This is a genomic window from Pseudomonas chlororaphis (genome assembly GCA_001023535.1).
Classification (GTDB): Bacteria; Pseudomonadota; Gammaproteobacteria; order Pseudomonadales; family Pseudomonadaceae; genus Aquipseudomonas; species Aquipseudomonas chlororaphis_E.
This window is the reverse complement of the sequence record CP011020.1, coordinates 2,925,871-2,982,641: the sequence shown is the minus strand read 5'-3', so window position 1 is coordinate 2,982,641 and position 56,771 is coordinate 2,925,871. Positions and strand designations below refer to the sequence as shown.

Sequence of the window (56,771 nt, the reverse complement as noted above, 5' to 3'; positions counted from 1 at the left end):
AAGATCCATCAGCGGGTGGCCAGTGGTCGCCTGCTGTTCGCGGCGTTCAGCCTGGTCATCTCGACGGTCACCACCGCCTGGGCCTTGCACGCCGGGCGGATCGAAATCGGCGTGTTCGTCGCGGTGTTCAGTGTCGGCTGGCTGTTTGCCTATAACTTCTACACCTGCGTGTACACGGCGATCCAGGACGTGGTCGAGCCGCGCTTGCGGGCCACGGCGATGGCGCTGTTCTTTGCCGGGCTGTACCTGCTCGGTGGCGGGCTGGGGCCGGTGGTGGTGGGCGGGCTGTCGGACTACTTCGCCCGCACCGCCATGGCGGCGGCCGGCGCCCCGCAGATGACCGAAGCCTTCAAGGCCATCGGCTTGCACGACGCGATGTACCTGATTCCGGTGGCCCTGTTTATGACCATGGTGTTCCTGTTCCTGGCCTCGCGCTGTTTCGTGCGCGATGCCAAGCGGATGAAGGATGGCATGAGTGCGGTGGTGGAGCCGATGGGCGCAGCGGCGACAGCATAAGGCACACAAGAAGCAGCCTTGCACAATTTCCCTGTGGCGAGGGAGCTTGCTCCAGCTGGGCCGGGCTGGCGCTCCAGCGCGAAGCCGCCCCAATGCTGGGTCGGCTGACCCAATTTTTAGGTCTGCTGCGCAGCCCAGCGGGAGCAAGCTCCCTCGCCACAGGTGGCTGCGTTAACCAGAGGTTTGGTATTTACCGCACTTTCTCATCCCGCCCACGCAACAAATGGTTCGGCATCGCGGCGGCGGCCGCCAAACCCAGCAGCGACACCGCCGCGCTGATCAGCAACAGGTGCCGGAACGTCGCCTGCAGTTCCTGGCGCAGGGCGCCCTGTGCCTCACCCGGCGCGGCGTTCAGGCCGTCCAGCAGCACGTTGCCGGAGTGCCCTTCGCCGATCAGCGAGGTCCCGGCGAATTGGGCGAAGCTGGAGTCCTGCAGCAGGGCCAGTAGCAACGCCGACATCAAGGCTACGCCCACCGCCCCGCCAAGGGAGCGGAACAGGTTGGTGGTGCTGGTGGCGACCCCGATGTCCTGTTGCTGCACCGAGTTCTGCGAGCCCACCAGGGACGTGGGAAATTGCATCCCCGAGGCGATGCCGCTGAGCAGCATGAACAGGCTGCTCAGCCAGAAGGCGCCGGGGGGCGTGAAGGCCATGCCGAGGATGGCAAAGGGGAAGAGCAGGGCGCCGCTTAAGATCATCGGTTTGTAGCGCCCTGTCACCGAGGTCCGGCGCCCGGCGCAATAGGCGCCGATCGGCAGCCCCATGGCCAGGGGCAACAGGTGCAGCGCCGCGCTGTCGGCGCCGGCGCCGGTCACGCTCTGGAAGCGCAGCGGCACCAGCACCGTCAAGGAAATCGCCTGGAAGCTGGTGAAGAACACCGTGCACCAGCACAGCACCGCGCTGCGGTTGGCAAACAGGTGCATCGGCAGCAGCGGTTCCCGGGCCCGGCGCTCGTGCCAGACGAAAATCCCCAGGCCCACCACCGCGCAACCGAGCAAGCCCAGTACGTCGCGGCTGTACCAGGCGTAACCCTGGCCGATCTGGGTAATGCCCAGCAGCAGGGCCGTCAGGCCGATGATCAGCAACACCGTGCCCAGGTAGTCGATGATCGGCGTGCGCTGCGGCACCGGCAGCCCGACCAGGGTGCGCCGGGCCACCCACCAGGCCGCCAGGCCCAGCGGCAGGTTGATCAGGAACACCCAGCGCCACGACAGGTATTCGGTCATGTAGCCGCCCAGCACCGGCCCGGCCACGCTGGCTACGGCGTACATGCTGCTGAAGTAACCCTGGTAGCGGCCGCGCTCGCGGGGCGGGATGATGTCGCCGATGATCGCCTGGCTCACGGAGATCATGCCGCCGGCGCCGATGCCTTGGACAATCCGCGCCATCACCAATTGCTCCATGTCCTGGGCCAGGCCGCAGAACAGCGAAGCCAGGGTGAACAGGCCCATGCCGAACAGCATCAGCGGCCGTCGCCCGTAGAGGTCGCCGAGCTTGCCGTAGATCGGCACCGCCACGGTCATGGCGACCATGTAGCCGGAGATCACCCAGGCCAGCAGGCTGACGTCCTTGAATTGCGCAGAGATGGCCGGCATCGACACGGCGACGATGGTCTGGTCCAGGGCGCTGAGGAAAATCGCCAGCATCAGCGCGACCAGGATGCTGCGGATGGCCGGCTTCTGGGCTTGCGGGGTGTTGAGCTGGGTCACGGCAAAACCTGCGGGCGTCACGCCGGTAGGGCGAAGGGACGGAGTCCGCAGTTTATGTCGATAGCCGGCTATTCGATAGCCTCATAAGGAAGTCCGACGTAATTTTCCGCGATGGTTTTTCGACCGGCCTCGGAGTCGACGAAATACTCCAGTTCCGCTTCGCTGATGCGCTGGTTGAAGGCGTCATCGTCGAAACGGTGCAGCATCGAGGTCATCCACCAGGAGAACCGTTCGGCTTTCCAGATCCGGCGCAGGCAGATGGCGGAATAGCGTTCGAGCAAGTCCACGCGGCCGTCGCGATAGACCTTGAGCAGGATGTTGAACAGTGTGCTGACGTCGCTGGCCGCCAGGTTCAGGCCCTTGGCCCCGGTGGGTGGGACGATGTGCGCGGCATCGCCCACCAGGAACAGGCGGCCGTACTGCATGGGTTCGACAACGAAGCTGCGCAGCGGCGCGATGCTTTTCTCGATGGACGGGCCGGTCACCAGGGCCTCGGCCAGGTCGGCGGGAAGACGGTTCTTCAGTTCGGCCCAGAAGCGCGCGTCCGGCCAGTCGGCCAGTGGTTCTTCAGCCGGCACTTGCAGGTAGTAACGGCTGCGGGTCTTGGAACGCATGCTGCACAGGGCGAAACCGTGGGGGTGGCGGGCGTAGACCAGTTCGTCGTGCACCGGCGGGGTGTCGGCCAGCACGCCGAGCCAGCCGAACGGGTAGACCCGCTCGAACACCTTCAGTGTGTCCGCCGGGATCGACTGTCGCGCCACGCCATGGAAGCCGTCGCAGCCCGCCACGTAGTCGCAGTCCAGGCGCCAGGTTTGCCCGTCGCACTCGAACGTCACGTAGGGCTGGTCGGTCTGCAGGTCGTGGGGCTGGGCGTTGCCGGCCTGATAGAACGTCCGGGCGCCGGCGGCTTCGCGGGCGGCCATCAGGTCGCGGGTCACTTCGGTCTGGCCGTAGATCATGACGTTTTTGCCGCCGGTCAGCGCCTTGAGATCGATGTGCACCCGACGCTCGTTGAGCGCCAGCTCGAAACCGTCGTGGGGCAGGCCTTCGGCGTCCATGCGCTGACTGACGCCGGCCTGGCGGAGCAGGTCGACCATGCCTTGTTCCAGCACACCGGCGCGGATGCGGCCCAGTACGTAGTCCGGGGCCTGGCGTTCGACGATGACGGTGTCGATCCCGGCGTTGTGCAACAACTGGCCGAGCAGCAGGCCAGAGGGGCCGGCACCGATAATCGCAACTTGGGTCTTGAGGGTTTTCATTGTTGTTATGACTCGCACGAAGTACGCGGCCAGGGTCCGCGTTAATTGTTATGGACCTGAGTGCCTGCATTTTTCGCTTGCGGAGCTGTCAGTTGAAGGGGAAAACTGAGCCGATACCTGTTCTTTCTGCCAATTGGTGCGATTATCGCCCGCAACCCCAGGCCCGGATCCGCGTTATGAAAAAACCTGAGCTGCCTTCGATCCCGGTGTTCAAGCTCTATGGCGAGAGCCAGGATTGGCCCACACCGGACCTGCTGCACTGTGAAACCATTTCCAAGCGCAGCAGCGAGCATCAATGGGAAATCAAGCCCCACCGGCATGCTGACCTGTGCCAGTTGCTGTTTGTGTTCAAGGGGCGGGCGGAGCTGGAAATCGAAGGCCAGCGCACGCAACTCGATGAGCCGACGGTGCAGATCCTGCCGCCGTTGTCGGTGCATGGGTTCCGGTTTTCCGAGGATGTGGACGGCTACGTGGTGACCCTGGCGGCGCCACTGGTGACGCATCTGCAATCGCAGCTGGGGCATTCGGTCAACGTGCTGGCCCAGGCCGAAAGCTACCCGGCCGGTGAGAACGCCGATTACCTGAACAGCCTGTTCAGTGCCTTGCAGAGCGAGTACATGGGCCACCAACCGGCCCGGGAAATGCTGATGCACGCGCTGGTCAGCGTGATCATGGTCTGGGTCAGCCGCCAGGTCATGCAGCGCCGCACCCAGACCCAGCGCCCGCAACGGGCCCGGGAATACCTCAACGGGTTTATCCAGTTGGTGGAAGAAACCTATCGCCAGCACGTCAAGGTCGAAGACCTGGCCCATCGCCTGGGCATATCGGTGTCGCACCTCAACGGCACCTGCCGCGAGCTGGCGGGTCAGCCGGCGTTGCAGATCATGCATGAGCGGCAGTTGCTGGAAGCCAAGCGACTGCTGACCTATACCGGCATGACGATCTACGAGATTTCCGAGATGCTCGGGTTTTCCGATCCGACCAACTTCACCCGTCTGTTCCGCCGCCGCGTCGGCATCTCGCCCAAGGCGTTCCGGGACCGGCTCAAGACCGATCAGCAGGACGACTGAAACGCCTCAGCGCAGGGCGTTCAGGGAGCCGTTATGGGGGATGCAGCGTTCCAGGTTGCAGCTGGCGAATTCGCGGGGCAGTTGCCTGGCCTGTTCCACCCGGTAGGCTGCCGTGCCATACAGCGCAAGCGTGGCGGCGCAGGTGACGAATATGACGAAGCGTCTTCTTGTTTTGATGTTCATGGCGATGACCTCTGAACGAATACCCGGGGGTACTGTTTCAAGCATAGGTCAGCGCGGGTGAGTTGCCAGTGGGGCGGGCGTGGCAATTGTCCCGACATTCAGAACACTGATACCGCCAATGTGAGAGCGGGCTTGCTTGCGAAAGCGGTGTGTCAGCCGACATCACCGTTGACTGAATACGACGCTTTCGCGAGCAAGCCCGCTCCCACCGGGTGATGGGGGGCGGGTGGATCAGGTTACGCCAGGTGTTCCGGCTTCATCGGGTCTCCCGGTTTCACATCCAGCTGCTTGCGTACGTCTTCGAACATGTCGTCGTAGTACTTGTGCAAGGGGCCGATGTTGGCGCTCTTGGGCAGGCCGTGTTTCTGCGCGATGCGCGTGGCGGGACGGGCGAAGTCGAAGGCCTGGTCCTTGGCCAGGAAAAACGTCTCGTCCACGGGCTTGTCCTCGATGGTGCCGTGCAGCCGGAACGACATGCCCTGGCCTTCCGTGGGGTCCTGGGCAAGCTCGTAGTCGATGCACAGATCGTAGCTGTGGTCATCCTTGTTCAGCGCGTGGCGCTCCATGTGCAGGTGACCGGGTCGGAACAGGGCCATGAGCGACTCTCCTGGAAAAAGGCGTAGAAGTAAGGCAGACCCCGGATCTGCCCCGGGAGTTTCCGATTATCGATAAGTAATGCCGGTTGTCGCGGTGCTGATGCGAGTACCGGCGGTGCCTTGGACGATAGCATCGATGTCCGAAAGCGACCCGATCACCGCGACCTTGCCGGTATTGCGCGCAAATTCGCAGGCGGCCTGCACCTTGGGGCCCATGGATCCGGCGGCGAAGTCGAGTGTTTCCAGGGCGTCGGGGTGGGCACTGGCGATGGCCTTGCAGGTCGGCTTGCCGAAATCGATGAAGGCGGCGTTGACGTCGGTGGCGATCACCAGCAGGTCGCTCTCCAGTTGTTCGGCCAGCAGCGCCGAGCACAGGTCCTTGTCGATGACCGCTTCAACGCCCTGCAGCTTGCCATCGGCGTCGTACATCGTCGGGATGCCGCCACCGCCGGCGCAGATCACGATACTGCCTTTTTCCAGCAGCCACTTGATCGGACGGATTTCAAAGATTCGCTTGGGCCTGGGGCTGGCGACCACCCGACGAACCCTGTCGCCGTCCGGGGCGATGGCCCAGCCTTTTTCAGCGGCCAATGCCTGCGCCTCCTGCTGGCTGTAGACCGGTCCGATGGGCTTGGTGGGGTGTTGGAAGGCCGGGTCGTCGGCGTCCACTTCCACTTGGGTCAGCAGCGTGGCGAAGGGGACGTCGGCGTCCAGCAGGTTGCCCAGTTCCTGCTCGATGATGTAGCCGATCATGCCTTCGGTCTCGGCACCCAACACGTCCAGCGGGTACGGGGTGACCGAGGGGTAGGCGGCCGCTTGCAACGACAGCAGGCCGACCTGCGGGCCGTTGCCGTGGGCGATCACCAGTTGGTTGCCGGGGTGGATCCTGGCGATCTGTTCAGTCGCGGTGCGGATGTTGCCGCGTTGGTTGTCGGCGGTCATGGGTTCCCCCCTACGCAGGAGGGCGTTACCGCCCAGGGCAACGACGATTCGCATGGTGCTGTCCTTTACAAAAAGTGGAACGAACAACGCAAGGGCCCCTTGTGGGAGCGGGTTTGCTCGCCAAAGCGATGTCACAGACAACATGGATGTTGGCTGACAGGCCGCCTTCGCGAGCAAGCCCGCTCACAGGGCCTTACAGGTCTGCCAGCGTCGACACCAAAATGGCCTTGATGGTGTGCATGCGGTTTTCCGCTTGCTCGAAGGCGATGCATGCCGGCGATTCGAACACGTCGTCGGTGACTTCGATGCCGTTGGCCAGGTGCGGGTACTGCTCGGCGATCTGTTTGCCGATCTTGGTGTCGCTGTTATGGAACGCCGGCAGGCAATGCATGAAGCGGGTGCGCGGGTTACCGGTGGCTTTCATCAGGTCAGCGTTGACCTGGTAAGGCAGCAACAGTTCGATTCGCTCGGCCCAGGCTTCGACCGGCTCGCCCATGGAGACCCAGACATCGGTGTGGATGAAGTCCACGCCCTTGACCGCCGCCTTCGGGTCCGCAGTGAGGGTAATGCGCGCGCCGCTTTCCTCGGCGTACTGATGGCAGCGCTGCACCAGGTCGTCGTGGGGCCACAGGGCCTTGGGCGCGCAGATGCGCACGTCCATGCCCAGTTTGGCGCCGATCAGCAGCAACGAGTTGCCCATGTTGTTACGGGCATCGCCCAGGTACGCATAGCTGATCTCATGGATCGGTTTGTCGGCGTGCTCACGCATGGTCAGCACATCGGCAATCATCTGCGTCGGGTGGTATTCATCGGTCAGGCCGTTGAACACCGGCACGCCGGCGAACTTCGCCAGTTCCTCGACGATCTCCTGCTTGAAGCCACGGTACTCGATGGCATCGTACATGCGCCCGAGCACCCGGGCGGTGTCCTTCATGCTCTCCTTGTGGCCGATCTGCGAGGAGTTGGGGTCGATGTAGGTGACATTGGCGCCCTGGTCGTAGGCCGCCACTTCGAACGCGCAACGGGTGCGCGTCGACGTTTTCTCGAAGATCAGCGCGATGTTGTTGCCCTTGAGGTGCTGCTGCTCGGTGCCGGTGTACTTGGCTCGCTTGAGGTCCCGGGACAGGTCCAGCAAGTAACGCAGTTCACGGGGTGTGTGGTGCTCGAGGCTGAGCAGGTTACGGTTGTGGGTGTTGAACGCCATGGTGCATCTCCTTGGGTTTCAGCGGGCCCTGGCACGTATTCGGTCAGCCAGGGCGCGGGCACGAAGGTCAGTAGTCGATCGGGTCGCGAATGATCGGGCAGGTCATGCAATGGCCGCCGCCGCGGCCTCGGCCCAGCTCGCTGGCGCTGATGGTGATGACTTCCACCCCGGCCTTGCGCAGCAGCGTGTTGGTGTAGGTGTTGCGGTCGTAGCCGATCACCACGCCCGGTTCCAGGGCCACCACGTTGTTGCCGTCGTCCCACTGTTCGCGTTCGGCGGCAAAGCTGTTGCCGCCGGTTTCCACCACGCGCAGGGCCGGGAGCTTGAGGGCGGCCGCCACCGTGTCGAGGAAACTGCCTTGCTCGCGGCGCACGTCGATGCCGCCGGGTTTGCTCTCGTCGGGGCGCAGGGAGAAGGCCACGATCTGGCTAACCACCTCTGGGAAAACGGTCACCAGGTCGCGGTCGCAGAAACTGAACACGGTGTCCAGGTGCATGGCGGCCCGGGACTTCGGCAAGCCGGCAACGATGACCCGTTCCACGGCCTTGTGCTTGAACAGGTTCAGCGCCAGTTGGCCGATGGCTTGGCGTGATGAGCGCTCGCCCATGCCGATCAGTACCACGCCGTTGCCAATCGGCATCACGTCACCGCCTTCGAGGGTGGCGCTGCCATGGTCCTGGTCGGGGTCGCCGTACCAGACCTGGAAGTCGGCGTGGGTGAACGCGGGATGGAACTTGTAAATGGCGCTGGCCAGCAGGGTTTCCTGGCGACGCGCCGGCCAGTACATCGGGTTCAGGGTCACGCCGCCGTAGATCCAGCAGGTGGTGTCGCGGGTGAACTGGGTGTTGGGCAACGGCGGCAGGATGAAGCTGGAGTGCCCGAGGAAATCACGAAACATCTGCAGGGTCTTGCCGCCGAAGCTGTCGGGCAAGTCATCGGCCGAGACGCCGCCGATGAGGTATTCGGCGGTCCGGCGCGGTTCCAGGCTGCGCAACCACGAACCGACTTCATTCACCAGACCCAGGCCCACCGAGTTGGCGGTGATCTTGCGTTGCAGGATCCAGTCCAGGGCTTCGGGAATGGCGACGACGTCGGTCAGCAGGTTGTGCATTTCCAGCACATCGATGCCCCGCTCGCGCATCTTGGTGACGAAGTCGAAATGGTCGCGCTTGGCCTGGTTGACCCACAGCACGTCATCGAACAGCAGTTCATCGCAGTTGTTCGGAGTCAGCCGCTGATGGGCCAGGCCTGGGGAACACACCATGACTTTGCGCAATCTCCCGGCTTCGGAATGAACGCCGTACTGCATTTTTTCCGTGGTCATTACACATCCTCCCATTAAAACGTTCAGCGATCACAAGGTCAGAAAGCCGGCGTAAAGCCCGTAGGCCGCCACCAGGGCGCCTGCGACCACAGCGGTGAAAATCAGCTTCTCGACCGCGGTGAAAACCGCTTGGCCGACTTCGTGCCTGGCCTTGGCGAACAGCACCGCGCCCGGGGCGTAGAGCAAGGCGGAAAGCAGCAGGTACTTGATGCCGCCGGCGTACAGCAGCCACACCGCGTAGACCAGGGCGACGGCGGCGATGAACAGGTCCTTGCGGCGCTCGGCGAGGGCGTTCTGATAGGTCTCGCCGCGCACCGCCAGCAGCAGCGCATAGGCCACCGACCACAGGTAGGGCACCAGGATCATCGAGGTGGCGAGGTAGATCAGCGACAGGTAGGTACTGGCCGAGAACAGGGTGACGACCAGAAACAGCTGGACCATGGCGTTGGTCAGCCACAGGGCATTGGCCGGTACGTGGTTGGCATTCTCGCGCCGCAGGAAGGCCGGCATGGTGTGGTCCTTGGCGGCGGCGAACAGGATCTCGGCGCACAGCAGCACCCAGGACAACAGGGCACCGAGCAGCGAAATGATCAGGCCGACGCTGATCAGCACCGCGCCCCAGTGGCCCACGACGTGCTCCAGCACCGCCGCCATGGACGGGTTCTGCAGCTTCGCCAGCTCCGGCTGGGTCATGATCCCCAGGGACAGCACGTTCACCAGGACCAGGAGCAGCAGTACGGTGATGAAGCCGATCACCGTGGCCTTGCCCACGTCCGAGCGTCGTTCGGCGCGGGCGGAAAAAATGCTCGCCCCTTCGATGCCGATGAACACCCACACGGTGACCAGCATCATGCTGCGCACCTGGTTCATCACGCTGCCCAGTTGCGGGTTCTTCGCGCCCCAGATGTCGCTGGTGAAAATGTCGAGCCTGAAGGCGAAGACGGCGATCAGCACGAACAAGGCCAGCGGCACGACCTTGGCAACCGTGGTGACCAGGTTGATGAAGGCGGCCTCCTTGATGCCGCGCAGCACCAGAAAATGCACGGCCCACAGCAGCACCGACGCGCCGACCACCGCGGCAACCGTGTTGCCCTCACCAAACATCGGGAAGAAGTAACCCAAGGTGCTGAACAGCAAGACGAAGTAGCCGACGTTGCCCAGCCAGGCGCTGATCCAGTAGCCCCAGGCCGATGAGAAACCCATGTAGTCGCCGAACCCGGCCTTGGCGTAGGCGTACACGCCGCCGTCCAGGTCGGGCTTGCGGTTGGCCAGGGTCTGGAACACGAAGGCGAGGGTCAGCATGCCCACCGCGGTGATCGCCCAGCCAATCAGGACGGCGCCGACGTCGGCGCTGGCGGCCATGTTCTGGGGCAAGGAAAAAATCCCCCCGCCGATCATCGAGCCCACTACCAGCGCGACCAACGCACCCAAACGAAGTTTTCCGGGGGTATCAGACATTGCATGACTCCGAGGCAGCCGAGGAGAGTCACAGCGTATGTCGATTCAACGCGTCGATAGCTGACCCAGGTCAGGGGGCGAGGCTGCTTACCATTGCGCTCGATGGGCGCCGAGGTTCGTCGCCGCGAGCGTCCACTGCCAGGGCGTGCCGGTGATCTTCAGCGGCACCTGCAACCGTTGCGCCGGTCCCCATGGCGTCTGCTCGACCAGCATGCCCAGGTCGTCTGCGTCCTCGGGCCGTAGCGCGGCCGAGTCCCCCGCGCCGCGCTCGATCAGCAGTTTGGCGGTCCGCGCCAGAGACAGGCGTGCCGAGCCGCCTTGTCCGTTTGCCAGGCGCCGGGCCAACAGCACCACGGCGCTGGCAGCCATCAGGTAGCCCGTGCCATGGTCCAGTGCCTGGACGGGCAGCGGCGTCGGGGTGTCGGCCTGTTTCCAGGCCATGCCGGCCGCGGCGATGCCAGTGCTCATCTGCACCAGGCTGTCGAAGCCGCGCCGGTTCTGCCACGGGCCGCTCCAACCGTAGGCGTTGAGGCTGACATCGATCAGGCCCGGGGCGATCCTGTGCCGTTGCTCGGCGCCGTAGCCGAGGCGTTCAAGGGCGTCGGCGCGGTAGCCGTGGAGCAGAATGTCGGTGTTTTCAAGCAAGGCTTCGAACACCGCGCGGTCGTCGGGCTGGTGCAGGTCCAGACGCGCGCAGCGTTTGCCCAGGGTGACCTCCGGCACGACGCCGGGCTCGTCCCAGGTCGGAGGGTCGATGCGCAAGACATCGGCGCCGAGGCCGGCGAGGAAGCGGCTGGCCACGGGACCGGCCAGCACGCGGGTCAGGTCCAGCACCTTGAGGCCGGCCAGTGGCTGGGCCACGGAACCCGGCCAGGGCCTGGGGGACACACCGCTGGTGTGGGCGAACTGCACCAGCGGCTCGGCGTTCACTGCCAGGCCTTGGGGATGCGCTTGCCAGGCCGGCCACGAACGCATCTCGGCGGCGCAGCCACCGGCGTCGACGACGGCCTGTTCGAGTTCGGTCTTGCTCCAGCGGGCTACCTGGGCGGCCATGGCGGCGCGATCAGCGCAGGGCCCGAGGACTTTTTCCGCTGCCTGTCGATGATGCGGCGCATTGGTGTGCAGGCGGATCCAGCCGTCGGCCGTGGCATAGTCGCCAGCCACCGGGTCCCACATTGGCGGCACGCTCCAGCCGGTGGGGCGCAGGGACGTGGAAAACCAGAAGGAGGCCAGGCGACGGTCGACTTCAAGCGGCGGCAGGCGTCCGGTTTGCCGGTGGATGAGTTCGGCGATGGCCTGGCCGGCTGCGGCGAGGCTGGCGCTGGCCAGTTCGGTGACCGCGAATGCCGAAGGCAGGGCGCCTTCGCCCGTGAAGGCGATGGGCGTCGTGGGCAAGCCGAGGGAAGCTTGGACGGTTGTGAGCAGGTCAGTCATCGTGGGCCCTCCGGAATGAGAGGACGAGCATAGATCAAATGGGTTTATTCGGGGGGCAGGGCTGTCGAGGGGCGCGCTTGCGCCCTCGCCACCGGGCGCGACCAGATCCACAGGTTGCCCAGGCCCATGCCGACGAGGGCCAGGTAGACCGGCCAGCCGTGGTCGAGCATCACCAGCATCAAGCCGGCGCAGAGCAGCATGCTGGCCGTGGCGGCGACCTTGGCCCGGCGCGGGATGACCTTGCCGTTGCGCCAGTTGTGCAACATCGGCCCGAACAGCCGGTGCTGCTCCAACCAGGCGCTCAGGCGCGGCGAACTGCGGGTCGCGGCCCAGGCAGCGAGCAGGATGAATTCGGTCGTCGGCAGGCCGGGCACGACGATGGCGATCAGGCCGATGGCCAGGCTGGTGTAGGCGAGCAGGCCGAAGAGCAGTTGGGCGAGTCTTGAAGGGCGGTTCATAACTTTCTTTCAGGCATACACTTTCCCTTGTGGGAGCAAGTCCGCTCCCACAGATAGACGGCGTGAGTCAGGCCGGTTCAGTGGCGTAAGCCTGCTCCAGCAACACCGTAAACCGATTGAACGCATTCAGCGCGCCTTTATCCGCCTCGGCTTCCTGCTCTGGGGTGAAGACCAGGTTGTCGAGGGTGCGGGTGAAGGTTTTCCAGCCTTCGGCCCGCCCGCCGGCCGGTTCGGCCAGGTGCCGGGCGCCGAAGGTTTCGCTCAGGCCCAGGCCCACGGCGCGCTTGATCAGGAAGGCGGCGCCGAGCTTGGAGCCTTCGGAGACGAACAGCCAGCCGAGGGCCTCGGCCTGGGTCGGTTTGTGCACCGCGCCGGCCACCGGCGCCGGTACTTCGGTGGCCAGGTCCGCCAGGTCGGCCCGCGCGGCCTCGGCCCGGCAGCGGGCGGGCAGGTCGGGGATCAGGCGGGCCAACGCGGCATCGTTGTACAAAGCCACCAGTTCCGACTGGAACAGGTATTGGGCGACGACGAAGCGGGCATAGCTGGCCGTGGTTTCGAACGGTGCGTGCGCCTTGACCAGGGCGTCGAGCCTGGCGTGGGGTTCGTGGGTGATCTGGTTGAGGCGCTGGGCGCGGGAAGTGGGGCGTTGGGTGTTCATGAGTAGGCCTTCCTGTTAAACGGGTCGCTGTGGTGGCGAGGGAGCTTGCTCCCGCTCGGTCGCGCAGCGACCGTGAAATTGCGGGGCCGCTGCGCAGCCCAGCGGGAGCAAGCTCCCTCGCCACAAGGGTGAATCCATGCCGCAGTGATCGAATCAGATATCCCAGATCAGGTTCACCGCGAAATTGCGTCCGGGCGCGGTCAGGCGGTCGAGGTTAGCGGGGCTCAATACCGCCGCTTCGCCGACGCTGTCGTAGCCGCGTACGTCATCCCATAGCCAGTATTTCTTGTCGGTGAGGTTGTAGAGGCCGCCGCTGACGGTGATGTCCTGGGTCACTTTGTAGAAACCGCTCAGGTCGAGGAGGCCGAAACCCGGGGTCTTGAACTGGCTGCTCACGCCATCGGGCGAGTTGAAGTTGCTGTCGTCGACACGGTCTTTTTTCTTGACCAGGGTCCAACTGAGCAAGGTGCCGTAGTGGTCCTGCTCATAGCCGAGGCCGAACACGCCGGTCAGTGGATTGACGCTGTTGAGCGGCTGGCCGGTGTCGTTGTTGCGACCGTAGGCATACGCCACCGAGCCCTGGGTATACAGGCCCTTCGGCGCGCCCAGGACATCCAGGTCCAGGCGTCCCTTGATCTCCGCGCCCTTGATCGTGGCGTGCTTGATGTTGTTGCTCTGGAAGGTCAACTGGTCGGCGCCGGGGGTGATGGCGTCTTCGTTGATGAAGTCGCGGTACTTGTTGTAGAACACCGCCACGTCGAACGAGCCTGAGTCGAAGCGGCCACGCAGGCCGGTCTCGTAGCTCTGGCTTTTTTCCGGCTCCAGGTTGGGGTTGGGCTCCACGCTGTAGCCAACGCCCGCGTTGTCGAAGCGACCGTACAAGGCCTTGGCGGTTGGGGTGCGGAAACCTTCGGCGTACTGGCCGTAGCCGGTGTACTGGTCGCTGAAGGCATAGGTCAGGCCGAACTTGGGCGAGACGCGGTGCCAGGTCTTCTCACTGTCGCTGACGGTGCCGGCGCCGGTCGGGTCGGCGGTGTTCAGGAAGGCCTGGGTGACGTGCGGCTTGAGCTGGGTGTAGTCGTAGCGCAGCCCCGGGGTGAAGGTCCACTGGTTCCAACTGATCTGGTCCTGGGCGAACACGCTGTAGGTGTTGATGGTCGGGTCCGGGAAGTCACTGGCCTTGGCCAGTACATCCGCTGCGCTGATGGCGCCCACGGCGGTGCAGCCGCGGCCCACGGCCAGGCACACGCCATTGCCGCTGCGCGAGCCGGTGACCTTCTGTTGCTTGAGCGTGGTGCCGTAGGTCAGGGCGTGGTCGGTGTCGGCGAGGCTGAAGGCCTTGTCCAGTTGCGCGTCGAAGACCCACTGCTTTTCTTCGTAGAGGGTGTCGCGGGTGCGCAGCACCTGGCGGGTGATCGGGAAATAGAACTCCTCGGTGCTCTCGTTCGTCTTGGCGACCTGATGGTTCAGGCTCCACTTCATGTGGTCGGCCAGCAGGCTGTCGAGGGCGAAGCTGTGTTCCAGGCCGAAACGCTCGCGGGTGATGGTGTCGTTGCCGGTGCGCCACTGGTACATGCCGCCCGGCAGCAAAGTGACGGGAATGGCCGGCCCGCCGTTGGAGTAAGGGCCGCCGTAGGCGCTTTTCAGGTCGGTGTCGCGATCGTCCTTGTACTTCTCGTAGACCAGGCCCAGGCGCGCATCATCGTCGTAGTTCCAGCCGAGCTTGGCGAGCACGTTGCTGGCGCGCACGTCTTCCGGGTTGGCGGCGGTGCGGTCCAGACCGGTGCCGTTGTGGCTGCCGTAGGATTCGGTTTCGTGGCCGTCGCGCTGGCTGTAGTGCAACAGGCCGTCGAAGGCTGCGCTGCGCCCGGCGACGGTGGCGGACTTGAGCCAACTGTCGTCGGCGGAGCTGTAGCCGGTCTTCAGGCGCGCGCCGACGTCCTGGCCCGGCTTGATGATGTCGTCCGGGTCCAGGGTGAAGTAGCTGACGGCGCCGCCAATGGCATTGCTGCCATACAGCACCGAGGCCGGGCCGCGGAGGATTTCCACGCGCTTGACGATTTCCGGGTCGAGGTAGTTGCGCTGGGTCTTGGCGTAGGGACCGTTGAAGAAACCGTCGGGTATGGCCACGCCGTCGACCTGGGTCAGGATCCGGTTGCCGTCGATGCCGCGGATGTTGTAGCCGCTGATGCCGCCGCGCTGGCCGGCACCGCCCACCGAAACGCCCGGCTCGTAGCGCGCCAGGTCCTTAATGGTGTTGACGTTGCCGCGATCCAGTGCCTCGCGGTCGTGGACGGTGACGGTGCTCGGCACGCCGGTGATGTCCTGTTCCTGGCGAGTGGCGCTGATGGTCACCTGTGGCAGGTTCATCGCGCTGGCGGTGCTGCGTTTTTCCAGGACGATGCTGTGGTCGCCCAGTTTGCGATAGCTCAGGTTGGTCCCCAGCAACAGTCGCTCCAGGGCTTTTTCCGCGGGCAGCGAGCCGTTCACCCCCGGTGAGGCGACACCGTCGGCCAGTTCCGCCGGCAGGCCGACCTGCCAGCCCGTGACGGCGGTGAAGGCGTTCAGGGCCGAGACCAGTGGTTGCCGGGCGATGGCGAACGTGTAGTCGCCCATGTTCCGTGCAGGTGCTTGTGCAGCAGTGGCCGCGAAGGCGGCCGGCACCGTGCCGGCCACCAGGAGGGCGGCGGTCAACAGCGACAGCGTGCAAGAAGGGGCGAGGAACCGGCAAGTAAGGCGAGAGGACATCGATAGCGCTCCGTGTCGCATCTGTTATAGGTGCAGATCCGCATGGCTGGATGCGAATCAATTGCATTGGCTATAACGAGACGAACCAGCGAAGCCTATCGAGTAAAAATAATTCTCATTTAGTTGAAAATCACCAGCGCCGGGAATTCCTGCAGGCGCGCCGAGGTGATGTGGGCCAGGGAACGAACCACATCCAGCGGTTGATCGAGGCGGTAGTTACCTGTCACCGCGACGCCGGCCAGGCGATCATTGGTGTTGATGATCCAACCAGGGTAATAGCGTTGCAGTTCGGCCAGTACCTGGCCCAATGGCCGGTTCTCGAACACCAGCCGGCCCTGGACCCAGGCCAGGTCGGTGGCGCTGTCGAGCCGGGATGGGCGGTCGAAGCCGTTGGGACCGATGCGGATGCTTTCCCCGGCCGACAGCCGTACGTGGCTGTCGTTGCGACTGGCCCGCAGGTCGACGTCGCCACGCTGCACCTGAACCTGGGCCACGCCGTCGAGGTAGCGCACCGCGAACGTGGTGTCGCTGACGCTGGCCGTAACCGGGCCGGCGTCGATTTCCAGCGGCAGGTTGCGGTTGGCCGGCACCTCGAAAAACGCCTCGCCCTTGTACAGGCGGGCCACGTGCCGCTGCTCGTTGAACGTGCTGGAGAACGCCGAATCGGTGTTGAGCAGCACCTTGGAACCGTCCTCCAGTTGCAGGCGCTGGCGCTCACCGACCACGGTCAGGTGGTCGGCCTGCCAATGCAGGGGCAAGTCGCTGAAGTTGAACAGACCCAGGAACAGCACGGCAGCGGTGGCCAAGGGTTTCCAATGGCTGCGCAGGCGCGACAGCGGCGTGACCTTGGGCGGGGCCTGGCGCTGGCGGGCATTCTCCAGCTGACGGGCGCTCTCCATCACCTGCGGGCCGTTCCAGATCGCCTGGGCCCGGGCGAATGCCTGGCCGTGGCGCGGATCGGCCGCCAGCCAGGCCTGGAACTGCCGGGTCTGCTCGTCGCTGGGGTTGTCCAGCAGGATCAGCCAGTCCAGCGCCTGCTCCATGGCGTGGGCGGTGTCCTGCGTCGAAGCGGGTTGAGGGTCGGTCACGGTGATTCCTCGAATTGAGCGGCAAGTTGCAAGCCAGAGCACAGCTTGCCGCTTGCCGCTTGAGTCTTATAGCTGCAGCTGTCCCACACAGATCGCCATGATCAGCTTCAGTTCCTTTTGCACCGTGCTCGACGACACGCCCAGTTGCCCGGCAATGTCCTGATAACTGTGCCCGTGCAGGCGGCTGAGGATGAAGATCCGCTGCTGGCGTGGGCTCAGCGCTTGCAGGCTGACATTGAGGCGTTCGAGCATCTGCCCGGCATGGACGGCGTCCTCGGCGCTGCCTTGGGGCGCGACCACGTTGTGGACCACCTCCAGGGGGACGTCGTCCAGCACGGTGCGCGACTGCACGCGGCGGGCGCGCAGGTGATCCCGCGCCAGGTTGCGGGCGGTCTGGAAAACAAACGGTTCAAGGTGCTCGACCGGCCGCTCGGCCAGCGCGCGGGAGACGCGCAGGTAGGTTTCCTGGAGCAGGTCTTCGGCGGTGCTGGGGTTGTTGACCATGCGCTCGAGGGTGCGCAGCAGCGGCATGCGCTGGGCGAGAAAGACGTGATGAAAGCGCGATTGACTCACGGTAGGGCCCGATCCGGTTCGAGTAGATGATAATGATTGTCATCTGCATGATGGGTCAAGCCTTGATTCATTCTGGCTGTTTTACAACCTTGTGGGAGCGGGCTTGCTCGCGAAAGCGGTGTGTCAGTTGGTTGAAGTCTGACTGATCCGCCGCCTTCGCGAGCAAGCCCGCTCCCACAGGAACTCAACTGCCGTTTCCAATCACTCCGCGTTGCACAACGCCAGGCAGTTATCGAGCATGCGGTTGGAGAAGCCCCATTCGTTGTCATACCAGGCCAGTACCTTGAGCAGCTTGCCGCTGACCTTGGTGTGGTTGGCGTCGAAGATTGACGACAGCGGGTTATGGTTGAAGTCGCTGGAGACCAGCGGCAGGCTGTTGTAGCCGAGGATCCTGGAATGCTGGCTGGCCTGGCGCAGCAGGTCGTTGACTTCTTCGGCCGAGGCTTCGCGCTTGAGCTGCACGGTGAGGTCCACCAGGGACACGTTGATCACCGGCACGCGCACGGCCATGCCGGTCAGCTTGCCGGCCAGTTCCGGCAACACCAGACCAACCGCTTCGGCGGCGCCGGTCTTGCTCGGGATCATGTTCTGGGTGGCCGAGCGGGCGCGGTACGGGTCGGTGTGGTAGACGTCGGTCAGGTTCTGGTCGTTGGTGTAGGCGTGGATGGTGGTCATCAGGCCACTTTCGATGCCCAGCTCGCGGTGCAGCACCTGGGCTACCGGGGCCAGGCAGTTGGTGGTGCACGACGCGTTGGAAATGATCTGGTGCGACTGGCGCAGGATGTCGTGGTTCACGCCATACACCACGGTGGCGTCGGCACCCTTGGCCGGGGCCGAGATGATCACCTTGCGGGCGCCGGCGCTGAGGTGGGCGGCGGCCTTGGCACGGTCGGTGAACAGGCCGGTGCATTCGAACACCACGTCGATCTTCTCGGCGGCCCACGGCAGTTCGGCCGGGTTGCGGATGGCACTGACCGAGATGCGGTCGCCATTGACCGTCAGGCTTTCATGATCGTGCTGTACATCGGCATCGAATGTGCCGTGGACGGTGTCGTACTTGAGCAGATGAGCGTTGATCGCACTGTCGCCCAGGTCGTTGATGGCGACGATCTGCAAGTCGCGACGATAGCCTTGGGTATACAGTGCACGGAGGACGTTGCGGCCGATGCGGCCAAAACCATTGATTGCGATTCGAAGAGTCATTAACTGCGCCGCCGTCGATTTGTTGTTGGAATTACAAGATTATTCGCATAAAAATAGAAAACAAGCCTTTTTAGTGGCAATATTTTGTTTTATCTACAACGAGTGACCTGAATCAACTGGTCCGAATGGTCAACAATCCCCCTGGCGCCCATTGCGTCGCGGGCTTTTGACCAGCATAGACAATCAGGTCGCCACACCCGTTAGCCTGGAGTTCTACACATGCATCCCCGCGTTCTTGAGGTCACCGAACGGCTTATCGCCCGCAGCCGCGCCACGCGTCAGGCTTACCTTGCATTGATCCGCGGTGCAGCCAGCGACGGTCCGATGCGCGGCAAATTGCAGTGCGCCAACTTCGCCCACGGCGTGGCCGGTTGCGGCACGGAAGACAAGCACCACCTGCGGATGATGAATGCCGCCAACATCGCCATCGTGTCGTCCTATAACGACATGCTCTCGGCCCACCAGCCCTATGAAACCTTTCCGCAACAGATCAAGCAGGCGCTGCGCGAGATCGGCTCGGTCGGCCAGTTCGCCGGGGGCACGCCGGCGATGTGCGACGGCGTGACCCAAGGCGAGGCCGGGATGGAACTGAGCCTGCCGAGCCGCGAGGTGATCGCGTTGTCCACGGCGGTGGCGCTGTCGCACAACATGTTCGACGGCGCGCTGATGCTGGGCATCTGCGACAAGATCGTGCCGGGCCTGATGATGGGCGCGCTGCGCTTCGGTCATTTGCCGATGATCTTCGTGCCTGGCGGGCCGATGGTCTCGGGCATTTCCAACAAGGAAAAAGCCGACGTGCGCCAGCGCTATGCCGAAGGCAAGGCGAGCCGCGAAGAGCTGCTGGAATCGGAGATGAAGTCCTACCACAGCCCGGGCACCTGCACTTTCTACGGCACCGCCAACACCAACCAGCTGCTGATGGAAGTGATGGGCCTGCACCTGCCGGGCGCTTCGTTCGTCAACCCGAACACGCCACTGCGCGACGCCCTGACCCGCGAAGCGGCGTTCCAGGTCACGCGCATGACCAAGCAAAGCGGCAACTTCATGCCCATCGGCGAAATCGTCGACGAGCGCTCGCTGGTCAACTCCATCGTCGCCCTGCATGCCACCGGCGGCTCGACCAACCACACCTTGCACATGCCGGCCATCGCCATGGCGGCGGGCATCCAGCTGACCTGGCAGGACATGGCCGACCTCTCCGAGGTGGTACCGACCCTCAGCCACGTCTACCCGAACGGCAAGGCCGACATCAACCACTTCCAGGCGGCGGGCGGCATGTCGTTCCTGATCCGCGAACTGCTCGAAGCCGGCCTGCTCCACGAGAACGTCAACACCGTGCTCGGCCACGGCCTGAGCCGCTACACCCAGGAGCCGTTCCTCGAAGACGGCAAACTGGTGTGGCGCGACGGCCCGATCGAAAGTCTCGACGAAAACATCCTGCGCCCGGTGGCCCGCGCGTTCTCGCCGGAAGGCGGGTTGCGGGTCATGGAGGGCAATCTGGGCCGTGGCGTGATGAAAGTCTCGGCGGTGGCCCTGGAAAACCAGATCGTCGAAGCGCCGGCCATGGTGTTCCAGGACCAGCAGGACCTGGCGGACGCGTTCAAGGCCGGTTTGCTGGAGAAGGATTTCGTCGCGGTGATGCGCTTCCAGGGGCCGCGTTCCAACGGCATGCCGGAACTGCACAAGATGACCCCGTACCTCGGCTCGCTGCAGGACCGCGGCTTCAAGGTGGCTTTGGTTACCGACGGGCGCATGTCCGGCGCCTCGGGGAAAATCCCGGCGGCCATCCATGTCAGCCCCGAAGCCTACGTCGGTGGTGCATTGGCCCGGGTGCAGGAGGGCGATATCATCCGCGTCGATGGCGTCAAAGGCACCCTGGAACTGAAGGTGGACGCCGAGGAATTCGCCGCGCGCGAGCCGGCCAAGGGCCTGTTGGGCAACAACATCGGCACCGGTCGCGAGCTGTTCGGCTTCATGCGCATGGCCTTCAGCTCGGCAGAGCAGGGCGCCAGCGCCTTCACTGCTGCCCTGGAGACGATTAATTGAAACTGGCTTTGGTCGGTGACATCGGTGGGACCAACGCACGCTTCGCGTTGTGGAAGAACCACAACCTGGAAAACATCCAGGTGCTGGCCACCGCGGACTACGCCTGCCCGGAGGATGCCATCAAGGTCTACCTGGCCGGCCTGGGCATGGCGCCGGGGGCTATCGGCTCGGTGTGCCTGTCGGTGGCGGGGCCGGTGGGAGGCGACACTTTTCGCTTCACCAACAACCACTGGCGCCTGAGCAACCGGGCGTTCTGCGAGACCTTGCAGGTGGAGAAGCTGTTGCTGGTCAACGACTTCTCGGCCATGGCCCTGGGCATGACCTGCCTGCGTCCCGATGAATACCGCGTCGTGTGCGAGGGCACCCCGGAGCCGATGCGCCCGGCGGTGGTGATCGGGCCGGGCACCGGGCTGGGCGTGGGGACCCTATTGGACCTCGGCGAAGGTCGGTTCGCGGCCTTGCCGGGGGAAGGCGGCCATGTCGACCTGCCGATGAGCAGCCCGCGGGAAACCCAGCTCTGGCAGCACATCTACAACGAAATCGGCCACGTCAGCGCCGAAACCGCCCTGAGCGGCAGCGGCTTGCCGCGGGTGTACCGGGCCATCTGTGCGGTGGACGGCCATGAGCCGGTGCTCGATACGCCCGAATCCATCACCGCCGCGGGCCTGGCGGGCGATCCCGTGGCCCTGGAAGTGCTCGAACAGTTCTGCCGCTGGCTGGGACGCGTGGCCGGCAACAATGTGTTGACGGTCGGTGGGCGCGGTGGCGTCTTCATCGTTGGCGGGGTGGTCCCGCGGTTTGCCGATTTCTTCCTGGAAAGCGGTTTTGCCCGTTGCTTTGCCGACAAGGGGTGCATGAGCGATTACTTCAAGGGTATTCCGGTCTGGCTGGTCACCGCGCCGTACTCCGGCCTGATGGGGGCGGGCGTGGCGTTGGAGCAGTCGGTACAAGTTTAAAATTTGTAAGGCCCTGTGGGAGCGGGCTTGCTCGCGAAAGCGGTGTGTCAGTCGACGAAAATGTTGAATGAAACCCTGCATTCGCGAGCAAGCCCGCTCCCACAAGGGGTAGTGGTGTTTATAGATCCGGCTCATCAGGCATAATCCGCCAATCCCACCAGCAAGGACGAGGCCCTGTGAGTTCAGTGAACAAATCGATTTTGTTGGTCGATGACGACCAGGAGATTCGCGAGCTGCTGGACACCTACCTCAGCCGCGCGGGTTTCCAGGTGCGCACCACGCCGGACGGCGCCGGCTTTCGCCAGGCGCTGAACGAGGCACCGAGCGACCTGGTGATCCTCGACGTGATGCTCCCGGACGAGGACGGCTTCAGCCTGTGCCGCTGGGTTCGCCAGCACCCGCGCCAGGCGCATGTGCCGATCATCATGCTGACGGCCAGTTCCGACGAGGCCGACCGGGTCATCGGCCTTGAACTGGGCGCCGATGACTACCTGGGCAAGCCGTTCAGCCCACGCGAGTTGCAGGCGCGCATCAAGGCGTTGCTGCGCCGGGCGCAGTTCGGCCAGGAACGGTCCGGCGGTGAAGTGCTGGCGTTCGATGAATGGCGGCTGGACATGGTCAGCCATCGGCTGTTCCACGCCGACGGCGAAGAAGTGATTCTTTCCGGCGCCGATTTCGCCTTGCTCAAGCTGTTCCTCGATCATCCCCAGGAAATCCTCGACCGCGACACCATCGGTAACGCCACCCGTGGCCGCGAGCTGATGCCCCTGGACCGGATCGTCGACATGGCCGTCAGTCGCCTGCGCCAGCGCCTGCGCGACACCGACAAGCCACCGCGGCTGATCCGCACGGTACGCGGCAGTGGTTACCAGTTGGCAGCCAGTGTGGTTGCCAGCAATGGTCATTGATGGGGTCAAAAAGGTCATAGGACGGGTGCCGGTGCCGCGTTCGCTGCTCGGCCGGATGCTGTTGCTGACCTTGCTGGTGGTGCTGTTCGCGCAAACGCTGTCCAGCCTGATCTGGGTGTCGCAACTGCGTGCCACGCAGCTCGAAGGCCTGGTCACCAGCGCCCGCAGCCTCGCCCATTCGATGACCGCCAGCGTCAGCTACCTGCGTTCGCTGCCGGTGGCCTACCGGCCTCTGGTCCTCGATCAGTTGCGCAGCATGGGCGGTACGCGGTTCGTCGTCACCCTCAATGACAAGCCTCTGGGCATGGACGTGCTGCCAGTGACGCCGCGCAAGCTGGCGGTACTCAAGGCGGTGGACGAGGTATTGCGCCGCTCCCTGGGCAATAACGCCGACATCTCGGTGAAGTTTGTCAGCCCCGAAGACCTGCGGATCTTCAACGGCGGGCTGAAGCTCGATGAGCTGCCACGCTCCTGGGCCCATTACGCGTTGACGCTCGAACCGGTGAACCCGCCGGTGCTGGTCACGCAGATCCAGATGGCGCCGGGCGAATGGCTGTACATCGCTTCGTTGCTGCCCGAACCCTACACCAGCCTCGAAGAGCAGGACCTGCCCAAGCAGCAGGTCGGTTTCATCGTGCTCACCAGTAGCCTGCTGTTGCTGTTCATCGGCCTGCTGGTGCACTGGCAGAGCCGTCCCCTCAAGCGTTTGGCCCGCGCGGCACGGGACATGTCCCTGGGCGCCGAAGTGGAACCGGTGGCGGAGGGAGGGGGCAGCGAAGTGGTGGAAGTAGGGCGGGCGTTCAACGCCATGCGTGAGCGCATCAGCCGCTACCTGACCGAGCGCAGCCAGTTGTTCAGCGCGATCTCCCATGACCTGCGCACACCGATCACCCGGTTGCGCCTGCGCGTCGAATTGCTGGAAGACGAAAACCTGCAAGCCAAGTTCGGTCGCGACCTCGATGAGCTGGAACTGCTGGTCAAGGGCGCGTTGCAGTGCGTCAAGGACACCGATATCCACGAGAACATCGAGCCGGTGGACCTCAACCACGTGCTCGATTGCCTGGTCGAGCCTTACCTGGCGCCCAACGGCAATGGCCGGGTGACCCAGGACGGACGCGCGCTGGCGCCGTATCACGGCAAGCCGCTGGCGCTCAAGCGCTGCATCGGCAACCTGATCGACAACGCGCTCAAGTACGGGCAGAACGCCCACCTGCACATCGAGGACGATGAAAGTGCGTTCGTCCTGCACGTCGATGACGAAGGGCCTGGCGTGCCGGAACAGCGCCTCGAGCAAGTCTTCGAGCCGCACTTCCGCCTGGCCGGGCAGCAGCAGGGGTATGGGCTGGGGCTGGGCATCGCCCGCAACATTGCCCATAGCCACGGCGGCGAAGTGAGCCTGCAGAACCTGCGCGAGGGCGGGCTGCGGGTGACGTTGCAGTTGCCGCGCAGCGTGGATTGATCAGACCGCGTTATCGTTCATCGCGAGCAAGCTCGCTCCCACAAGGAGATCGGTGCTCCATGACGTCCACTGTGGGAGCGAGCTTGCTCGCGATGGCGCCAGTAACCTCAACGCCTCTCCCAGGTAAATGTCACAAGTCAGTGACATAACTCGCCCCTTTCGTTACCTGCCCGCCGTCCGCCCTTGTTTAGACTCCCTGCGTCAAAACAACAAAAAAGGGACCTGCGATGGACACCTTCCTCCCGGCTTTCAGCAGTTGGCTGAACGCGCCTGCCCACCAGCACTGGCTCGCTGCCGAAGGCTTGCGATTGCTGGCGTTCGCCAAGGCGTCGAAGCTGCCGGACGGCTTTGGCAACCTCGACGACCAGGGACGCCTCCCGGCCGGGGCGCTGGCCGAGACCATGAACACCGCCCGCATGACCCACAGCTTCGCCATGGCCCACATCCAAGGTTTGCCTGGCTTTGCCGAACTGGTGGACCACGGCGTCCAGGCCCTCAGCGGGCCGTTGCGCGACGCCGAGCACGGCGGCTGGTTCGCCACCGCGCAGCCCCATGACGAACAAACCGGCAAGGCCGCCTACCTGCATGCCTTCGTCGCGTTGGCCGCCAGCTCCGCCGTGGTGGCCCAGCGTCCCGGTGCCCAGGCGTTGCTCGACGAAGCGGTGCGGGTCATCGACACGCATTTCTGGAGCGAAGAAGAAGGTGCCCTGCGCGAGTCCTTCAGTCGTGACTGGCGCGACGAAGAGGCGTACCGCGGTGCCAACAGCAACATGCACGCCACCGAAGCGTTCCTGGCCCTGGCCGACGCCACCGACGACCCGCGCTGGCTGGTCCGCGCCCTGCGCATCGTCGAGCGGGTGATTCACGGCCATGCCGCGGCCAACGATTACCTGGTGGTGGAACACTTCGACCGTGACTGGCAGCCGCTGCGCGACTACAACCACGACAACCCCGCCGACGGCTTTCGTCCGTACGGCACCACCCCCGGCCATGGGTTCGAATGGGCGCGGTTGTTGCTGCACCTCGAGGCGGCGCGGGTCCAGATCGGCATGCTGACGCCGGGCTGGCTGGCCCAGGATGCACAGAAACTCTTCGACCAGAACTGCCGCCACGGCTGGGACGTCGACGGCGCGCCCGGCCTTGTCTACACCCTGGACTGGGACAACCGCGCGGTGGTCCGCCACCGCCTGCACTGGGTGCACGCCGAGGCTGCCGCCGCCGCCAGTGCCTTGCTCAAACGGACCGATGAAGCGAAATACGAAGCCTGGTACCGAACTTTCTGGGAATTCTGTGACAAACACTTCATCGACCGCTGCAATGGGAGCTGGCATCACGAACTCGACCCACAAAACCGCCCCAGCGCCGATATCTGGCCGGGCAAGCCGGACCTGTACCACGCCTGGCAGGCGGTGCTGATTCCGCGCCTGCCCCTGGCACCCAGCATGGCGACGGCTCTGGCGCGGCTCTCCAGCCCTTCACCCGTGTAACCATGTCGTGACATTTGCACGTCCCTTCGTTACCTGCGAAGGGATTCCCTCTGATTAGAATCCATGCAGCGCAAGCACCGACTTGCATGCATAACAACAAGAAAGGTACTTCTAGATGAATGCGATTTCTCGCCTCGCTACTGTCATTTCTCTTGCTTCCCTGCTTCCCGTCGCAGCGTTCCCTGTCAGCACCCTTGCCGCCGAATCCAAAGGCACCGTGGAAGTCGTCCACTGGTGGACGTCGGGTGGTGAAAAAGCCGCGGTCGATGTGCTCAAGGCCCAGGTCGAGAAAGACGGTTTTACCTGGAAGGACGGCGCTGTCGCCGGTGGTGGCGGTTCCACGGCCATGACCGTGCTCAAGAGCCGCGCCGTGGCTGGCAACCCGCCAGGCGTGGCCCAGATCAAGGGCCCGGACATCCAGGAATGGGCTTCCACCGGCCTGCTCGACAGCGACGTGCTCAAGGACGTGGCCAAGGAAGAGAAGTGGGACAGCCTGCTCGACAAGAAAGTCTCCGATACCGTGAAGTACGAAGGTGACTACGTGGCCGTGCCGGTGAACATCCACCGTGTCAACTGGCTGTGGATCAACCCGGAAGTCTTCAAGAAAGCCGGCATCACCAAGAACCCGACCACCCTCGAAGAATTCTACGCTGCCGGCGACAAGCTCAAGGCCGCGGGCTTCATCCCGCTCGCCCATGGCGGCCAGCCTTGGCAGGACAGCACCGTATTTGAAGCCGTGGTGCTTTCGGTGATGGGCGCTGATGGCTACAAGAAAGCCCTGGTCGACCTGGACAACAAGGCCCTGACCGGTCCGGAAATGGTCAAGGCGCTGACTGAGCTGAAGAAAGTCGCGACCTACATGGACGCCGACGGCAAGGGCCAGGACTGGAACCTGGAAGCGGCCAAGGTCATCAACGGCAAGGCCGGCATGCAGATCATGGGTGACTGGGCCAAGAGTGAATGGACCGCGGCCAAGAAAGTCGCTGGCAAGGATTACGAGTGCGTAGCCTTCCCGGGCACCGACAAGGCCTTCACCTACAACATCGACTCCCTGGCGGTGTTCAAGCAGAAAGACAAGGGCACCGCGGCCGGCCAGCAGGACATCGCCAAGGTCGTGCTGGGCGAGAACTTCCAGAAAGTCTTCAGCATCAACAAGGGCTCGATCCCGGTGCGCAACGACATGCTGGGCGACATGGCCAAGTACGGTTTCGATTCCTGCGCCCAGACCGCGGCCAAGGACTTCCTGGCGGATGCCAAGTCCGGTGGGCTGCAGCCGAGCATGGCGCACAATATGGCGACCACGCTGGCGGTGCAGGGCGCGTTCTTTGACGTGGTGACCAACTACATCAACGACCCGAAAGCCGACCCGACCGATGCCGCCAAGAAACTGGGTGCTGCGGTTCAGTCTGCCAAATAAGAGCGGCTGCAAGCTACAAGCTGCAAGCTGCAAGGGTGTGTTTTAGCTTGCAGCTTGGGGCTTGTAGCTGCCCCTAATCTATCTTTGTACTGGATCTTCCCATGAGTTCTGTTGCTGTGTTCAGCAAGGCCTCGCCGTTCGATGCGCTGCAACGCTGGCTGCCCAAACTGGTGCTGGCGCCGAGCATGTTCATCGTCCTGGTGGGCTTCTATGGCTATATCGTGTGGACGTTCGTCCTGTCGTTCACCACCTCGACCTTCCTGCCGACCTACAAATGGGCCGGCCTGGCGCAATACGCGCGGTTGATGGACAACGACCGCTGGTGGGTGGCGAGCAAGAACCTGGCGCTCTTCGGCGGCCTGTTCATTGGCGTCACCCTGGTGATTGGCGTGCTGCTGGCGGTGTTCCTCGACCAGCGCATCCGTCGCGAAGGCTTCATCCGCACCATTTACCTGTACCCGATGGCCCTGTCGATGATCGTCACCGGCACGGCCTGGAAATGGTTGCTCAACCCGGGCATGGGCCTGGACAAATTGCTGCGTGACTGGGGCTGGGAAGGCTTCCGTCTCGACTGGCTGATCGACCCGGACCGCGTTGTGTACTGCCTGGTGATCGCTGCCGTCTGGCAGGCTTCGGGTTTCATCATGGCGATGTTCCTGGCCGGGCTGCGAGGTGTCGACCAGTCGATCATCCGCGCCGCGCAGATCGACGGCGCGAGCATGCCGCGCATCTACTGGAAAGTGGTGCTGCCAAGCCTGCGGCCGGTGTTCTTCAGTGCCGTGATGATCCTGGCGCATATCGCGATCAAGAGCTTCGACCTGGTGGCGGCCATGACCGCCGGCGGCCCCGGCTATTCCTCCGACCTGCCGGCCATGTTCATGTATTCCTTCACGTTCAGCCGCGGCCAGATGGGCATGGGCTCGGCCAGCGCAATCCTGATGCTCGGTGCGATTCTCGCAATCATCGTGCCTTACCTGTACTCCGAGCTGAGGACCAAGCGCCATGACTAGTCTCGCTGCCAAACCCGCCATCAGCCTGAGTCGCATCGCGATCTACGCGGTGCTGATCCTCGCCGTATTGCTCTACCTGGTGCCGTTGGTGGTCATGCTGTTGACCAGCTTCAAGACCCCGGAAGACATCAGCACCGGCAACCTGCTGAGCTGGCCTACCGTGGTCAGCGGCATCGGCTGGATCAAGGCCTGGGCGACGGTCAACGGCTACTTCTGGAACTCGATCAAGATCACCATTCCGGCCGTCCTGATCTCCACCGCCATCGGTGCATTGAACGGCTACGTGCTGTCGATGTGGCGCTTTCGCGGTTCGCAGTTGTTCTTCGGCCTGTTGCTGTTCGGCTGCTTCCTGCCGTTCCAGACCGTCCTGCTGCCGGCTTCGTTCACCCTCGGCAAGATGGGCCTGGCCAGCACCACCACCGGCCTGGTGTTCGTGCACGTGGTCTACGGCCTGGCCTTCACCACGCTGTTCTTTCGCAACTACTACGTCAGCATTCCCGATGCGCTGGTGAAGGCTGCGCGCCTGGACGGCGCGGGGTTCTTCACGATCTTCCGGCGGATCATCCTGCCGATGTCCACCCCGATCATCATGGTCTGCCTGATCTGGCAGTTTACCCAGATCTGGAACGACTTCCTGTTCGGCGTGGTGTTCTCCAGCGGCGATTCCCAGCCGATCACAGTGGCGCTGAACAACCTGGTCAACACCAGCACCGGGGCCAAGGAATACAACGTTGATATGGCGGCGGCGATGATCGCCGGGCTGCCGACCCTGCTGGTCTATGTAGTGGCAGGCAAGTATTTCGTGCGCGGCCTGACGGCCGGCGCAGTCAAGGGGTAATCATGGCAACGCTTGAACTTCGCAATGTAAACAAGACCTACGGTGCCGGCCTGCCGGACACCCTGAAGAACATCGAGTTGTCGATCAAGGACGGTGAGTTCCTGATCCTCGTCGGCCCTTCGGGTTGCGGCAAGTCGACGCTGATGAACTGCATCGCCGGCCTCGAAACCATCACCGGCGGCGCGATCATGATCGGCGACCAGGATGTCAGCGGCATGAGCCCCAAGGACCGTGACATCGCCATGGTGTTCCAGTCCTACGCGCTGTACCCGACCATGAGCGTGCGCGAGAACATCGAGTTCGGCCTCAAGATCCGCAAGATGCCCCAGGCGGCCATCGACGAGGAAGTCACCCGCGTGGCCAAGCTGCTGCAGATCGAGCACCTGCTCAATCGCAAGCCCGGCCAGCTCTCCGGTGGCCAGCAACAGCGCGTGGCCATGGGCCGGGCACTGGCGCGGCGGCCGAAGATCTACCTGTTTGACGAACCGCTGTCCAACCTCGACGCCAAGCTGCGGGTCGAGATGCGGACCGAAATGAAGCTGATGCACCAGCGCCTGAAAACCACCACCGTCTACGTCACCCACGACCAGATCGAGGCCATGACCCTGGGCGACAAAGTGGCGGTGATGAAGGACGGGATCATCCAGCAGTTCGGCACGCCGAAGGACATCTACAACAACCCGGCCAACCTGTTCGTGGCGAGCTTCATCGGTTCGCCGCCGATGAACTTCATCCCGTTGCGCCTGCAACGCAAGGACGGTCGCCTGCTGGCGCTGCTCGACAGCGGCCAGGCCCGTTGCGAGCTGCCGCTGGGCATGCAGGACGCCGGCCTTGAAGACCGTGAAGTGATTCTCGGCTTGCGTCCGGAACAGATCGTGTTGGCCGGCAGCGAGCCCAACGGCTTGCCGACCATCCGGGCGGAGGTCCAGGTGACCGAGCCGACGGGGCCGGACACCCTTGTATTTGTCAGTCTAAATGACACCAAGGTTTGCTGCCGCCTGGCGCCGGACCTTGCTCCGCAAGCAGGGGAAAATCTGACGCTTCAATTTGATCCTCAAAAAGTATTACTATTTGATGCGCAGACGGGTGAGCGCCTGGGTGTGGCGGGTCAGCCACAAGGCGAAGCTCGGGCGGCGAACGTGGCTCAGTTCAAGGGCCGCTGAGAAAGCAGTGTGGGAGCGGGCTTGCTCGCGAATGCAGTGTGCCATTTGGCATTTCTGGCGACTGATACAGCGCATTCGCGAGCAAGCCCGTTCCCACAGCAGAGCATGCGGTGGGTGGGGGACCATTCGCCGCAATCGTTGTAAACCGCGTTAGATAAAAACAGTTAATAACAATAAAGACGAGGATGTAGGGATGAAGAAGAAAAACAACACCCAGCTTATCTGCCAGTTGTCAGCCGTTGCGGCGATGATGCTGGCCGGTAGCGCACATGCGGCCGACGCGTTCAGCGCCGATTCGCAGTGGATGACGGGTGACTGGGGTGGTGAACGGACCAAGCTGATCGAGCAGGGTATCGACATCAAGGCTGACTACGTCGGTGAAGTGGGTGGCAACCTGCACGGTGGCTACAACAACGACAAGACGGCGCGCTACTCCGACCAGTTCGGCCTGGGCGTGGCGTTGGACCTGCAAAAGCTGTGGGGCTGGGATAACACCCAGGCCAAGATCCAGCTGACCAATCGTAACGGGCAAAACATCTCCAATGACCGTGTCGGCGATCCGCGTGCCGGCACCTTGAGTTCTTCCCAGGAAGTCTACGGCCGTGGCCACATGGTCCGTCTGACCCAACTGTGGATCAAGCACCAGTTCCTCGACGGCAAGCTGGACGTCAAGGCCGGTTACTTCGGCGAAGGCGAAGACTTCAACACCTTCCCTTGCGAATTCCAGAACCTGGCTTTCTGCGGTTCCCAGGTGGGTAACTGGGCGACCAACATCTGGTACAACTGGCCCGTCAGCCAGGCGGCGATCCGCGTGAAGTACAACCTCACGCCTGAGTTCTATGCGCAGATCGGTGCCTACAACCAGAACCCTTCGCAACTGGAGCACGGCAACGGCTTCAAGCTCAGCGGCAGTGGCACCAAGGGCACCGTCATCCCGGTCGAGCTGGTCTGGTCGCCGAAGGTCAACAACCTGCCAGGCGAATACCGGGTCGGTTACTACAAGAGCACGGCCGATGCCAATGACGTCCGTGAGGATGACAACGGTAACGACGCCGCGACCACCGGCAATGCCTATCGCAGCCATGACAGCAAGCACGGCTACTGGTTCGTGGCGCAGCAACAGCTCACCACTCACAACGGTGACGCGTCCCGCGGCCTGAACATCGCCGCCAACGCGACCTTCCACGACAAGGACACCAACGTCGTCGACAACTACCAGTCGTTGATGTTCGTGTACAAGGGGCCGTTCGATGCACGTCCCAAAGATGACATCGGGATCGGCTTCTCGCGTATCCATGTCAACGATGACGTGAAGAAAAACGCCGAGCTGACCAACGCTGCCAATGGCGTCAACGACTACAACGACCCGTTGTTCGCACCGCTGCGCAGCACCGAGTACAACTACGAGCTCAACTACGGTGTTCACGTCACCAACTGGCTGACCGTACGTCCCAACCTGCAGTACATCACCCACCCAGGTGGCGTGGATGAAGTCGACAACGCCCTGGTGGCCGGCCTGAAAATTCAGTCGGTGTTCTAACGTTGTTGCGATAAGCTCCTCTCTATGTGCGCATATTTGCGGACAGCCAAGGCTGTCCGCTTTTTTTTGGGGAGCACTCAATCGTTTGGTTGGACACCGAGCGCTGTGGCGAGGGAGCTAGCTCCCGCTGGGTTGCGAAGCGACCCCAAAACCATTCACTGCGGTGCGTCAGCCAGATCGCATTTGCCTCGTTTACGACTGCTTCGCAGTCGAGCGGGAGCAAGCTCCCTCGCCACAAAAGAGCGCGTCGCGAACAGATGAGCAATTCAATGATTTCCAGGACCGCGGCCCATGCATGAGCATCCGCTACAACGCTTTTTCAGATCCTTGCGCGAGCGCCCGGTGTTTGCCTGGGAGCGCTATCGGCAGCGCGATGTGCTGGTGATCGACCATCCGCTGTGCCAGGCGGTGTTCAGCCGCCAGGGCGCGCAGTTGCTGCATTTCCAACCCCGTGGCCAGAAACCCTGGTTGTGGTGTGCGGCCAAGTGGCCGCAAGTCGGTGCGATACGCGGCGGGGTGCCGGTGTGTTGGCCGTGGTATGGCCGCCATCCCAGTGAAAACGCCTGGCCGTCCCATGGCTGGGCGCGACTGATCGACTGGAAACTGCTCGACAGCCGCAGCGATGACGACGGCGTGCACCTGCACTGGCAGTTGCAACTGTGCGACTGGCAGGTGGACCTGCATGCCGACCTGGGTGAACGCATGGAGCTGCGCTTGAGCACCGAGCACCAGGACAGCCTGCCGTGCCAGTTGAGTCAGGCTTTGCATGCCTACTGGCGTATTGGCGATGTTGGTGAGATAGCGCTGTCTGGGCTGGAAGGTGCTCAAGGTTACGACCAGTTGAGTCGCGAGGTTTGCCAGCAGGAAGGTGAGTTGCGAGTCGACGGCGGTTGCCAGCGGGTGTTCCAGCATGAGGGCGAATTGCAGCTCAAGGATCGCGCCTGGCAGCGCGAACTGTGCATCGACACGGGCGACAGCGCCGACACCGTGGTGTGGCACCCGGGTGCCCGGCCATTGCTGGGGGTGAGCTGGGATGAGATCAGCGAGTTTGTCTGCGTCGAGGCCGCCAGTGGCGGCACCGACAGCCTGTGCCTGGCGCCGGGGGAGCGGGCTCACCTGAGTTTGCAGGCGCGGGTGGGGGCTTGATTCTGGAGGGGGGGGTGAGGCTGCCGGCCCCATCGCGAGCAAGCTCGCTCCCACAGGGGTTGTGAACGCCAAAGATCCAGTGTGGGAGCGGGCTTGCTCGCGAAGGCTGACTGACAGGCACCAAAGCACTCACGCCGAATCAGTTGAACTCATCCCCCACCGGATACCGGCTGGCGTTCAGGCTTTCCTTGATCTTGCGCAGGTGCGGCTGGAAATCCACGCCTCGGCGCAAGGTCATGCCGGTGGCGAGCACGTCCAGCACGGTGAGTTGGATGATCCGCGACGTCATCGGCATGTAGATGTCGGTGTCTTCGGGCAGCGGAATGTTCAGGCTCAAGGTGCTGGCCTTCGCCAGGGGCGAATTTTCAGCGGTCAGGCCGAGCACGGACGCTCCGTTTTCCCGGGCGATGCGTGCCACTTCCACCAGCTCGCGGGTGCGCCCGGTGTAGGAAATGATCACGAACAGTTCGCCGGTATGGGCCACCGACGCGATCATGCGCTGCATCAATACGTCGGCGTGGGCGGTCACCGCCAGGTTGAATCGGAAGAACTTGTGCTGGGCATCCAGGGCCACCGGAGCCGAGGCGCCGAGGCCGAAGAAGTGGATCTGTCGGGCCTGGATCAGCAGGTCCACGGCACGACTGATCAAATTTGGATCAAGGGCCTGGCAGGCGCTGTCCAATGAAGCAATGGCACTGCCGAAGATCTTGCGGGTGTAGGCTTCCGGGTTGTCGTCGGCTTCCACGGCGCGGCTGACATAGGCTGCGCCGCTCGCCAGGCTCTGGGCCAGTTGCAGCTTGAGTTCCGGGTAGCCGCTGACGCCGAACGAGCGGCAGAAGCGGTTGACGGTCGGTTCGCTGACCGAAGCGGCCTGGGCGAGGGCAGCGATGCTGAAGCGGGTCGCCTGCTGTGGGTTGAGCAGGATGATCTCGGCCACCTTGCGTTCTGCCTTGTTGAGTTCTTCAAGGCGAGTCTGGATCTGTTCCAGTAAATTTCGCACGCGGTCCATACAAGATTCCTAGAAAGACGGGTCTTTGGTACGACCCTTTGCGGTGGCCTATCCTACTGTTGGCTCCGACGGACCACCACTCGGAAACGGTATTTTCGGAAAATGTTGTGGTTATTACTACATTTTTCCTTGAGTGATGCCTTGAAAAAAGGTATTTGTAGCTTAACTTGATAAAAGAACAAACATCATGCATTCGATTACGGTTGAACCGTGCACCTTTGCCTTGTTCGGCGCGTTGGGCGACCTGGCCCTGCGCAAGCTTTTTCCTGCCCTTTATCAACTCGATGGCGCGCAATTGCTGCACGAGGATACGCGAATCATCGCGCTGGCCCGTGAACCCGGCAGCGAGCAGCAGCACCTGGCTTTCATTGCCACCGAACTGCGCCGCTACGTGGGCGACAAGGACCTGGACGAAGCCGTGGTCGAGCGCTTCCTGGCGCGACTGACGTACCTGCATGTGGACTTTCTCAAGGCTGACGATTACGTCGCCCTGGCCGAGCAGGCCGGTTCGGCCCAGCAGGTCATCGCCTATTTCGCCACCCCGGCGGCGGTGTACGGCGCGATCTGCGAGAACCTGGCCAAGGTTGGCCTGAGCGAAAACACCCGCGTCGTGCTGGAAAAACCCATCGGCTCGGACCTGGAGTCGTCGCGCAAGGTCAACGACGCGGTGGCGCAGTTCTTCCCCGAAAACCGCACCTACCGCATCGACCACTACCTGGGCAAGGAAACGGTCCAGAACCTGATTGCGTTGCGGTTCGCCAACAGCCTGTTCGAAACCCAGTGGAACCAGAACTACATCTCCCACGTGGAAATCACCGTGGCCGAGAAGGTCGGTATCGAAGGCCGCTGGGGCTATTTCGACAAGGCCGGCCAACTGCGGGACATGATCCAGAACCACTTGCTCCAACTGTTGTGCCTGATTGCCATGGACCCGCCGGCCGACCTGTCGGCCGACAGCATCCGTGACGAGAAGGTCAAGGTGCTCAAGGCCCTGGCGCCGATCAGCCCGGAAGGCCTGACCACCCAGGTGGTGCGCGGCCAGTACATCGCCGGCCACAGCGAAGGCAAGGCTGTGCCGGGTTACCTGGAAGAGCCCAATTCCAACACCCAGAGCGACACCGAAACCTTCGTCGCCCTGCGTGCCGACATCCGCAACTGGCGCTGGGCCGGCGTGCCGTTCTACTTGCGTACCGGCAAGCGCATGCCGCAGAAGCTGTCGCAGATCGTCATCCACTTCAAGGAACCGTCCCACTACATTTTCGCCCCTGAGCAGCGCTTGCAGATCAGCAACAAACTGATCATCCGCCTGCAACCGGACGAAGGGATCTCCTTGCGGGTGATGACCAAGGAGCAGGGCCTGGACAAGGGCATGCAATTGCGCAGCGGTCCGTTGCAACTCAACTTCTCCGACACCTGGCGCAGCGCACGGATTCCCGATGCCTACGAGCGGTTGTTGCTGGAAGTCATGAATGGCAATCAGAACCTGTTTGTCCGTAAAGATGAAATCGAAGCCGCGTGGACGTGGTGTGACCAGTTGATCGCCGGGTGGAAGAAGTCTGGCGATGCGCCCAAGCCGTACGCGGCCGGGTCCTGGGGGCCGATGAGCTCCATTGCACTGATCACGCGGGATGGGAGGTCATGGTATGGCGATATCTGAAGTGAAACTGCCCCAGGGCGTCAGCGCCCTCGAATTCAAGAGCCCGGTGTTGTTGGCCGAAGGCTTGGCCCTGAAGGTGGCCGAGCAACTGCGCGAGGCGATCGACGCGCGTGGCACGGCCGTGCTGGTGGTGTCGGGTGGTCGTAGCCCGGTGGCTTTTTTCCAGAGCCTGGCCAAGCAGACCCTGGACTGGTCGAAGGTGCTGGTGAGCCTGGCGGACGAGCGTTGGGTGCCGGTTGAACATGCCGACAGCAATGCCGGCCTGCTCAAGCGCTACCTGCTGCAAGGCGCTGCGGCCAAGGCCCAGTTCCTGAGCCTCTATAGCCCAAGCGCCAACCTGGAGGCGGCCGCCGAACAGGCCGATCGCCTGCTGGGCGAACTGCCGTCCATCGACGTGCTGGTTTTGGGCATGGGCGACGACGGGCACACCGCGTCGTTGTTCCCCGACAGCCCGAACCTGGCTCAAGCCCTCGATGCCCAGGGCACGCGTCGCTGCTGGCCGATGCTGGCGCCGACGGTGCCGCATCAGCGCCTGACCATGAGCCGTGCCTTGCTGGCCTCTGCGAAACACAAAGTGCTGTCGATTTCCGGTCAGTCGAAATTGACCACCCTGAGCGCCGCGGTGGCCGGTGACAACGTCGCCGAAATGCCGATCCGTGCGTTTTTGCAACCTACGTTAGAGATTTACTGGTGCCCATGAACCAAGGATCAGCCGCTATGACAAACCCATCCCCGACCGTTTCCATGGCGGACAAAGTTGCCCTGATCGACAGCCTCTGCGCCAAGGCGCGGATCCTGCCGGTGATCACCATCGCCCGCGAACAGGACATCCTGCCGCTGGCCGACGCCTTGGCTGCCGGTGGCCTGACGGCGTTGGAAGTGACCTTGCGTTCCCAGTTCGGCCTCAAGGCCATCCAGGTCCTGCGCGAGCAGCGTCCAGAGTTGGTGACCGGTGCCGGTACGGTGCTCGATCGCCATATGCTGGAGGCCGCCGAAGCGGCCGGTTCGCAGTTCATCGTGACCCCAGGCATTACTCGTGACCTGCTTGAAGCCAGCGTGTACAGCTCGATCCCGTTGTTGCCGGGCATCAGCAACGCCTCGGGCATCATGGAAGGCTATGGCCTGGGCTACCGCCGCTTCAAGTTGTTCCCGGCGGAAGTCAGTGGCGGCGTCGCGGCCATCAAGGCCCTGGGCGGCCCCTTCGGCGAAGTGAAATTCTGCCCGACCGGCGGCGTCGGTCCGGCCAATATCAAGAGTTACATGGCATTGAAGAACGTGATGTGCGTGGGCGGCAGTTGGATGCTCGATCCGGAGTGGATCAAGAACGGCGACTGGGCCCGCATTCAGGAATGCACCGCCGAGGCCTTGGCGCTGCTGGACTGATTCGACCGAACCTCGTTGGGTGCTCTACGGTTTTACGGTGCGCTTGGTCGGCGCACCGTTTTTTTTTGCCTGGGTTTTTATCGTCGCACAAAATTCCTGTGGCGAGGGAGCTTGCTCCCGCTGGGCTGCGAAGCAGTCCTGAACCTGTCACTGCGGTCCGCCAGGTCAATCTCATTGTGCCTTTTTGGGGCTGCTTCGCGGCCCAGCGGGAGCAAGCTCCCTCGCCACTAGGTACGGCTCAGTTCAAGCAGCGCTTGGGTCAACCGTTCGATATCACTCGCCAAGGTAATCAGCCCTGGGGTAATGCGGATGCAAGGCCCGGCGCTGGTTTGGCGCACCACGGTGAAGATCCCGTACTCGTCGAGCAATCGATCGGCCATCGCCTGCTGGTCGGTGTGGGCGGTGAAGCGCATGGCGGTGATGCCGCAATACAGGCGCCGATCGTCCGGTGTCATGACTTCGATGCCTGGCAGGTCGCGCACCGCCGTCACCCACAGGTCGCGCAAGTGGCACAGGCGCGCGCCCTTGGCCGAGGCGCCGCCCAGGGCGCGGTGCTCCTCGAACACCAGGGGCAGGGTGAGCAACGCCGGGATGTTGGGCGTGCTGTGGGGCGTGCGCGAGCGGATGTCACTGGCCGGATAGCTCCCTTCGTCCATGTCCGGGTCGATGTCGGCCAGCCGATGGGGGGCGATGTACAGGAACCCCAGGGCCAGCGGACCGCCGATCCACTTCTGCAAATTGAACCCGGCAAACTCGATTCCGAGCTTCTGCAGGTCGAAGTTGATCTGGCCCAGGGCGTGGGCGCCGTCGAGGATGATGTCGACCCCGAACTCCCGGGCGGTCTCGGCAATTGCCTGGACCGGCATCACCAGCCCGGTGAGGTGGTTGACATAGGTCAGCGCCATCAATTTGAGGCGAGGGTGCTGGGTGAACGCTTGGCGGTAAGTGCCCACCAGGCTCTCGTAGCTGGCGGGGTGCGGGTGGACGATTTCAATCAGTTCCACGCCGCGCTGGCGCGCCAGCCAGCGCATCGCGCTTTTGACCGAGGCATATTCCACGTCACTGATCAGCACCTGGTCGCCCGGTTTCAGGCCGTTGTAATTGCGAATCAACGTCTGCAGGGCGTCCACTGCGCTGGTGGCCAATGCCACGGCCTGGGGCGCAGCGTGGATCAACTGCGCGATCTGGCGGCGAATGGCTTCGCTGTGTTCAAGGTCGAAATGCTGGCGTACATACACCGAGTTTGTGCGGTTGATGAATTCGATGTTGCGTTGGTATTCCTCGACAACGGTGCGGGACATGCGCCCGAAGTAACCGTTTTCCAGGTTGAGCGGTGCACCAGGATCGACATCGTAGCGACCGACAAAGGTCTGCCAGAAAGCTTCATCGTGGGCGCGCAGCGTATTCTCGGGCATGGGAGACTCGGTCAATGGCGGGGCTTGGGTTTGCCGTGTTTGGCGCGCAACGGGTCGAGCAGGTCGGACAAACCGTTGTGGTCGATTTCCTGCATCAACGCCAGCAGGCCGCCCAGTTCGCCGTGGGGAAAACCTTCGCGGGCGAACCAATTCAGGTAAGGGCCGGGCAGGTCGGCCAGGATGCGACCCTTGTATTTGCCGAAGGGCATCTGGCGGGTGACCAGCAGTTCGAGCATTTGCGGGTTCATGGCATTCGTCTTCCTTCAACCAGCCTGGAAAATACAGGCATTCTGCATGCAGGCCAATTGACAGATCATGCAAATAACGCGGATACAGATTTCCGGTTAAATATTAACTGATTGATTTTATTGAATATTTATCTTGTTTTTGGCCTGGCACGGCCGATGCAATAGTCCTTGCAGGTTTTATTCACCAGCAAAGGAACTGAAAAATGACTGACATCAACAAAGAATCCATCTCCGTCCTGAACGACCTGATCGAGACCAGCAAAGATGGCCAGGAAGGGTTCAAGACCTGCGCAGAAGACATCAAGCACCCCGAACTCAAGGCGCTGTTCGTGAAGCGTTCGACTGACTGCGCGACGGCTGCTGCCGAACTGCAAGCGGCTGTACGTTCCCTGGGCGGCGATCCGGAAACCTCCACCAGCGTAGCCGGTGACCTGCACCGCCGTTGGGTCGACGTGAAGTCGATGTTCACTGGCAAGGACGAAGAGGCAGTGCTCAACGAAGCCGAGCGCGGCGAAGACCATGCCTTGAAGGCTTATCGCGAAGCCATCGAGAAAATCAACAAGCACAACCTGGTGGGCATTCGTGATCTGGTCGAGCGCCAGTACCACGGTGTGCAACGCAACCATGATCAGGTCAAGGCGCTGCGTAACCAGGCGCGTGCTGCCAGCTAACGCGCACGCCTGACCCAAAAAAACGCCAGCTTGCCTGGCGTTTTTTTGTGGGCGTCGTTTGGCGACAAGGGATCTCTTGCGCAGCGTCGCCGGTCAGAGAAAGTGTGTTGTGAAAATCAACGGTAATCGCCTATGGACTGAAGTAGTTAGCCAGCTAATAATTGCGCCTGCCGATTACCTGCATTCCATCTATCGTTACAACGTTCCCCCAGAAGAGTCTTTTGCGTGCCCATTACCTTCCAGGCCCTGTTCGCTCCCGACCGCCTCGCGTTGCAGTTCGCCATCAAGACCGTGCTCGGCGCCGGACTGGCCCTGTGGCTGGCGTTGCGCTTCGGGCTGGAGCAGCCGTCGTGGGCATTGATGACGGCGATCATCGTCGCGCAGCCGTTGTCCGGCATGGTCGTCCAGAAAGGCCTGGCACGCCTGCTCGGCACGCTGGTGGGCACGGTCATGTCCGTGGTGTTCATGGCCCTGTTCGCCCAGACACCGTGGTTGTTCCTGCTGGCCCTGGCGGTGTGGCTGGGCTTGTGCACGGCCTGTTCGACGTTGCTGCGCAGTGCCTGGTCTTACTCATTCGTGCTCGCCGGGTACACCGTGGCGATCATCGCCTTGCCGGCCATTTCCCATCCTTTGACCGTGTTCGACCAGGCGGTGGCGCGCTGCACCGAGATCAGCCTGGGGATCATCTGCGCCACGGCCGCCAGTGCCTTGCTCTGGCCGCTGCGGGTCGAGCGGCAACTGGCCGGGCAGGCTCGCGCCGCCTGGCAGAGCGGCATGCAGGCGGCCCGTGCCACCCTGGCGGGCGATGCCCAGGCGCGCAAGGGCTTGCTGGAAATCCTCGGCAAGATTGTCGCGGTCGACGCCCAGCGTGAACACGCCTGGTTCGAGGGCCGCCTGGGGCGGCAGCGGGCCCGGGCCATCAGCGGCTTGAGCCAGAAACTGTTGATGCTGCTGCGCATTTCCCGCTCGGTGCGTCGGCAGTGGAGGCAACTCGATCCCGTCGAAGCCCAGGCGCTCCAGCCGTGGATGGACGACGTGCAGCAAGCCCTCGACGGCGACAGCGCCACGTTGCAAGCGCTGCGCCCCCGGGTGTGGGATGCGTCCCACGATCCGCAGATCAGTTCGGCACAGAGTTACTGCCTGGCCAGGATCGCGTTGTTGCTCGACACCGCCCTGGCCGCCTGCGCGGCCCTGACGGCTGTGCAGGAGGGCAAGGCGGCGGTGGATCCGCCGCGCACCCTGGCGCCTCATCGCGACCTGTCCCTGGCGATGGTGTTTGGCGCGCGCAGTGCCCTGGCGTTCCTCGCCGTGGCCAGTTTCTGGCTGGCCACGGCCTGGCCTGCGGCCTCGGGCGCCCTGGTGCTCACGTGTGTGGTGTGCAGCCTGTTCGCCAGCCGCGAAAACGGTGCGCAGATTGGCATGAGCTTCCTGCGCGGTATTTGCCTGGCCGTGCCCACGGCGTTCGTGATCGGCGAGATCGTACTGCCGCAGTGGAGCAGTTTCGCCCTGCTCAGCCTGGCCATGGGCGTGCCTTTGTTTTTCGGCGCACTGGGCATGGCCAAGCCGCCGATCTTCGCCACCGCTACCTCGTTCTGCCTGCATTTCGTGGTGTTGGTCTCGCCGCTCAACACCATGAAGTACGACGTCGCGGCGTTCTTCAACAACGCCCAGGCGATGATGATCGGCGTGGGCGCGGCGGTGCTGGCGTTCAACCTGCTGATGCTGCGTGACCCGGCCTGGCACAGCCGGCGCTTGCTGGCGGCGACGCTCGATGATCTGGTGCGTCTGACCCATCGCAGCCTGCGTGGCGCCGAGAGCTGGTTCGGCGGGCGCATGGCTGACCGACTGTTGCAACTGGCGCGGCATTACCCGGAGTTGCCGGTGCAGGCCCGCAGCCGTTGGGACGACGGCTTGCTGGGCCTGGACATTGGCGATGAGCTGTTGCACCTGCGCCTGAGCCTGGCCGTCGCCCAGGTGTCCGAGCAGCAGGCGCAGCAACGTTACTTCGCTGCCTTGGAGCACACGCTCGAACGCGGGCCGGCCGGCGATCGGGCCGACGCCCTGGCGACGGCGAGCGCCGAATTTCTTGAGGTGTTGGCGGCCCAACCCGCCAGTGATGCGCTGAAACTGGCCCAGGGCGCGGTGGTGCAATTGCAGAACAGCTGGCGCGCCTGGTGCCGCCAGCATGAACCTGAACGACGGGAGCACAGCCATGGGCTTGCGTGAGTGGACGATTGGCGGGGTGTTGCTCAGTCCGTTCCTGATTTACCTGGTGTTGGCGCTGCTGGTGACCGGCGCGCTGCGCCTGTTGCTCGGCCTGCTGCCGGTCGGGCGCTGGATCTGGCATGAAGCCTTGTTCGACTGCGCCCTCTATGTCTGTGTCCTGACTGTCATTACCGTGGTCCTCGGGCCGCTATAGGAGTTGAACATGCGTACCTCCGTACGTGTCGCCGTCACGCTGTGCGTGGTTGCCGTGGCGATCTTCGCCGGGTTCCACCTGTGGCAGTACTACATGCTCACCCCCTGGACCCGCGATGCGCGGATCCGTGCCGACGTGGTGGTGATTGCGCCCGACGTGTCGGGTTGGGTGCGCGAGCTCAAGGCGGTGGATAACCAGCAGGTCAAGGCCGGCGATCTCTTGCTGAGCATCGACCGCGAGCGTTTCGAGGCGGCGGTGGAAAAAGCCCATGCGGTGGTCCAGACCCGCCAGCAGCAACTGAGCCTGCGCGAACACGAAGCCAGCCGCCGCGCCGCCCTGGGGCCACAGGCCATCAGCGCCGAGCTGCGGGAAAACGCCCAGATCAACGCCGGCATCGCCCGCGGCGAATTGCGCGAAGCCCAGGCCGAAGCCAAGGTTGCCGAGCTCAACCTGGCCCGCAGCCAGGTCCTGGCCCCCCGCAGCGGCCACATCACCAACCTGCGCCTGGCCGAGGGCAACTACGTGAACGCCGGGCAGCCGGTCATGGCGTTGATCGATGACTCGACCTTCTATGTGCAGGCTTACTTTGAAGAAACCAAACTGCCGAGGATTCGCGTCGGTGATCTGGTCAAGGTCTGGCTGATGAGCACCGACCATGCATTGCAAGGCCACGTCGAGAGCATCAGCCGGGGCATCACCGACCGCAACACCAACCCCGATGCGCAACTGCTGGCGGAGGTCGAGCCGACGTTCAACTGGGTGCGCCTGGCCCAGCGGATCCCGGTGCGGATCAAGTTGGACAAGGTACCGGAAGGGGTGAACCTGAGTGCAGGGATGACGGCGAGCGTGCAAGTGCGCGAAGACCTGCCATAGTCCGTCGCGCACGAACCTTGTGGCGAGGGAGCTTGCTACCTCGCCACAAGAGATGCGGTGCTTCATTCAATCCGCTGGGGCTGATCGCTTCAGCGAATCAACCGACAGTAATCGCCGGCAGCGTCGGCAAGGTCACGGTCTGTTGCTTGCGCGGGGCGAGGATTTCGGCTTCGCCGTCCACCACCAGCTCATCACGCTGATTGAACACGCGGGTCGCGATGCGCACGCGGAATTTCGGCAGTTTCTCGAGGATCTCCAGGCGCACGGTCAGGGTGTCGCCGATCTTCACCGGTTTCTGGAAGCTCATCTGCTGGCCGATGTAGATGGTGCCCGGCCCAGGCAGCTCGCAGGCCACCGCCGCGCTGATCAGCGCACCGCTGAACATGCCGTGGGCGATGCGTTCCTTGAACATGCTGGCCGCGGCGAATTCGGCGTCCAGGTGCACCGGGTTGTGGTCGCCCGACATCGCGGCGAACAGCTGGATATCGCGTTCTTCCACGGTCTTGCTGTAGCTGGCGGTCTGGCCGACTTCAAGGGCTTCGTAAGGGATGTTGGTAACCTGGGTCATGTGTCTTGAATCCTGTGACGGGTAAAGGAAAACGCTGGAGACCTACTCGCTGCGTGGCGGCCGCTTGTGGCTGAGGGCCTGGGCAATCCAGGCCAGTACGTCGGCGGTCACTTCATCGCGGTTGGTTTCATTGAACAGTTCGTGCCGGGCCTGCGGGTAGATCGTCAGTTGCAGGTGCTGGCTGCCTGCGGCGCGCAAAGCGTCGGCCAGATCCTTCAGACGCTTGCCTTGGCTCACCGGATCACATTCACCACCGATCACCAGCAGCGGCAAGCCCGGATCGATCTGGGCGAGATTGGACGCTTTGCTGATTTGCTGCAACCCGCCGAGCAGATCGACCCACAGCTGGTTGGTGCAGCGAAAGCCGCACAGGGGGTCGTGCACGTACTTGTCGACTTCCGCCGGGTCCCGGCTGAGCCAGTCGAAAGCGGTGCGCGTGGGCTTGAAAGGCTTGTTGAAACTGCCGAACGACAGCCACTCGATCAACGCACTGCGCCCGGTGGCACCCTGGCGCCGACGCTCGAAACGCGCGATCAGGCGCGCGGCGCGGTAGAGCGCCACGGGCTGGAAGTTGGAACCGCTGAGGATCGCCCCATGCAGGCTGGCGCTGTGGTGCAGCAGGTAGCCCTGGGCGATGTAGCTGCCCATGCTATGGCCGAGCAGCACGATTGGTGTGTCTGGATGTTGCTGGCCGATGTGATGGTTGAGGCTCGCCAGGTCGCCCACGACCTTGGCCCAGCCGTCCTGGTCCGCGTAATGCCCGAGGGTCGCTCCGTCGGCGGTGCGTCCGTGGCCGCGCAGGTCCGGGGCGTAGACGCCATAGCCCTCATCGCACAGCGCCTGGGCCAGGCGCGCATAGCGGCCGCTGTGTTCGGCCATGCCATGGGCCAGCAGGATGACCGCCACCGGCGCGGCATCGGGCAGCCACTGGTTGACGAACAGACGGCTGTGGTCGGTTGCGGTCAGCCAGAACGTTTGGTGGATCATGGCGGTTCCTTGGCACGATGTTGCTCAATGGTATAGCCCATCCGTTGCGTCTCGCCTGATCAGGCGACGCTTTCGTGTCTATGTGGTCAGTTCTGTCAGTCACTTCGGCGCCAGAAGCTGAACTCACCACACAAACCACTAGGCAGGAAGATTCACACGATCTATGACGCAGGTTGCCATATTTGCCTGATTGACCATAGCTGCTAGTGTCCCAGAAGCTCCGCCTCTGCAAGCGATACAGATGCGGTCCCCGGATACGCTCAGGTAAAGAGGACAAAAACAATGCAGCCTGATTTCTGGAATGACAAGCGCCCGGCCGGCGTGCCCCAGGACGTCGACCTCGGCGCCTACAAGTCGGTCATCGAGGTGTTCGAGCGTTCCTGCAAGAAGTTCGCCGACCGCCCGGCGTTCAGCAACATGGGGGTGACCCTCACGTATGCCGAGCTCGAGCGCTACAGCGCGGCGTTTGCCGGCTACCTGCAAGCCCATACCGACCTGGCGCCGGGCGATCGCATCGCGGTGCAGATGCCCAATGTCCTGCATTATCCGATTGCCGTGTTCGGCGCTTTGCGGGCCGGTCTGATCGTGGTCAACACCAACCCGTTGTACACCCCGCGGGAAATGCGCCATCAGTTCAAGGACTCCGGTGCCCGCGCGCTGGTGTACATGAACCTGTTCGGGCAGAAGGTCCAGGAGGTGCTGCCCGATACCGACCTGCAATACCTGATCGAAGCCAGGATGGGCGACCTGATGCCTGCGGCCAAGGGCTGGCTGGTCAACCTGATGGTGAACAAGGTCAAGAAAATGGTCCCGGACTATTCGCTGCCCCAGGCCATTTCGTTCAAGAGTGCGTTGCGCCTGGGACGCGGCCAGCCGATCAAGCCGCTGAAGGTCAGCCTCGATGATGTGGCCGTGCTGCAATACACCGGCGGCACCACCGGGCTGGCGAAGGGCGCGATGCTGACCCACGGCAACCTGGTGGCGAACATGCAGCAGGCCCGGGCGTGCCTGGGGCAGTTCGGCGACGATGGCCATCCGCTGATGCGCGAAGGCCAGGAGGTGATGATCGCGCCGCTGCCGCTGTACCACATCTATGCCTTCACGGCCAATTGCATGTGCATGATGGTCACCGGCAATCACAACGTCCTGATCACCAATCCGCGGGACATCGGCGGCTTCATCAAAGAGCTGAAGCACTGGCGATTCTCGGCGCTGCTGGGGCTCAACACGCTGTTTGTGGCGTTGATGGACCACCCGGACTTCAAGACCCTGGATTTCTCCCACCTCAAGGTCACCAATTCCGGTGGCACCGCGCTGGTCAAGGCCACCGCAGAGCGTTGGGCGCAGCTCACCGGATGCCGCATCACCGAAGGCTACGGCCTGACCGAGACCTCGCCCGTGGCCTGCACCAACCCTTATGGCGACAAGTCGCGGCTGGGCACGGTGGGCTTGCCGGTGCCAGGCACGCTGATGAAGGTGATCAGCGACGACGGCATCGAGCAGCCCTTGGGCGAACGTGGCGAGTTGTGCATCAAGGGCCCGCAGATCATGAAGGGCTATTGGAACAAGCCCGAAGCCACGGCCGAAGTGCTGGACAGCGAAGGCTGGTTCAAGTCCGGCGATATCGCGGTGATCGACCCGGACGGATTCGTGCGCATCGTCGACCGCAAGAAGGACATGATCATCGTCTCCGGTTTCAACGTGTACCCCAACGAGATCGAAGACGTGGTGATGGCCCATCCGAAGGTGGCCAACTGCGCGGTGATCGGCGTGCCGGACGAACGTTCGGGGGAGGCGGTGAAACTGTTCGTGGTGGCGCGCGAAGCGGGCGTCAGCCTGGAAGAGCTCAAGGCCTACTGCAAGGAGAACTTCACCGGCTACAAGATCCCCAAGCACATCGTGCTGCGTGAGTCGTTGCCGATGACGCCGGTGGGCAAGATCCTGCGTCGTGAGTTACGCGACATCGCCTGAGGCCCGAGAAGCCCAATAGCCCTCTGTGGGAGCGAGCCTGCTCGCGATGGCGATATATCAGTGACAGAGATGCTGACTGATACACCGCCATCGCGAGCAAGCTCGCTCCCATCGTTTTCTGGGTATTCAGGGCGATTCAGTTCAGGCTAGAATTTTTACTCTAAAAATGACCATTGAATATTCTTGAGTCATGTTTGTGACTGTGGGGGCCACTTTTGGCCCTAGGCGACCCTCGGCAAAGCTGCTACTCTCGGCGCGCTTTTGTGACTTCTCGGCCTTGATTCAAGCCAGATTCACCAACAAACACACACCAATAATAATCGCATCAAATGCGGTGAGAATTCGCGTTGCTGAGGAGTGGGCTTCCATGATCGAAGACTTTTGGAAGGATAAGTACCCAGCTGGGATTGCTGCCGACATCAATCCAGACGAGTATCCGAATATTCAGGCGGTGTTGAAGCAGTCCTGCCAACGCTTCGCCAACAAGCCGGCATTCAGCAACCTCGGCAAGACGATCACCTACGGTGAACTCTACGAGTTGTCCGGGGCCTTTGCCGCGTACCTGCAACAGCATACCGATTTGCAGCCCGGCGATCGAATCGCCGTGCAGTTGCCCAACGTCCTCCAGTACCCGGTGGCCGTGTTCGGTGCGATCCGCGCCGGGCTCATCGTGGTCAATACCAACCCGCTGTACACCGCGCGGGAGATGGAACACCAGTTCAACGACTCCGGCGCCAAGGCGCTGGTGTGCCTGGCGAACATGGCGCACCTGGCCGAGGCCGTGGTCCCCAAGACGAGTGTCAAGCACGTCATCGTCACCGAAGTGGCCGACCTGTTGCCGCCGCTCAAGCGCCTGTTGATCAACAGCGTGATCAAGTACGTCAAGAAGATGGTCCCGGCCTATCACTTGCCCAAGGCCGTCAAGTTCAACGATGTGCTGAGCAAGGGCCACGGCCAGCCGGTGAGCGAAGCCAACCCTTCCAGCGATGAGGTGGCGGTGCTGCAATACACCGGCGGCACCACCGGCGTGGCCAAGGGCGCGATGCTGAGCCACCGCAACCTGGTGGCGAACATGTTGCAATGCAAGGCGCTCATGGGCTCGAACCTCAACGAAGGTTGCGAAGTGCTGATCACGCCGCTGCCGCTGTACCACATCTATGCCTTCACCTTCCATTGCATGGCGATGATGCTGATCGGCAACCACAACATCCTGATCAGCAACCCGCGCGACCTTCCGGCGATGGTCAAGGAACTGTCCAAGTGGAAGTTCAGCGGCTTCGTCGGCCTCAACACACTGTTCGTGGCGCTGTGCAACAACGAGGCGTTCCGCAAGCTGGACTTCTCGGCCCTCAAGGTCACCTTGTCCGGCGGCATGGCCCTGCAACTGGCGGCGGCCGAGCGCTGGAAAGCGGTGACCGGATGCCCGATCTGCGAAGGCTATGGCATGACCGAGACCAGCCCGGTCGCCACGGTGAATCCGATCCAGAACATCCAGGTCGGCACCATCGGTATTCCGGTGCCTTCGACCTTGTGCAAGGTGATCAACGACGCGGGCGTCGAACAGCCGTTGGGCGAAATCGGCGAATTGTGCGTGAAGGGGCCGCAAGTGATGAAGGGCTACTGGCAGCGCCAGGAAGCCACCGACGAAATCCTCGACAGCGAAGGCTGGCTCAAGACCGGTGACATCGCGCTGATCCAGCCCGACGGCTACATGCGCATCGTCGATCGCAAGAAGGACATGATCCTGATCTCCGGTTTCAACGTGTACCCCAACGAGCTGGAAGACGTGCTGGCGACGCTGCCGGGCGTGCTGCAATGCGCGGCCATCGGCATTCCGGACGAGAAGTCCGGTGAAGCGATCAAGATCTTCATCGTTGCACGACCGGGCGTCACCTTGACCAAGGAGCAGGTCATGGAGCACATGCGCGCCAACGTCACCGGCTACAAAGTGCCCAGGGCCGTGGAGTTCCGCGATGCCTTGCCGACCACCAACGTGGGCAAGATCCTGCGGCGCGAGCTGCGTGATGAAGAGCTCAGGAAACTGGGTGTGAAGAAGTAAAAAGCTTGTACACAAAAAGCCCCGCATGAGCGGGGTTTTTTATTGGGCGGTGATCTGGAGTCGACCGCCGTTGTGGCGAGGGGATTTATCCCCGCTGGGCTGCGAAGCAGACCCAAAAAGCGAGGGCCGCTTCGCGCCCCAGCGGGGATAAATCCCCTCGCCACAATGGGTTGTTCGTCAGCAGTTGGCTACACCCTGAACTGCGCAAAATCCAGGTTGGTGCCCCCCGGCCGCATGTCTTGCAGGTACGAATCCTTGTCCGCGCTCAACTCCAGGCTCAGGGCTGCCTTGCGCTTGCCTTGGTTGCGTACTTCCAGGCCTTCCATTTTTTCGCGCAGGAACACCGTCGGCACTTTCAGGTGCAGCAACTGGTCGGTGGCCGGGGTGTGCAGCAGCAGGTGGATCCATTCGTATTGCCCGATGGCCAGGCGCGTCACCGGGAGGTTGAACCAGAAAATGTTGCGGTTGCGGTTCAATTCGCTGAAGTGGCAGTTGTTGACGCCCAGTACGGCGCCGCCCAGTTCCTGGTTCCTGCGGGCAATGGCCTGCTTTTTATCGAGTTTCATAACGTTCCTACGGGGTTGGAGCTTCAAGCCGCAGCCTGAATACGTGGGGCATTCTCGGGGGTTGCTCGGCAAACATAAAGCGCAACCTGCATTTGCCGATCAAATGTGCCGTTGAAAAAAATGAAACTCCCCGCAAACGGCCCCGGTCAACCCTATGTAATGACTTTTCGTAGCGTTGTTCACAGGAGACACATCATGGGTAGCACGAGCGATAAAGTGAAGGGCGTTGCCAACGAAGCCGTCGGCAATATCAAGCAAGGCGTCGGCAAGGCCACCGACAATGACCGCCTGCGCGCCGAGGGCGTGGTCCAGGAGAAGAAGGGCGAGGTCCAGCAAAACGTGGGCAAGGCCAAGGACGCGCTCAAGAAAGGCGTCGATAAAGCGTAACCGGCCCGCTGGAAAAACGATTGGAACGGCCATCTGCGGGTGGCCGTTTTCGTGTCGGCTCGAACTTGCGCCGGGGAAATTGTTCCAAAAGTCGCCAAACAGGTTACTTTGTCTGGCATAACAACCCATGAGTCGCCAAGCGACCTTCCTTTTTTGCGGCGAAAGGAGACGCACATGATGTTCCCGGCCATGAAAGGCTTGCCCTTGCATCGTGTGATGATGCGCACCGTGACCGAGTTTCTCGACGACGAGATGTCCACCTATGCGTCGGCATTGGCCTATCAGATGCTGTTTTCGCTGTTTCCCTTCATCCTCTTCCTGATCGCGCTGATCGGTTTCCTGCACCTGCCGGACTTCTTTTCCTGGCTGCGCCTGCAGTCGGAACTGGTGCTGCCGCCCCAGGCCCTGGAGCAGGTCAACCCGGTGATCGACCAGCTCCAGCAATCCAAGGGCGGGTTGCTGTCGGTGGGTATTGTCATTGCCTTGTGGACCGCCTCGGCGGGCGTGCGGCTGATGATGAGCGCCATGAACGCTGCCTACGACGTGGTGGAAGGCCGTCCGGCCTGGAAGCGTTTCCCGCTGTCGATCTTCTACACCGTGGGCATCGCCGGCATGTTGCTTATTGCGGCGGCGCTGATGGTTCTCGGGCCACAGGTGATGGAGTGGATCGCGGCCCAGGTCGGGCTGGAGGAATTCATCGTCACGCTCTGGACGATCGTGCGCTGGCCGGTGATCGTGATTTTGCTGATGGTGGCGGTGGCGTTGATCTATTACGTGATGCCTGACGTCAAGCAGGAGTTTCGCTTCATCACGCCGGGGTCGGTGCTGGCGGTGGTGGTGTGGATCATCGCTTCGCTGGGCTTTGCGTTCTACGTCAAGACCTTCGCCAACTACAACGCCATGTACGGCAGCATCGGCGCGATCATCGTGCTGTTGCTGTACTTCTACATTTCTTCGGCGGTGCTGTTGCTTGGGGCGGAAATGAATGCCGTCATCGAGCACATGTCCACCGAGGGCAAGGACCCGGGTGAAAAACACCCTGGCGAGCACGAGAAACAGCATGTGTCGGGCCTGGGCCGCGACCATTCCATCCCTCACCCCCACCCCGATGAAGCCCGACCATGATTCGCGAAATCCTGAAGATGGGGGACGAGCGCCTGCTGCGCATTGCCCCGCCCGTGCCACCGGAGATGTTCGACTCGCCGCAGCTGTGGCAGTTGATCGATGACATGTTCCAGACCATGGAAAGTGTCGGCGGCGTTGGCCTGGCGGCGCCGCAGATCGGCGTGGACCTGCAGTTGGTGATCTTCGGCTTCGAGCACAGCGAGCGATACCCCGACGCCGAGGCCGTGCCGCAAACGATCCTGATCAACCCGCTGATCACCCCGCTGGACCCGCAGATGGAGGAAGGCTTCGAAGGTTGCCTGTCCGTGCCGGGCCTGCGCGGCGCCGTGGAGCGCTATCGGCACATTCGCTACGAAGGATTCGACCCCAAGGGCCAGCCCGTCGTGCGTACGGCCTCGGGGTTTCACGCGCGGGTAGTCCAGCATGAGTGCGATCACCTGATCGGGCGCCTGTACCCGTCGCGCATCAGCGACTTCAGCAAGTTCGGCTTCACCGAGGTGATGTTCCCGGACCTGGACCCTGCGGCCGACGACTGACTGGAGCCGACACAGTCCCTCTGTGGGAGCGAGCTTCCTCGCGATAGCGGTGTGTCGGTCACAGTCGAATCACAGACCCGACGCCATCGCGAGCAAGCTCGCTCCCACATTGGCCTGTGTTGCCATTAAGAAGGAGGCACCAACCCCATCGCAATCATCGGCTTGCTGCGCGCATACCGGCTCAATCGCTCCGCCATCGCATAGGGCAGGGCCGGGTCGAAGCTGAATCCGCGTCGTTCATAAAATTCACGCAGGTCCGGATGGCAGAACAACCACACCGGCGCTTGCACGGCCTTCACCGCCTCGGCGATCAACCGCGCCGCGATGCCTTGGGCGCGGTAGGCCGGGTCGACAAACAATCCGGTCAACCAATGCCCACCTGCTACCTGCCGCAGGCACAGGGCGGCGACGATGTCGTCCTGGCGCGCTACCCACAGCTGTGCGTCACGCACCGCCTTCATTGAGGATTGGTGGGCGCGGTAGAACTTGTTCATCAGCGGCCATAGCGGTTCGTCGAGCAGCGTGTAGTGGATTTCAGGCATGGCAGGGACGGGGAGGGAATCAGGGGCCGCCAGTATAGCTGGCCGCCCCGGCGCATCATCAAGCTTAGAGAGAGGCGAGGAACACATCAGCCAATGGGGTTTTGCCATCGGTACGGTTTTCCTGGGCCTTTTCAACCTGGGCTATCGCTGATTTGTCCTGCATGCGTTGCGCGATCTCCTGGCTGACGGCGGCCTGCTTCTCGGGCGGCATTGCCTGGAACTCTTCTTCGGTGATGCCCAGCTCCGCAAGAATGCTGTCGCGCAGGCGTTGCTCCGGCGTCTTGCTCATGTAGTCCTTGAAGGCTTCCATTGCGGAACTGCCGGCCGCGGCAGTGTCTTTGGACGACGAGCTCTGCAATTGCACGCGGGTCTTGGCGAACGCCTCGTCCACCTTGTCGCTGATGGCGGTGGCTGCGTTGACCTGCTGGGTGGCGCGGCGGGTGAACGAATCCTGGACCTGGGTGCTGGCCTGGCTGGCTTGGGCCTGGACGTTATCGCGCAGCGCCTGCAATGCGGCGCTTTGCAGGCCGCTGGCCGCCTCGGCGGTAAGGTCCTCGCCGGGGCGTTTGAGGGGCAGATTCATCGCTTGTTGTTTGGCACTGACCAACATGATGGACACCTGTAGGTAATGGCTGGGCCATGGGCCAGAGCAATTCCCATGCCTGGCCTGCGACCCCAGGTTTTACAGGGGGCGGCGCCATCGGACGCTAGGAAGGGCGGCCAACCCTTGCCGCTGGACGGCATCGATCGACCGCCTGGGCCTTCAGGTGCTTTCGCGTACTTTGAGTTCGAACCCCATGTCCACCACCGGTTGCGCGATGCGGTTGCCCGCCATCAGCGTCAGCATCTGCTCAGCGGCGCGCTGGCCGATGGCTTCCCGTGGGGTGCTGATGCTGCTCAGGCGCGGCACCATGTGGGCGGAGGCGGGCAGGTCGTTGAAGCCCAGGACCGAGATCTGCTCGGGGATCCTGATGCCGCAGCGCAGGGCTTCGAACAAGGCGCCATGGGCCAGGTCGTCGTTGCCGAAGAAGATCGCGTCGACATCCGGGTGGCTGTCGAGCAATTGCAGAAACAGCTCGCCGCCCAGCCCCACCGAGGACGGGCGTGGCGTCAGCAGTTCCAGGTCCGGGTCGTACAGCCCGGCCTTCTGCAACGCGCGGCGGAAGCCTTCACCACGCGCCAGGGTGCGCTGGTCCAGCTGGGCGCCGATGTAGGCCAGGCGCTTGCGGCCCTTGGAAATCAGGTGCGCGGCGGCCGTCTCGCCAGCCTTGAGTTGGGAAAAGCCCACGCAATTGAGGCCCGCGCCGGGGTCCAGTTCCATCATGTACACACAGGGAATGTTGCTGGCCTCGATCATGCGCCGGGCGCTCTCGGTGCGGTCGAAACCGGTCAGCAGCAAACCTCGTGGCTGATAGGCCATGTAGTTGCGCAACAGGTCTTCTTCTTCGTCCCGGGAATAGTGGTAGTTGCCGATCACCACTTCGAAGCCCTTGGGCCGCAGCACACGATGGATCGCCTCGAGGGTGTCGATGAACAGCAGGTTGGACAGCGACGGGACCAGCACCACCACCGAATGGCTCTGGGCCGATGCCAGCGCACGGGCGGCCGGGTTGACCACGTAGTTGAGTTCCAGCGCGGCCTGGCGGACTTTTTCCACCAGTTCCGTGGCCACGGTGCTGACGCCGCGCAGGGCGCGGGAAGCGGTGATGGGGCTGACACCGGCCAGGTGTGCTACTTCGTTGAGGGTAGGGCGGCCGGTGGTGCGAGGATTCTTATCGTTTTTAGGGGCGGTCATCAGGGCGGCTTGCCAAACAAAAATCAAGGCACTAAGGTAGCGCTGTCTCGACGCGGCTGCAAATGCGTGAGCGGGGTTTGCCTGAACCTCGTGCGTGGGTGTCGTGAACGAACATGCTGCAACCACAAAAATGACAAGAAGGCGTCGGCAACTTCTGCTTTTGCTGCGGTGTCATAACTGGCAAAGGTAGCGCTGTCTGCGCGCTGAGGTGTTACATGAACAATCCCATCACCGCCCTGGTCATCATGGGCGTTGCCGGTTGCGGCAAAACCTGTGTCAGCCAGGCCCTGTGCCAGTTGAGCGGCGCCACCGCCATCGAAGGCGACACCTTCCACCCTGCGGCCAACATCCAGAAGATGAGCGCCGGTATTCCCCTGAACGACGACGACCGTGCCGGCTGGCTCGACAGCCTGTGCGACGAGTTGCGCCGCGTCGATGCCACCGGCGAACGCCCGGTGCTGACCTGTTCGGCCCTCAAGCGCAGTTATCGCGAACGTCTGCGCAGCGCCTTGCCGGGCTTGGGCTTCGTATTCCTCGAACTGACCCCCGAAGTGGCCGCCGACCGCGTGTCCCATCGTCCGGGCCATTTCATGCCGTCGACCCTGATCGACAGCCAGTTTGCCACCCTCCAGTCCCCTGTCGGCGAGCCCCTGACCCTGGCTCTGGACGCGTCCAGCCACAGCGTCGACGAACTGGCCCAGCAAGCCTACGCCTGGTGGTTGGAACACGGCTTGAAGCTGGCGAGCTGAGCCCCACTGTTTTTGCGTCAGAAAGATAGCGCTGTCCCGACGGCTTACAACTAACTGCTTCAATAACAACAACAAATCAGGAGACACCCCTCATGTTTGGCATGTCCCACGAGACGTTCCTACTGCTCGATGCAGTGGTCACGGTGATCGGACTTATCCTCCTCATCACCCAGTTCAAACTCCACCCGTTCATTGCCCTGACCATCGCCGCCGCGTTTCTCGGCCTGACCTCGGGCATGCCGATCGGCACCATCATCAAGGCGTTCCAGGACGGCTTCGGGGGGGTGCTGGGCTTTGTCGGGATCATCCTGGCGCTGGGCACGATGCTCGGCAAGATGATGGCCGAGTCGGGCGGGGCCGACCAGATCGCCCAGACCTTGATCCGCGCGTTCGGCAAGGACAAGGTGCAGTGGGCCATGATGTTCGCCGCGTTCCTGGTGGGGATTCCGCTGTTCTTCGAAATCGGCTTCGTGCTGTTGATCCCGCTGGTGTTCATCGTGGCCCGGCGCACCGGCGTGTCGATCATCAAGATCGGCATCCCGCTGCTCGCCGGCCTGTCCGCCGTGCACGGCCTGGTACCGCCACACCCGGGGCCGCTGCTGGCCATCGGGGTGTTCGGCGCCGACATCGGCAAGACCATCCTCTATGGGCTGATCGTTGCCTTGCCGACCGCCATCATTGCCGGTCCGATTTTCGGTACGTTCATCGCCAAGCACATTCCAGGTCACGCCAACCAGGAGCTGGTTGACCAACTGGCCCGCGAACCCGATGCCAAGGAACTGCCGAGCTTCAGCATCACCCTGGTTACCGTTCTGCTGCCGGTGTTCCTGATGCTGCTCAAGACTTTTGCCGATGTGGTGCTGCCGGACGGTAACGTCTTTCGCACGTTCATGGACCTGATCGGCCACCCGATCTCGGCGTTGCTGCTGGCGCTGTTGCTGTCGCTGTACACCTTCGGGCATCGCCAGGGCATCGGTTCGAACCAGATCCTGAAGTTGCTCGACGCCAGCCTGGCGCCCACCGCCGCGATCATCCTGATCATCGGTGCCGGTGGTGGCTTCAAGCAGATGCTGGTGACCAGCGGCGTGGGTGATGTCATCGGCCATATGGCGGTGAATGCGCAGATCTCGCCGATCCTGCTGGCCTGGCTGGTGGCCGCGGTGATTCGTATCGCCACCGGTTCGGCCACCGTCGCGACCATCACCGGTGCTGGCATCGTGGTCCCTGTGGTGGGGATGATCCCGGGTGTGAACCGCGAGTTGCTGGTGCTGGCAACCGGCGCCGGTTCGTTGATCCTGTCCCACGTCAACGATGCAGGTTTCTGGCTGGTCAAGCAGTACTTCAACATGACCGTGGCCGAGACGTTCAAGACCTGGACCGCGATGGAGACCATCCTGTCCGTGGTGGGCCTGGGCTTTATCCTGTTGTTGTCGCTGGTGGTTTAAGCCGCGCATAAGCAATGTGGGAGCGGGCTTGCTCGCGAAGGCGGTAGAACATCAACATCTTCGTTGATGGTCAGTGCGCTTTCGCGAGCAAGCCCGCTCCCACATTTTGGTTGTGTGTCAGGCGTTAGGTTTGCCGACCCACCCATCGGCCCGGAACATCGCCCGAATGCCCCGCACCGCCTGACGAATCCGGTCCTGGTTCTCGATCAGTGCGAAGCGCACGTGATCATCCCCGTATTCACCGAACCCCACCCCTGGCGAGACGCAGACCTTGGCTTCGGCCAGCAGCTTCTTGGCGAACTCCAGCGAGCCCAGGTGCGCATACGCCTCTGGAATCTTGGCCCAGACGTACATCGAGGCCTTGGGGTTTTCCACCATCCAACCCAGTTCATGCAGGCCCTTGACCAGCACGTTGCGGCGTTGGCGGTACTGCTCGGCGATGTCGCGCACGCATTGCTGGTCGCCTTCCAGCGCGGCGATGGCGGCCACCTGCAAGGGCGTGAAGGTGCCGTAGTCGTGGTAGCTCTTGATCCGCGCCAGGGCGCTGACCAGTTCCGGGTTGCCGACCATGAAGCCGATGCGCCAGCCGGCCATGTTGTAGCTCTTGGACAGGGTGAAGAACTCCACCGCGATGTCCTTCGCGCCCGGCACCTGCATGATCGACGGGGCTTTCCAGCCGTCGTAGACGATGTCGGCGTAGGCCAGGTCGTGGATTACCAGCACGTCGTACTGCTTGGCGAGGGCGATGACCCGCTCGAAGAAATCCAGCTCGACGCATTGCGCCGTGGGGTTGGACGGGAAGCCCAGGATCATCATCTTCGGCTTCGGGATCGAGCCGCGAATGGCCCGTTCCAGTTCGTCGAAGAAGTCCACGCCCGGCACCAGTGGCACCGAGCGCACCTGGGCGCCGGCGATCACCGCGCCGTAGATGTGGATCGGGTAGCTGGGGTTGGGCACCAGCACGGTGTCGCCCTGGTCCAGGGTCGCCAGCATCAGGTGGGCCAGGCCCTCCTTGGAACCGATGGTGACGATGGCTTCGCTTTCCGGGTCGATGTCCACCTCGTAGCGGTCCTTGTACCAGCGCGAAATGGCGCGGCGCAGGCGCGGGATGCCCTTGGAGGTGGAGTAGCCGTGGGTGTCTTCCCGCTGGGCGACGGTCACCAGTTTCTCCACGATGTGGGGAGGCGTGGCGCCGTCGGGGTTACCCATGCTCAAGTCGATGATGTCTTCGCCGCGCCGACGCGCAGCCATCTTCAGCTCGGCAGTGATATTGAAAACGTAAGGGGGGAGTCGATCGATGCGCGCAAAGCGGCGCGGCGAACCTTGTTCGGCCATTGTTGCCTCGAGATACGTGAGCGCCCGGAACCGTCCGAGCGACGTTGGCCACTGCGGTGGCCTGCGGCGCAAGATAATGGCCGCCGTGGCCGCTTGTCCAGTGGCGCCCCACAACTATTTTCGACGACACTGTCGACCCGCCCGCCGCACGCGTGCGGACAGTCGCAATTCGCCATACCTACTCGAACGGAACGATGATGGAATTTTCCAGCGGTTTTTTGCTGAGCCTCTCCCTGTGCCTGGACATCGGCGTCGCCAACATCGCGATGATCACCCTGGCCATGCAGCGCGGTTATTCCCAGGGGTTTGCCCTGGGCCTGGGTACGTGCGTGGGGGACCTGATCTATGCGGTGCTGGCCCTGGCGGGCATGACCGTGCTGTTGCAATACGAAACGGTGCGCTGGGTGCTGTGGATCGGCGGTTCGGCGTTATTGCTGTATTTCGCGGCGAAGATGATCCACGCGGCGATGTATCACAGTGCCGTCTTGGCCGAGGCCGGCGAAGTGCGTGGTCAATCCTCCCGGCAGGCGTTCCTGCGCGGGATCTTCCTGGCCATGTCGTCACCCAGCGCCATTTTGTGGTTCGCGGCGGTGGGGGGCACGCTCATTGCTCGTGCGGGCGGCGGGACGGTGCTCAGTT

Annotated in this window: 52 protein-coding genes (2 of these 52 only partly in view); 28 read left to right on the top strand and 24 right to left on the bottom strand. The window is 63.0% G+C overall.

The genetic code is table 11. The features are described 5' to 3' along the window. On the top strand, nt 1-516 hold the end of the coding sequence (locus VM99_13165) for an MFS transporter (GenBank protein AKJ98972.1). The gene continues 834 nt to the left of window position 1, outside the view; 516 of the gene's 1,350 nt are visible here — the last part of the coding sequence; the start codon falls outside the window, past its left edge; its stop codon occupies nt 514-516. Nucleotides 517-706: 190 nt separating this feature from the next. Here the strand turns inward: VM99_13165 and VM99_13160 are convergent, their stop codons facing one another. Together VM99_13160 and VM99_13155 are read right to left on the bottom strand one after the other, a co-directional pair. Beyond that, nucleotides 707-2,224 (bottom strand): DSBA oxidoreductase, encoded by a 1,518-nt coding sequence (locus VM99_13160; GenBank protein ID AKJ98971.1) that lies wholly within the window; start codon nt 2,222-2,224, stop codon nt 707-709. A gap of 68 nt (nt 2,225-2,292) precedes the next feature. Beyond that, on the bottom strand, nt 2,293-3,483 hold the full coding sequence (locus VM99_13155; protein ID AKJ98970.1) for a 4-hydroxybenzoate 3-monooxygenase: 1,191 nt from the start codon (nt 3,481-3,483) through the stop codon (nt 2,293-2,295). A 176-nt stretch (nt 3,484-3,659) separates the two neighbouring features. Here VM99_13155 and VM99_13150 point away from each other — a divergent pair, with 176 nt between their 5' ends. Next, complete coding sequence (locus VM99_13150) at nt 3,660-4,553, top strand: AraC family transcriptional regulator (protein ID AKJ98969.1); 894 nt, start codon at nt 3,660-3,662, stop codon at nt 4,551-4,553. A gap of 419 nt (nt 4,554-4,972) precedes the next feature. Here VM99_13150 and VM99_13145 read toward each other — a convergent pair whose 3' ends face one another. The 12 genes from VM99_13145 to gapA form a co-directional block, all read right to left on the bottom strand. After that, nucleotides 4,973-5,332 (bottom strand): acetyl-CoA carboxylase, encoded by a 360-nt coding sequence (locus VM99_13145; GenBank protein AKJ98968.1) that lies wholly within the window; start codon nt 5,330-5,332, stop codon nt 4,973-4,975. 66 nt (nt 5,333-5,398) lie between these two features. Beyond that, nucleotides 5,399-6,328, bottom strand: coding sequence for a carbamate kinase (locus tag VM99_13140; GenBank protein AKJ98967.1), 930 nt, complete (start codon nt 6,326-6,328; stop codon nt 5,399-5,401). A gap of 139 nt (nt 6,329-6,467) precedes the next feature. Then, nucleotides 6,468-7,478 (bottom strand): ornithine carbamoyltransferase, encoded by a 1,011-nt coding sequence (locus tag VM99_13135; protein AKJ98966.1) that lies wholly within the window; start codon nt 7,476-7,478, stop codon nt 6,468-6,470. Between the two features lie 67 nt (nt 7,479-7,545). Next, a complete protein-coding gene (locus VM99_13130; GenBank protein ID AKJ98965.1) occupies nt 7,546-8,802 on the bottom strand; it encodes an arginine deiminase in 1,257 nt (418 codons plus the stop codon). Nucleotides 8,803-8,832: 30 nt separating this feature from the next. Next, a complete protein-coding gene (locus VM99_13125; protein AKJ98964.1) occupies nt 8,833-10,260 on the bottom strand; it encodes an amino acid APC transporter in 1,428 nt (475 codons plus the stop codon). An 87-nt stretch (nt 10,261-10,347) separates the two neighbouring features. Further along, nucleotides 10,348-11,694 (bottom strand): CAIB/BAIF family CoA transferase, encoded by a 1,347-nt coding sequence (locus VM99_13120; protein ID AKJ98963.1) that lies wholly within the window; start codon nt 11,692-11,694, stop codon nt 10,348-10,350. Between the two features lie 44 nt (nt 11,695-11,738). After that, the gene (locus VM99_13115; GenBank protein ID AKJ98962.1) at nt 11,739-12,152 is read right to left on the bottom strand and encodes a membrane protein; all 414 of its coding nucleotides are present in this window, start codon (nt 12,150-12,152) and stop codon (nt 11,739-11,741) included. A 67-nt stretch (nt 12,153-12,219) separates the two neighbouring features. Then, nucleotides 12,220-12,810, bottom strand: coding sequence for a heme oxygenase (locus VM99_13110; GenBank protein AKJ98961.1), 591 nt, complete (start codon nt 12,808-12,810; stop codon nt 12,220-12,222). A gap of 153 nt (nt 12,811-12,963) precedes the next feature. Then, a complete protein-coding gene (locus VM99_13105; GenBank protein AKJ98960.1) occupies nt 12,964-15,558 on the bottom strand; it encodes a TonB-dependent receptor in 2,595 nt (864 codons plus the stop codon). Nucleotides 15,559-15,677: 119 nt separating this feature from the next. Next, entirely contained in the window at nt 15,678-16,646 is a 969-nt protein-coding gene (locus VM99_13100) for a glycerol-3-phosphate ABC transporter substrate-binding protein (protein AKJ98959.1), read from the bottom strand. A gap of 66 nt (nt 16,647-16,712) precedes the next feature. Further along, nucleotides 16,713-17,219 (bottom strand): RNA polymerase subunit sigma-24, encoded by a 507-nt coding sequence (locus tag VM99_13095; protein AKJ98958.1) that lies wholly within the window; start codon nt 17,217-17,219, stop codon nt 16,713-16,715. A 201-nt stretch (nt 17,220-17,420) separates the two neighbouring features. Next, nucleotides 17,421-18,422, bottom strand: coding sequence for a glyceraldehyde-3-phosphate dehydrogenase (gapA, locus tag VM99_13090; protein ID AKJ98957.1), 1,002 nt, complete (start codon nt 18,420-18,422; stop codon nt 17,421-17,423). Nucleotides 18,423-18,641: 219 nt separating this feature from the next. Here gapA and VM99_13085 point away from each other — a divergent pair, with 219 nt between their 5' ends. The 11 genes from VM99_13085 to VM99_13035 all read left to right on the top strand — a co-directional run bounded on the left by VM99_13085 (nt 18,642) and on the right by VM99_13035 (nt 32,392). After that, nucleotides 18,642-20,468: a phosphogluconate dehydratase gene (locus VM99_13085; protein AKJ98956.1), complete on the top strand. Its 1,827-nt coding sequence runs from the start codon at nt 18,642-18,644 to the stop codon at nt 20,466-20,468. Continuing rightward, nucleotides 20,465-21,424 (top strand): glucokinase, encoded by a 960-nt coding sequence (locus VM99_13080; GenBank protein ID AKJ98955.1) that lies wholly within the window; start codon nt 20,465-20,467, stop codon nt 21,422-21,424. The genes VM99_13085 and VM99_13080 overlap by 4 nt, the downstream gene beginning before the upstream one ends. A 176-nt stretch (nt 21,425-21,600) precedes the next feature. After that, nucleotides 21,601-22,332, top strand: coding sequence for a chemotaxis protein CheY (locus tag VM99_13075; GenBank protein AKJ98954.1), 732 nt, complete (start codon nt 21,601-21,603; stop codon nt 22,330-22,332). Next, a complete protein-coding gene (locus VM99_13070) occupies nt 22,322-23,791 on the top strand; it encodes a histidine kinase (GenBank protein ID AKJ98953.1) in 1,470 nt (489 codons plus the stop codon). Before VM99_13075 ends, VM99_13070 begins: the two co-directional genes overlap by 11 nt. Before the next feature lie 227 nt (nt 23,792-24,018). After that, nucleotides 24,019-25,278: a sugar isomerase gene (locus VM99_13065; GenBank protein ID AKJ98952.1), complete on the top strand. Its 1,260-nt coding sequence runs from the start codon at nt 24,019-24,021 to the stop codon at nt 25,276-25,278. Between the two features lie 115 nt (nt 25,279-25,393). Beyond that, complete coding sequence (locus VM99_13060; GenBank protein ID AKJ98951.1) at nt 25,394-26,695, top strand: sugar ABC transporter substrate-binding protein; 1,302 nt, start codon at nt 25,394-25,396, stop codon at nt 26,693-26,695. Between the two features lie 101 nt (nt 26,696-26,796). Then, nucleotides 26,797-27,705 (top strand): sugar ABC transporter permease, encoded by a 909-nt coding sequence (locus VM99_13055; GenBank protein ID AKJ98950.1) that lies wholly within the window; start codon nt 26,797-26,799, stop codon nt 27,703-27,705. Then, nucleotides 27,698-28,543, top strand: coding sequence for a sugar ABC transporter permease (locus tag VM99_13050; GenBank protein AKJ98949.1), 846 nt, complete (start codon nt 27,698-27,700; stop codon nt 28,541-28,543). Before VM99_13055 ends, VM99_13050 begins: the two co-directional genes overlap by 8 nt. Nucleotides 28,544-28,545: 2 nt before the next feature. Further along, the gene (locus VM99_13045; GenBank protein ID AKJ98948.1) at nt 28,546-29,706 is read left to right on the top strand and encodes a sugar ABC transporter ATPase; all 1,161 of its coding nucleotides are present in this window, start codon (nt 28,546-28,548) and stop codon (nt 29,704-29,706) included. Nucleotides 29,707-29,899: 193 nt separating this feature from the next. After that, nucleotides 29,900-31,246, top strand: coding sequence for a porin (locus VM99_13040; GenBank protein ID AKJ98947.1), 1,347 nt, complete (start codon nt 29,900-29,902; stop codon nt 31,244-31,246). A gap of 291 nt (nt 31,247-31,537) precedes the next feature. Next, nucleotides 31,538-32,392 (top strand): aldose epimerase, encoded by an 855-nt coding sequence (locus tag VM99_13035; GenBank protein AKJ98946.1) that lies wholly within the window; start codon nt 31,538-31,540, stop codon nt 32,390-32,392. A gap of 139 nt (nt 32,393-32,531) precedes the next feature. Here VM99_13035 and VM99_13030 read toward each other — a convergent pair whose 3' ends face one another. Beyond that, on the bottom strand, nt 32,532-33,401 hold the full coding sequence (locus VM99_13030) for a transcriptional regulator (protein AKJ98945.1): 870 nt from the start codon (nt 33,399-33,401) through the stop codon (nt 32,532-32,534). Between the two features lie 187 nt (nt 33,402-33,588). Here VM99_13030 and VM99_13025 point away from each other — a divergent pair, with 187 nt between their 5' ends. The 3 genes from VM99_13025 to VM99_13015 are packed head-to-tail and all read left to right on the top strand — an operon-like array spanning nt 33,589 to nt 36,441. After that, nucleotides 33,589-35,058 (top strand): glucose-6-phosphate dehydrogenase, encoded by a 1,470-nt coding sequence (locus VM99_13025; GenBank protein AKJ98944.1) that lies wholly within the window; start codon nt 33,589-33,591, stop codon nt 35,056-35,058. Beyond that, complete coding sequence (locus tag VM99_13020; protein ID AKJ98943.1) at nt 35,045-35,758, top strand: 6-phosphogluconolactonase; 714 nt, start codon at nt 35,045-35,047, stop codon at nt 35,756-35,758. The genes VM99_13025 and VM99_13020 overlap by 14 nt, the downstream gene beginning before the upstream one ends. Nucleotides 35,759-35,775: 17 nt before the next feature. Continuing rightward, nucleotides 35,776-36,441 carry a keto-deoxy-phosphogluconate aldolase gene (locus VM99_13015; GenBank protein AKJ98942.1) on the top strand — a complete coding sequence of 222 codons (666 nt, stop codon included), beginning with the start codon at nt 35,776-35,778 and terminating at the stop codon, nt 36,439-36,441. A 227-nt stretch (nt 36,442-36,668) separates the two neighbouring features. On the opposite strand, the gene VM99_13010 is transcribed toward VM99_13015, so the two are convergent. Both VM99_13010 and VM99_13005 read right to left on the bottom strand, forming a co-directional pair. Continuing rightward, a complete protein-coding gene (locus VM99_13010; GenBank protein AKJ98941.1) occupies nt 36,669-37,856 on the bottom strand; it encodes a class V aminotransferase in 1,188 nt (395 codons plus the stop codon). A gap of 11 nt (nt 37,857-37,867) precedes the next feature. Further along, nucleotides 37,868-38,104 (bottom strand): hypothetical protein, encoded by a 237-nt coding sequence (locus VM99_13005; protein ID AKJ98940.1) that lies wholly within the window; start codon nt 38,102-38,104, stop codon nt 37,868-37,870. A gap of 203 nt (nt 38,105-38,307) precedes the next feature. On the opposite strand from VM99_13005, the gene VM99_13000 reads away from it, so the two are divergent. From VM99_13000 to VM99_12985, 4 genes are all read left to right on the top strand, one after another. Beyond that, nucleotides 38,308-38,775: an aldehyde dehydrogenase gene (locus VM99_13000; protein ID AKJ98939.1), complete on the top strand. Its 468-nt coding sequence runs from the start codon at nt 38,308-38,310 to the stop codon at nt 38,773-38,775. Between the two features lie 225 nt (nt 38,776-39,000). Next, the gene (locus tag VM99_12995; GenBank protein AKJ98938.1) at nt 39,001-41,001 is read left to right on the top strand and encodes a fusaric acid resistance protein; all 2,001 of its coding nucleotides are present in this window, start codon (nt 39,001-39,003) and stop codon (nt 40,999-41,001) included. Next, complete coding sequence (locus VM99_12990) at nt 40,988-41,194, top strand: efflux system membrane protein (protein AKJ98937.1); 207 nt, start codon at nt 40,988-40,990, stop codon at nt 41,192-41,194. The genes VM99_12995 and VM99_12990 overlap by 14 nt, the downstream gene beginning before the upstream one ends. Nucleotides 41,195-41,203: 9 nt before the next feature. Continuing rightward, the gene (locus VM99_12985) at nt 41,204-42,067 is read left to right on the top strand and encodes a secretion protein HylD (protein ID AKJ98936.1); all 864 of its coding nucleotides are present in this window, start codon (nt 41,204-41,206) and stop codon (nt 42,065-42,067) included. Nucleotides 42,068-42,164: 97 nt separating this feature from the next. Here the strand turns inward: VM99_12985 and VM99_12980 are convergent, their stop codons facing one another. After that, nucleotides 42,165-42,635: a 3-hydroxybutyryl-CoA dehydratase gene (locus VM99_12980; GenBank protein AKJ98935.1), complete on the bottom strand. Its 471-nt coding sequence runs from the start codon at nt 42,633-42,635 to the stop codon at nt 42,165-42,167. A gap of 42 nt (nt 42,636-42,677) precedes the next feature. Beyond that, nucleotides 42,678-43,622, bottom strand: a complete 945-nt coding sequence (locus VM99_12975) for an alpha/beta hydrolase (GenBank protein ID AKJ98934.1) — start codon at nt 43,620-43,622, stop codon at nt 42,678-42,680. A gap of 282 nt (nt 43,623-43,904) precedes the next feature. Between VM99_12975 and VM99_12970 the strand changes: the two genes are divergently transcribed. Then, entirely contained in the window at nt 43,905-45,593 is a 1,689-nt protein-coding gene (locus VM99_12970) for a long-chain fatty acid--CoA ligase (protein ID AKJ98933.1), read from the top strand. A gap of 367 nt (nt 45,594-45,960) precedes the next feature. Next, nucleotides 45,961-47,652 carry a long-chain fatty acid--CoA ligase gene (locus tag VM99_12965; protein AKJ98932.1) on the top strand — a complete coding sequence of 564 codons (1,692 nt, stop codon included), beginning with the start codon at nt 45,961-45,963 and terminating at the stop codon, nt 47,650-47,652. Between the two features lie 188 nt (nt 47,653-47,840). Here the strand turns inward: VM99_12965 and VM99_12960 are convergent, their stop codons facing one another. Continuing rightward, nucleotides 47,841-48,218 (bottom strand): hypothetical protein, encoded by a 378-nt coding sequence (locus VM99_12960; protein AKJ98931.1) that lies wholly within the window; start codon nt 48,216-48,218, stop codon nt 47,841-47,843. A gap of 195 nt (nt 48,219-48,413) precedes the next feature. Here VM99_12960 and VM99_12955 point away from each other — a divergent pair, with 195 nt between their 5' ends. The 3 genes from VM99_12955 to VM99_12945 all read left to right on the top strand — a co-directional run bounded on the left by VM99_12955 (nt 48,414) and on the right by VM99_12945 (nt 50,266). After that, complete coding sequence (locus VM99_12955; protein AKJ98930.1) at nt 48,414-48,605, top strand: hypothetical protein; 192 nt, start codon at nt 48,414-48,416, stop codon at nt 48,603-48,605. Between the two features lie 174 nt (nt 48,606-48,779). Beyond that, on the top strand, nt 48,780-49,730 hold the full coding sequence (locus VM99_12950) for a ribonuclease BN (GenBank protein AKJ98929.1): 951 nt from the start codon (nt 48,780-48,782) through the stop codon (nt 49,728-49,730). Next, nucleotides 49,727-50,266: a peptide deformylase gene (locus tag VM99_12945; GenBank protein ID AKJ98928.1), complete on the top strand. Its 540-nt coding sequence runs from the start codon at nt 49,727-49,729 to the stop codon at nt 50,264-50,266. The genes VM99_12950 and VM99_12945 overlap by 4 nt, the downstream gene beginning before the upstream one ends. A 125-nt stretch (nt 50,267-50,391) precedes the next feature. Here VM99_12945 and VM99_12940 read toward each other — a convergent pair whose 3' ends face one another. The 3 genes from VM99_12940 to VM99_12930 all read right to left on the bottom strand — a co-directional run bounded on the left by VM99_12940 (nt 50,392) and on the right by VM99_12930 (nt 52,603). Further along, complete coding sequence (locus VM99_12940; GenBank protein AKJ98927.1) at nt 50,392-50,808, bottom strand: GCN5 family acetyltransferase; 417 nt, start codon at nt 50,806-50,808, stop codon at nt 50,392-50,394. 64 nt (nt 50,809-50,872) lie between these two features. Continuing rightward, nucleotides 50,873-51,418: a hypothetical protein gene (locus VM99_12935; protein AKJ98926.1), complete on the bottom strand. Its 546-nt coding sequence runs from the start codon at nt 51,416-51,418 to the stop codon at nt 50,873-50,875. 153 nt (nt 51,419-51,571) lie between these two features. After that, the gene (locus VM99_12930) at nt 51,572-52,603 is read right to left on the bottom strand and encodes a LacI family transcriptional regulator (GenBank protein ID AKJ98925.1); all 1,032 of its coding nucleotides are present in this window, start codon (nt 52,601-52,603) and stop codon (nt 51,572-51,574) included. Between the two features lie 215 nt (nt 52,604-52,818). Between VM99_12930 and VM99_12925 the strand changes: the two genes are divergently transcribed. Both VM99_12925 and VM99_12920 read left to right on the top strand, forming a co-directional pair. Beyond that, nucleotides 52,819-53,352 carry a gluconokinase gene (locus VM99_12925; protein AKJ98924.1) on the top strand — a complete coding sequence of 178 codons (534 nt, stop codon included), beginning with the start codon at nt 52,819-52,821 and terminating at the stop codon, nt 53,350-53,352. Between the two features lie 92 nt (nt 53,353-53,444). Then, a complete protein-coding gene (locus VM99_12920; protein ID AKJ98923.1) occupies nt 53,445-54,797 on the top strand; it encodes a permease DsdX in 1,353 nt (450 codons plus the stop codon). 117 nt (nt 54,798-54,914) lie between these two features. On the opposite strand, the gene VM99_12915 is transcribed toward VM99_12920, so the two are convergent. Continuing rightward, the gene (locus VM99_12915; protein ID AKJ98922.1) at nt 54,915-56,132 is read right to left on the bottom strand and encodes a glutamate-pyruvate aminotransferase; all 1,218 of its coding nucleotides are present in this window, start codon (nt 56,130-56,132) and stop codon (nt 54,915-54,917) included. A gap of 197 nt (nt 56,133-56,329) precedes the next feature. On the opposite strand from VM99_12915, the gene VM99_12910 reads away from it, so the two are divergent. Next, nucleotides 56,330-56,771 carry the 5' portion of a lysine transporter LysE gene (locus tag VM99_12910; protein AKJ98921.1) on the top strand. It continues 221 nt past the right edge of the window, so only the first 442 of its 663 coding nucleotides appear in the window; the start codon lies at nt 56,330-56,332; the stop codon falls past the right edge of the window.

What these genes read in the sequence shown, in the direction of transcription:
- VM99_13155 (AKJ98970.1), bottom strand. Translation starts at nt 3,483, where the DNA reads ATGAAAACCCTCAAGACCCAAGTTGCGATTATCGGTGCCGGCCCCTCT.
- VM99_13150 (AKJ98969.1), top strand. Translation starts at nt 3,660, where the DNA reads ATGAAAAAACCTGAGCTGCCTTCGATCCCGGTGTTCAAGCTCTATGGC.
- VM99_13145 (AKJ98968.1), bottom strand. Translation starts at nt 5,332, where the DNA reads ATGGCCCTGTTCCGACCCGGTCACCTGCACATGGAGCGCCACGCGCTG.
- VM99_13140 (AKJ98967.1), bottom strand. Translation starts at nt 6,328, where the DNA reads ATGCGAATCGTCGTTGCCCTGGGCGGTAACGCCCTCCTGCGTAGGGGG.
- VM99_13135 (AKJ98966.1), bottom strand. Translation starts at nt 7,478, where the DNA reads ATGGCGTTCAACACCCACAACCGTAACCTGCTCAGCCTCGAGCACCAC.
- VM99_13130 (AKJ98965.1), bottom strand. Translation starts at nt 8,802, where the DNA reads ATGACCACGGAAAAAATGCAGTACGGCGTTCATTCCGAAGCCGGGAGA.
- VM99_13125 (AKJ98964.1), bottom strand. Translation starts at nt 10,260, where the DNA reads ATGTCTGATACCCCCGGAAAACTTCGTTTGGGTGCGTTGGTCGCGCTG.
- VM99_13120 (AKJ98963.1), bottom strand. Translation starts at nt 11,694, where the DNA reads ATGACTGACCTGCTCACAACCGTCCAAGCTTCCCTCGGCTTGCCCACG.
- VM99_13115 (AKJ98962.1), bottom strand. Translation starts at nt 12,152, where the DNA reads ATGAACCGCCCTTCAAGACTCGCCCAACTGCTCTTCGGCCTGCTCGCC.
- VM99_13110 (AKJ98961.1), bottom strand. Translation starts at nt 12,810, where the DNA reads ATGAACACCCAACGCCCCACTTCCCGCGCCCAGCGCCTCAACCAGATC.
- VM99_13105 (AKJ98960.1), bottom strand. Translation starts at nt 15,558, where the DNA reads ATGTCCTCTCGCCTTACTTGCCGGTTCCTCGCCCCTTCTTGCACGCTG.
- gapA (AKJ98957.1), bottom strand. Translation starts at nt 18,422, where the DNA reads ATGACTCTTCGAATCGCAATCAATGGTTTTGGCCGCATCGGCCGCAAC.
- VM99_13085 (AKJ98956.1), top strand. Translation starts at nt 18,642, where the DNA reads ATGCATCCCCGCGTTCTTGAGGTCACCGAACGGCTTATCGCCCGCAGC.
- VM99_13070 (AKJ98953.1), top strand. Translation starts at nt 22,322, where the DNA reads ATGGTCATTGATGGGGTCAAAAAGGTCATAGGACGGGTGCCGGTGCCG.
- VM99_13065 (AKJ98952.1), top strand. Translation starts at nt 24,019, where the DNA reads ATGGACACCTTCCTCCCGGCTTTCAGCAGTTGGCTGAACGCGCCTGCC.
- VM99_13060 (AKJ98951.1), top strand. Translation starts at nt 25,394, where the DNA reads ATGAATGCGATTTCTCGCCTCGCTACTGTCATTTCTCTTGCTTCCCTG.
- VM99_13055 (AKJ98950.1), top strand. Translation starts at nt 26,797, where the DNA reads ATGAGTTCTGTTGCTGTGTTCAGCAAGGCCTCGCCGTTCGATGCGCTG.
- VM99_13050 (AKJ98949.1), top strand. Translation starts at nt 27,698, where the DNA reads ATGACTAGTCTCGCTGCCAAACCCGCCATCAGCCTGAGTCGCATCGCG.
- VM99_13045 (AKJ98948.1), top strand. Translation starts at nt 28,546, where the DNA reads ATGGCAACGCTTGAACTTCGCAATGTAAACAAGACCTACGGTGCCGGC.
- VM99_13040 (AKJ98947.1), top strand. Translation starts at nt 29,900, where the DNA reads ATGAAGAAGAAAAACAACACCCAGCTTATCTGCCAGTTGTCAGCCGTT.
- VM99_13035 (AKJ98946.1), top strand. Translation starts at nt 31,538, where the DNA reads ATGCATGAGCATCCGCTACAACGCTTTTTCAGATCCTTGCGCGAGCGC.
- VM99_13030 (AKJ98945.1), bottom strand. Translation starts at nt 33,401, where the DNA reads ATGGACCGCGTGCGAAATTTACTGGAACAGATCCAGACTCGCCTTGAA.
- VM99_13025 (AKJ98944.1), top strand. Translation starts at nt 33,589, where the DNA reads ATGCATTCGATTACGGTTGAACCGTGCACCTTTGCCTTGTTCGGCGCG.
- VM99_13020 (AKJ98943.1), top strand. Translation starts at nt 35,045, where the DNA reads ATGGCGATATCTGAAGTGAAACTGCCCCAGGGCGTCAGCGCCCTCGAA.
- VM99_13015 (AKJ98942.1), top strand. Translation starts at nt 35,776, where the DNA reads ATGACAAACCCATCCCCGACCGTTTCCATGGCGGACAAAGTTGCCCTG.
- VM99_13010 (AKJ98941.1), bottom strand. Translation starts at nt 37,856, where the DNA reads ATGCCCGAGAATACGCTGCGCGCCCACGATGAAGCTTTCTGGCAGACC.
- VM99_13005 (AKJ98940.1), bottom strand. Translation starts at nt 38,104, where the DNA reads ATGAACCCGCAAATGCTCGAACTGCTGGTCACCCGCCAGATGCCCTTC.
- VM99_13000 (AKJ98939.1), top strand. Translation starts at nt 38,308, where the DNA reads ATGACTGACATCAACAAAGAATCCATCTCCGTCCTGAACGACCTGATC.
- VM99_12990 (AKJ98937.1), top strand. Translation starts at nt 40,988, where the DNA reads ATGGGCTTGCGTGAGTGGACGATTGGCGGGGTGTTGCTCAGTCCGTTC.
- VM99_12985 (AKJ98936.1), top strand. Translation starts at nt 41,204, where the DNA reads ATGCGTACCTCCGTACGTGTCGCCGTCACGCTGTGCGTGGTTGCCGTG.
- VM99_12980 (AKJ98935.1), bottom strand. Translation starts at nt 42,635, where the DNA reads ATGACCCAGGTTACCAACATCCCTTACGAAGCCCTTGAAGTCGGCCAG.
- VM99_12975 (AKJ98934.1), bottom strand. Translation starts at nt 43,622, where the DNA reads ATGATCCACCAAACGTTCTGGCTGACCGCAACCGACCACAGCCGTCTG.
- VM99_12970 (AKJ98933.1), top strand. Translation starts at nt 43,905, where the DNA reads ATGCAGCCTGATTTCTGGAATGACAAGCGCCCGGCCGGCGTGCCCCAG.
- VM99_12965 (AKJ98932.1), top strand. Translation starts at nt 45,961, where the DNA reads ATGATCGAAGACTTTTGGAAGGATAAGTACCCAGCTGGGATTGCTGCC.
- VM99_12960 (AKJ98931.1), bottom strand. Translation starts at nt 48,218, where the DNA reads ATGAAACTCGATAAAAAGCAGGCCATTGCCCGCAGGAACCAGGAACTG.
- VM99_12955 (AKJ98930.1), top strand. Translation starts at nt 48,414, where the DNA reads ATGGGTAGCACGAGCGATAAAGTGAAGGGCGTTGCCAACGAAGCCGTC.
- VM99_12950 (AKJ98929.1), top strand. Translation starts at nt 48,780, where the DNA reads ATGATGTTCCCGGCCATGAAAGGCTTGCCCTTGCATCGTGTGATGATG.
- VM99_12945 (AKJ98928.1), top strand. Translation starts at nt 49,727, where the DNA reads ATGATTCGCGAAATCCTGAAGATGGGGGACGAGCGCCTGCTGCGCATT.
- VM99_12940 (AKJ98927.1), bottom strand. Translation starts at nt 50,808, where the DNA reads ATGCCTGAAATCCACTACACGCTGCTCGACGAACCGCTATGGCCGCTG.
- VM99_12935 (AKJ98926.1), bottom strand. Translation starts at nt 51,418, where the DNA reads ATGTTGGTCAGTGCCAAACAACAAGCGATGAATCTGCCCCTCAAACGC.
- VM99_12930 (AKJ98925.1), bottom strand. Translation starts at nt 52,603, where the DNA reads ATGACCGCCCCTAAAAACGATAAGAATCCTCGCACCACCGGCCGCCCT.
- VM99_12925 (AKJ98924.1), top strand. Translation starts at nt 52,819, where the DNA reads ATGAACAATCCCATCACCGCCCTGGTCATCATGGGCGTTGCCGGTTGC.
- VM99_12920 (AKJ98923.1), top strand. Translation starts at nt 53,445, where the DNA reads ATGTTTGGCATGTCCCACGAGACGTTCCTACTGCTCGATGCAGTGGTC.
- VM99_12915 (AKJ98922.1), bottom strand. Translation starts at nt 56,132, where the DNA reads ATGGCCGAACAAGGTTCGCCGCGCCGCTTTGCGCGCATCGATCGACTC.